At 66.6% G+C, this 57,671-nt stretch carries 55 protein-coding genes and 1 tRNA gene (2 of these 56 running past the window's edge); 33 read left to right on the top strand and 23 right to left on the bottom strand.

Annotated elements, in window-relative coordinates; all coding sequences use genetic code 11:
- The 5 genes from BKG60_RS07515 to BKG60_RS07495 form a co-directional block, all read right to left on the bottom strand.
- Window positions 1–1,458, bottom strand: the 5' portion of a protein-coding gene (locus BKG60_RS07515; RefSeq protein WP_070946350.1) for an Hsp70 family protein. 417 nt of this gene lie to the left of the window's left edge; only the first 1,458 of its 1,875 coding nucleotides appear in the window; the start codon lies at window positions 1,456–1,458; its stop codon lies off the left edge, out of view.
- Between the two features lie 22 nt (window positions 1,459–1,480).
- A complete protein-coding gene (locus BKG60_RS07510; protein ID WP_070946349.1) occupies window positions 1,481–2,980 on the bottom strand; it encodes a dynamin-like GTPase family protein in 1,500 nt (499 codons plus the stop codon).
- 42 nt (window positions 2,981–3,022) lie between these two features.
- Window positions 3,023–4,879: an isoniazid-induced dynamin-like GTPase IniA gene (iniA, locus tag BKG60_RS07505; protein WP_070946348.1), complete on the bottom strand. Its 1,857-nt coding sequence runs from the start codon at window positions 4,877–4,879 to the stop codon at window positions 3,023–3,025.
- A gap of 93 nt (window positions 4,880–4,972) precedes the next feature.
- Window positions 4,973–6,121: an IniB N-terminal domain-containing protein gene (locus tag BKG60_RS07500; RefSeq protein ID WP_070946347.1), complete on the bottom strand. Its 1,149-nt coding sequence runs from the start codon at window positions 6,119–6,121 to the stop codon at window positions 4,973–4,975.
- Between the two features lie 286 nt (window positions 6,122–6,407).
- Entirely contained in the window at window positions 6,408–6,965 is a 558-nt protein-coding gene (locus BKG60_RS07495; RefSeq protein ID WP_070946346.1) for an Rv0340 family IniB-related protein, read from the bottom strand.
- A 197-nt stretch (window positions 6,966–7,162) separates the two neighbouring features.
- Between BKG60_RS07495 and BKG60_RS07490 the strand changes: the two genes are divergently transcribed.
- The 5 genes from BKG60_RS07490 to BKG60_RS07470 all read left to right on the top strand — a co-directional run bounded on the left by BKG60_RS07490 (window position 7,163) and on the right by BKG60_RS07470 (window position 17,284).
- Entirely contained in the window at window positions 7,163–8,944 is a 1,782-nt protein-coding gene (locus BKG60_RS07490; protein ID WP_070184949.1) for an Hsp70 family protein, read from the top strand.
- Window positions 8,945–8,954: 10 nt separating this feature from the next.
- Window positions 8,955–11,447, top strand: coding sequence for an isoniazid response ATPase/transcriptional regulator IniR (gene iniR, locus BKG60_RS07485; RefSeq protein WP_070946345.1), 2,493 nt, complete (start codon window positions 8,955–8,957; stop codon window positions 11,445–11,447).
- Window positions 11,448–11,595: 148 nt separating this feature from the next.
- Window positions 11,596–14,595: a (Fe-S)-binding protein gene (locus BKG60_RS07480; RefSeq protein WP_070946344.1), complete on the top strand. Its 3,000-nt coding sequence runs from the start codon at window positions 11,596–11,598 to the stop codon at window positions 14,593–14,595.
- Between the two features lie 128 nt (window positions 14,596–14,723).
- Window positions 14,724–16,013 (top strand): pyridoxal phosphate-dependent aminotransferase, encoded by a 1,290-nt coding sequence (locus BKG60_RS07475; RefSeq protein WP_070184625.1) that lies wholly within the window; start codon window positions 14,724–14,726, stop codon window positions 16,011–16,013.
- A gap of 41 nt (window positions 16,014–16,054) precedes the next feature.
- Window positions 16,055–17,284, top strand: coding sequence for a YibE/F family protein (locus tag BKG60_RS07470; protein ID WP_070946343.1), 1,230 nt, complete (start codon window positions 16,055–16,057; stop codon window positions 17,282–17,284).
- Between the two features lie 14 nt (window positions 17,285–17,298).
- On the opposite strand, the gene BKG60_RS07465 is transcribed toward BKG60_RS07470, so the two are convergent.
- From BKG60_RS07465 to BKG60_RS07425, 9 genes are all read right to left on the bottom strand, one after another.
- The gene (locus tag BKG60_RS07465; protein ID WP_070946342.1) at window positions 17,299–17,712 is read right to left on the bottom strand and encodes a hypothetical protein; all 414 of its coding nucleotides are present in this window, start codon (window positions 17,710–17,712) and stop codon (window positions 17,299–17,301) included.
- A gap of 142 nt (window positions 17,713–17,854) precedes the next feature.
- Window positions 17,855–18,223 (bottom strand): nuclear transport factor 2 family protein, encoded by a 369-nt coding sequence (locus BKG60_RS07460; protein WP_070184631.1) that lies wholly within the window; start codon window positions 18,221–18,223, stop codon window positions 17,855–17,857.
- Window positions 18,224–18,241: 18 nt separating this feature from the next.
- Window positions 18,242–18,994, bottom strand: a complete 753-nt coding sequence (locus BKG60_RS07455) for a maleylpyruvate isomerase family mycothiol-dependent enzyme (protein WP_070946341.1) — start codon at window positions 18,992–18,994, stop codon at window positions 18,242–18,244.
- 1 nt (window position 18,995) lies between these two features.
- Window positions 18,996–20,309, bottom strand: coding sequence for a cytochrome P450 (locus BKG60_RS07450; RefSeq protein ID WP_070946340.1), 1,314 nt, complete (start codon window positions 20,307–20,309; stop codon window positions 18,996–18,998).
- Window positions 20,310–20,347: 38 nt separating this feature from the next.
- Window positions 20,348–21,679, bottom strand: a complete 1,332-nt coding sequence (locus BKG60_RS07445) for a UDP-glucose dehydrogenase family protein (RefSeq protein ID WP_070946339.1) — start codon at window positions 21,677–21,679, stop codon at window positions 20,348–20,350.
- A gap of 76 nt (window positions 21,680–21,755) precedes the next feature.
- The gene (locus tag BKG60_RS07440; protein WP_083339382.1) at window positions 21,756–23,393 is read right to left on the bottom strand and encodes a DUF7159 family protein; all 1,638 of its coding nucleotides are present in this window, start codon (window positions 23,391–23,393) and stop codon (window positions 21,756–21,758) included.
- Between the two features lie 221 nt (window positions 23,394–23,614).
- The gene (locus tag BKG60_RS07435) at window positions 23,615–24,952 is read right to left on the bottom strand and encodes an ammonium transporter (protein ID WP_070189496.1); all 1,338 of its coding nucleotides are present in this window, start codon (window positions 24,950–24,952) and stop codon (window positions 23,615–23,617) included.
- Between the two features lie 244 nt (window positions 24,953–25,196).
- Window positions 25,197–25,766 carry a dCTP deaminase gene (dcd, locus tag BKG60_RS07430; RefSeq protein ID WP_070189495.1) on the bottom strand — a complete coding sequence of 190 codons (570 nt, stop codon included), beginning with the start codon at window positions 25,764–25,766 and terminating at the stop codon, window positions 25,197–25,199.
- A 16-nt stretch (window positions 25,767–25,782) separates the two neighbouring features.
- A complete protein-coding gene (locus tag BKG60_RS07425; RefSeq protein ID WP_070946338.1) occupies window positions 25,783–26,769 on the bottom strand; it encodes a DUF7159 family protein in 987 nt (328 codons plus the stop codon).
- Window positions 26,770–27,127: 358 nt separating this feature from the next.
- Here BKG60_RS07425 and BKG60_RS07420 point away from each other — a divergent pair.
- A tRNA-Gly gene (locus tag BKG60_RS07420) sits at window positions 27,128–27,201 on the top strand.
- An 82-nt stretch (window positions 27,202–27,283) separates the two neighbouring features.
- On the opposite strand, the gene BKG60_RS07415 is transcribed toward BKG60_RS07420, so the two are convergent.
- Window positions 27,284–28,489 carry a tyrosine-type recombinase/integrase gene (locus BKG60_RS07415; RefSeq protein ID WP_070946337.1) on the bottom strand — a complete coding sequence of 402 codons (1,206 nt, stop codon included), beginning with the start codon at window positions 28,487–28,489 and terminating at the stop codon, window positions 27,284–27,286.
- Window positions 28,482–29,105 carry a helix-turn-helix domain-containing protein gene (locus tag BKG60_RS07410; protein WP_070946336.1) on the bottom strand — a complete coding sequence of 208 codons (624 nt, stop codon included), beginning with the start codon at window positions 29,103–29,105 and terminating at the stop codon, window positions 28,482–28,484. The genes BKG60_RS07415 and BKG60_RS07410 overlap by 8 nt, the downstream gene beginning before the upstream one ends.
- Window positions 29,106–29,214: 109 nt before the next feature.
- On the opposite strand from BKG60_RS07410, the gene BKG60_RS31920 reads away from it, so the two are divergent.
- The 18 genes from BKG60_RS31920 to BKG60_RS07330 all read left to right on the top strand — a co-directional run bounded on the left by BKG60_RS31920 (window position 29,215) and on the right by BKG60_RS07330 (window position 42,055).
- Window positions 29,215–29,382 (top strand): hypothetical protein, encoded by a 168-nt coding sequence (locus BKG60_RS31920; protein ID WP_165617829.1) that lies wholly within the window; start codon window positions 29,215–29,217, stop codon window positions 29,380–29,382.
- Window positions 29,382–29,537 carry a hypothetical protein gene (locus BKG60_RS31915; RefSeq protein ID WP_165617828.1) on the top strand — a complete coding sequence of 52 codons (156 nt, stop codon included), beginning with the start codon at window positions 29,382–29,384 and terminating at the stop codon, window positions 29,535–29,537. The genes BKG60_RS31920 and BKG60_RS31915 overlap by 1 nt, the downstream gene beginning before the upstream one ends.
- Before the next feature lie 76 nt (window positions 29,538–29,613).
- Window positions 29,614–29,874, top strand: coding sequence for a hypothetical protein (locus BKG60_RS07405; RefSeq protein ID WP_070946335.1), 261 nt, complete (start codon window positions 29,614–29,616; stop codon window positions 29,872–29,874).
- Window positions 29,871–30,116, top strand: coding sequence for a hypothetical protein (locus BKG60_RS07400; protein WP_070946334.1), 246 nt, complete (start codon window positions 29,871–29,873; stop codon window positions 30,114–30,116). The genes BKG60_RS07405 and BKG60_RS07400 overlap by 4 nt, the downstream gene beginning before the upstream one ends.
- Window positions 30,113–30,478 carry a DUF2742 domain-containing protein gene (locus BKG60_RS07395; protein WP_075909467.1) on the top strand — a complete coding sequence of 122 codons (366 nt, stop codon included), beginning with the start codon at window positions 30,113–30,115 and terminating at the stop codon, window positions 30,476–30,478. The genes BKG60_RS07400 and BKG60_RS07395 overlap by 4 nt, the downstream gene beginning before the upstream one ends.
- Entirely contained in the window at window positions 30,475–32,325 is a 1,851-nt protein-coding gene (locus BKG60_RS07390; protein ID WP_070946333.1) for a DUF3631 domain-containing protein, read from the top strand. The genes BKG60_RS07395 and BKG60_RS07390 overlap by 4 nt, the downstream gene beginning before the upstream one ends.
- Window positions 32,322–32,621 (top strand): hypothetical protein, encoded by a 300-nt coding sequence (locus tag BKG60_RS07385; RefSeq protein ID WP_070946332.1) that lies wholly within the window; start codon window positions 32,322–32,324, stop codon window positions 32,619–32,621. Before BKG60_RS07390 ends, BKG60_RS07385 begins: the two co-directional genes overlap by 4 nt.
- Window positions 32,618–32,821: a hypothetical protein gene (locus BKG60_RS07380; protein WP_070946331.1), complete on the top strand. Its 204-nt coding sequence runs from the start codon at window positions 32,618–32,620 to the stop codon at window positions 32,819–32,821. Before BKG60_RS07385 ends, BKG60_RS07380 begins: the two co-directional genes overlap by 4 nt.
- A gap of 12 nt (window positions 32,822–32,833) precedes the next feature.
- A complete protein-coding gene (locus BKG60_RS07375; protein WP_070946330.1) occupies window positions 32,834–33,118 on the top strand; it encodes a hypothetical protein in 285 nt (94 codons plus the stop codon).
- A 2-nt stretch (window positions 33,119–33,120) separates the two neighbouring features.
- The gene (locus tag BKG60_RS07370) at window positions 33,121–33,603 is read left to right on the top strand and encodes a hypothetical protein (protein WP_070946329.1); all 483 of its coding nucleotides are present in this window, start codon (window positions 33,121–33,123) and stop codon (window positions 33,601–33,603) included.
- 154 nt (window positions 33,604–33,757) lie between these two features.
- Window positions 33,758–34,603, top strand: a complete 846-nt coding sequence (locus BKG60_RS07365) for a phage major capsid protein (RefSeq protein ID WP_070946328.1) — start codon at window positions 33,758–33,760, stop codon at window positions 34,601–34,603.
- Between the two features lie 69 nt (window positions 34,604–34,672).
- Complete coding sequence (locus BKG60_RS07360; protein WP_070946327.1) at window positions 34,673–35,017, top strand: hypothetical protein; 345 nt, start codon at window positions 34,673–34,675, stop codon at window positions 35,015–35,017.
- A 32-nt stretch (window positions 35,018–35,049) separates the two neighbouring features.
- A complete protein-coding gene (locus BKG60_RS07355; protein ID WP_075909466.1) occupies window positions 35,050–35,562 on the top strand; it encodes a hypothetical protein in 513 nt (170 codons plus the stop codon).
- A gap of 628 nt (window positions 35,563–36,190) precedes the next feature.
- Complete coding sequence (locus BKG60_RS07350) at window positions 36,191–37,321, top strand: TIGR03857 family LLM class F420-dependent oxidoreductase (protein ID WP_070189493.1); 1,131 nt, start codon at window positions 36,191–36,193, stop codon at window positions 37,319–37,321.
- A 173-nt stretch (window positions 37,322–37,494) separates the two neighbouring features.
- Window positions 37,495–38,016: a TetR/AcrR family transcriptional regulator gene (locus BKG60_RS07345; RefSeq protein ID WP_234998631.1), complete on the top strand. Its 522-nt coding sequence runs from the start codon at window positions 37,495–37,497 to the stop codon at window positions 38,014–38,016.
- A gap of 175 nt (window positions 38,017–38,191) precedes the next feature.
- Window positions 38,192–38,677, top strand: a complete 486-nt coding sequence (locus tag BKG60_RS07340) for a MarR family winged helix-turn-helix transcriptional regulator (RefSeq protein ID WP_070946324.1) — start codon at window positions 38,192–38,194, stop codon at window positions 38,675–38,677.
- Window positions 38,678–38,817: 140 nt separating this feature from the next.
- A complete protein-coding gene (locus tag BKG60_RS07335; RefSeq protein ID WP_070946323.1) occupies window positions 38,818–41,337 on the top strand; it encodes an arylsulfatase in 2,520 nt (839 codons plus the stop codon).
- A gap of 100 nt (window positions 41,338–41,437) precedes the next feature.
- Entirely contained in the window at window positions 41,438–42,055 is a 618-nt protein-coding gene (locus tag BKG60_RS07330; RefSeq protein ID WP_070946322.1) for a maleylpyruvate isomerase family mycothiol-dependent enzyme, read from the top strand.
- A gap of 15 nt (window positions 42,056–42,070) precedes the next feature.
- Here the strand turns inward: BKG60_RS07330 and BKG60_RS07325 are convergent, their stop codons facing one another.
- Both BKG60_RS07325 and BKG60_RS07320 read right to left on the bottom strand, forming a co-directional pair.
- Window positions 42,071–42,751 carry a VldE C-terminal domain-containing protein gene (locus tag BKG60_RS07325; RefSeq protein ID WP_070946321.1) on the bottom strand — a complete coding sequence of 227 codons (681 nt, stop codon included), beginning with the start codon at window positions 42,749–42,751 and terminating at the stop codon, window positions 42,071–42,073.
- Window positions 42,752–42,967: 216 nt separating this feature from the next.
- A complete protein-coding gene (locus tag BKG60_RS07320) occupies window positions 42,968–43,684 on the bottom strand; it encodes a GntR family transcriptional regulator (RefSeq protein ID WP_070189488.1) in 717 nt (238 codons plus the stop codon).
- Window positions 43,685–43,860: 176 nt separating this feature from the next.
- Here BKG60_RS07320 and BKG60_RS07315 point away from each other — a divergent pair, with 176 nt between their 5' ends.
- Genes BKG60_RS07315 through BKG60_RS07300 form a run of 4 tightly spaced genes read left to right on the top strand, consistent with a single transcriptional unit; the run spans window position 43,861 to window position 48,237 of the window.
- Entirely contained in the window at window positions 43,861–44,838 is a 978-nt protein-coding gene (locus BKG60_RS07315; RefSeq protein ID WP_070946320.1) for a phosphate/phosphite/phosphonate ABC transporter substrate-binding protein, read from the top strand.
- A 5-nt stretch (window positions 44,839–44,843) separates the two neighbouring features.
- Window positions 44,844–45,656 (top strand): phosphonate ABC transporter ATP-binding protein, encoded by an 813-nt coding sequence (gene phnC / locus BKG60_RS07310; protein ID WP_070946319.1) that lies wholly within the window; start codon window positions 44,844–44,846, stop codon window positions 45,654–45,656.
- Window positions 45,653–47,248, top strand: coding sequence for a phosphonate ABC transporter, permease protein PhnE (gene phnE, locus BKG60_RS07305; protein ID WP_070946318.1), 1,596 nt, complete (start codon window positions 45,653–45,655; stop codon window positions 47,246–47,248). Before phnC ends, phnE begins: the two co-directional genes overlap by 4 nt.
- A complete protein-coding gene (locus BKG60_RS07300) occupies window positions 47,224–48,237 on the top strand; it encodes a zinc-binding dehydrogenase (RefSeq protein ID WP_070946317.1) in 1,014 nt (337 codons plus the stop codon). The genes phnE and BKG60_RS07300 overlap by 25 nt, the downstream gene beginning before the upstream one ends.
- A 112-nt stretch (window positions 48,238–48,349) precedes the next feature.
- On the opposite strand, the gene BKG60_RS07295 is transcribed toward BKG60_RS07300, so the two are convergent.
- The 3 genes from BKG60_RS07295 to BKG60_RS07285 form a co-directional block, all read right to left on the bottom strand.
- The gene (locus BKG60_RS07295) at window positions 48,350–49,228 is read right to left on the bottom strand and encodes a glycoside hydrolase family 16 protein (RefSeq protein ID WP_075909465.1); all 879 of its coding nucleotides are present in this window, start codon (window positions 49,226–49,228) and stop codon (window positions 48,350–48,352) included.
- 86 nt (window positions 49,229–49,314) lie between these two features.
- Window positions 49,315–49,758, bottom strand: a complete 444-nt coding sequence (locus BKG60_RS07290) for a cupin domain-containing protein (protein ID WP_242671589.1) — start codon at window positions 49,756–49,758, stop codon at window positions 49,315–49,317.
- 49 nt (window positions 49,759–49,807) lie between these two features.
- Window positions 49,808–51,646 (bottom strand): Hsp70 family protein, encoded by a 1,839-nt coding sequence (locus BKG60_RS07285; RefSeq protein ID WP_075909464.1) that lies wholly within the window; start codon window positions 51,644–51,646, stop codon window positions 49,808–49,810.
- Window positions 51,647–51,885: 239 nt separating this feature from the next.
- Between BKG60_RS07285 and BKG60_RS07280 the strand changes: the two genes are divergently transcribed.
- Both BKG60_RS07280 and BKG60_RS07275 read left to right on the top strand, forming a co-directional pair.
- Complete coding sequence (locus BKG60_RS07280; protein WP_075909463.1) at window positions 51,886–53,388, top strand: FAD-dependent oxidoreductase; 1,503 nt, start codon at window positions 51,886–51,888, stop codon at window positions 53,386–53,388.
- A 39-nt stretch (window positions 53,389–53,427) separates the two neighbouring features.
- Window positions 53,428–53,886, top strand: a complete 459-nt coding sequence (locus tag BKG60_RS07275; RefSeq protein WP_207553869.1) for a nuclear transport factor 2 family protein — start codon at window positions 53,428–53,430, stop codon at window positions 53,884–53,886.
- A 3-nt stretch (window positions 53,887–53,889) separates the two neighbouring features.
- On the opposite strand, the gene BKG60_RS07270 is transcribed toward BKG60_RS07275, so the two are convergent.
- Complete coding sequence (locus BKG60_RS07270) at window positions 53,890–54,543, bottom strand: L,D-transpeptidase family protein (RefSeq protein WP_075909461.1); 654 nt, start codon at window positions 54,541–54,543, stop codon at window positions 53,890–53,892.
- A 78-nt stretch (window positions 54,544–54,621) separates the two neighbouring features.
- Here BKG60_RS07270 and BKG60_RS07265 point away from each other — a divergent pair, with 78 nt between their 5' ends.
- Window positions 54,622–56,085 carry a bifunctional phosphatase PAP2/diacylglycerol kinase family protein gene (locus BKG60_RS07265; RefSeq protein WP_075909460.1) on the top strand — a complete coding sequence of 488 codons (1,464 nt, stop codon included), beginning with the start codon at window positions 54,622–54,624 and terminating at the stop codon, window positions 56,083–56,085.
- Here the strand turns inward: BKG60_RS07265 and BKG60_RS07260 are convergent.
- Window positions 56,039–56,713, bottom strand: coding sequence for a phosphatase PAP2 family protein (locus BKG60_RS07260; protein WP_242671588.1), 675 nt, complete (start codon window positions 56,711–56,713; stop codon window positions 56,039–56,041). The genes BKG60_RS07265 and BKG60_RS07260 overlap by 47 nt on opposite strands.
- A gap of 58 nt (window positions 56,714–56,771) precedes the next feature.
- On the opposite strand from BKG60_RS07260, the gene BKG60_RS07255 reads away from it, so the two are divergent.
- Both BKG60_RS07255 and BKG60_RS07250 read left to right on the top strand, forming a co-directional pair.
- Window positions 56,772–57,254 (top strand): hypothetical protein, encoded by a 483-nt coding sequence (locus tag BKG60_RS07255; protein ID WP_075909459.1) that lies wholly within the window; start codon window positions 56,772–56,774, stop codon window positions 57,252–57,254.
- Between the two features lie 54 nt (window positions 57,255–57,308).
- Window positions 57,309–57,671, top strand: the 5' portion of a protein-coding gene (locus BKG60_RS07250; RefSeq protein ID WP_070944910.1) for an AurF N-oxygenase family protein. Its footprint extends 630 nt past the window's final position; 363 of the gene's 993 nt are visible here — the first part of the coding sequence; it begins with the start codon at window positions 57,309–57,311; its stop codon lies off the right edge, out of view.

The following is a 57,671-nucleotide window of genomic DNA, read 5'->3' as shown; positions in this document are numbered from 1 at the left end:
CGCTGCGGCCGGCCGCGGTGCAGCTGGCGCCTGCGCTCCGGCACCAGGTCCCGGCCAGGACGGGTCACGCACCACCACGGTCCGGGTCGGCGGTGCCGGCACGTTCTGAGCCAGTGGGGACTCGGCCGGAACGTTTTGCGGCGCCAACATGCTGGATCCGGTCGCGGCGGCATCGAGCCGATCGGCCCGCGCCGACAACACCATGCCGGCCGTGCCGACGACAGCCAGGAACACCGCCGCGTAGGTCACCACTCCCCCACGCCGATACCAGGCAACACGAGCGGGAGCAGGCGCCGCCGGAGGCTCGGAGAACATGAAATCCGGCCGGGCCGAGTCGTCGGTCACCGATTCCGGGACGAACTCGGCAACCTCGGCTGCGGAGTCTTCCACCGACCAGGCCATTGCGGAGGCCGCGACCGTGCCCGTGCCTGTGCCCGTGACAGGAAGCGATGCAGGAGCCACCGCCACCTGCGTCGCGGTCTCGTCGGCTCCACGGCGGCCGATCAGCGCCGCCCCGACTGCCGCAATCACCTGGGCCTGCGGCACCGTGGTGACCGGAATCCGGAAGGCAGATGAAAGCCGTTGGGTGACAAGGGGTATCCGGGCCCCACCTCCGACGGTAACCAGTGCGGCCAGCTGCGCCGGGTGAATACCGTTGCGGCGCAGCAGGTCCAGCAATGCCTCGATCACACCGCCCAGTGGCTGGTTCACCACCGTGTCCAGTTCGGCGCGGGTGAGCCTGATCGCTGTGCCCGGGACCGCCAGGGTGGTCGAGCTTTCATCGCTCAACCGCTCTTTGGCGGCGCGGCACTCATCGCGCAGCTGGGCCAACGCGGCCACGGCGGCCGTGCCGGCTGGTTCGGCATCCAAATTGCTCAGGACGTGTCGCAGCACCTCCTGGTCGATCAGGTCGCCGGAGAAGTCCGGGTACCGCACCGTCTGGCCGATGGTCGTGTAACCCGCGGCGGCGTCGACAAGGGTCAGGCTGGTGCCGGAGCCGCCGAAATCGCACAGGGCGACGACGCCCCGGGCGGGCAGACCCGGATGCGCCTGGATGGCGGTCAGCGCGGCGACCGAGTCGGGCACCACCCGGACGCCGGGCATCGCGCCACGCACAGCGTCGAGAGCGGCGGCACTCCAATGTGCGGGGACGGCCAGCACGGACACGTCGGGACGATGCGCTGGGCTGGCCTCACGCGTCAGCGCCTCGACAGTGCCGGCCAACAACCGGTCGGCGCTATGCGTCGAACCGTCGCCGGCAACGAGCGGCACCGGGTCACCGACCCGTTCCACGAAATCGGTGAACACCAGTCCGCCGGGCGCAGACAAGGAGGGCGCGCCGACCACGGCCCCATGTTGCGCGGACACGGTGAGCACCGCCCGCCGCACCAACGGCGCATGATCAGCGATCGCCACCAGATTGGTCGCCCCCACAGACAACCCCAGGCAATCACGCATACCTGTATGTCGGCAGAGCGGCCTAATTCGTTAGGCCGCGCGACGAATACTCGGCGACCAGCGCCTCAGCACTGCGCACCGCGGCCCGGCAGGCCCGCGTGGTGAACGGGTCGTTGAGCGGATGCTCGGCTCGCCGCCGCCAGCGCTGTGCTGCGGCAAAGGCCGAGCGAGGCCCGTCGAACGGCGCATCGGGCTGTAGTCCGAGCCGGCTGGCCGCATCGGTACCCGAACCGCCGATGATGCGGCGCAGCGAGGCCATCTCGTCTTCATTCAGCGTCGTGGGACGCGAGCGCAGCAGGCTGAGCAGCCGCAGCTCTTCGAAGGCATGGGTGTCGGCCAGCAGCGGGTCGATGTCGGCCAGAATGTATGGGGTCGCGTAGATCGGGTTGTGCTGCACGAACTGCCGCAACGACAGCAGCGCGGTGTGCGCCTTGAGCAGCTCCGAGCGTTGCGCGAACTGCTGGTCGATCACGTCACGCAAGGCAATGAGGCCGCTGCGTTCCAACAGTTCGTCGGCCAGGGCAACGGAGTCCGACACTCCCGCGTGCATCACCGCGATCGAGATTCGGATGCCGAACATGCCGAACCGGTCCAGCAGCGCCGCGCGGGTGGCCGCGTCGACCGGCAAGGCACTGTCCTCACGCACGAACCGGTCCACCGAAAGCATCGCTTTCGTCAGTTGAGCAGGTTCGACGCCGGCCAGCTTCTGCAGTGCGACGAATTCGCTCTGCCGCAGGGTGCGGGCGGTCAGGGCCAGCAGACCGGACACCGGGACGACGGCCTGGCAGATCCCGGTCTTGTCCATCTCCTCGGTGAACCGCTTGGCCACGTCCTTGGCCGACATCATCGCGTCGATGCGACCGGCACCGATTTCGTCGGCCCGGGAGGCCACACCGATCACACCGAGCGCGCCGGACGAGCCACCGACGAGTTCACCGATCTGTTTGAGCAGGGCGATGTCGGCGGCATTGAGAGTGCGCAGCAGGAACACGACGGCATCGACGCGCGGCACGCCGTCCTCGGGCACCAGGAGCCGGTGGGTGCGCATCGACACGTCGCGCGACAGCGACGAGGTGCCCGGGGTGTCGATGATCGTGGTGTCGACGAGCTCAGCTGCCGGCCATTCGACGTCGAGGTCCACCACGTCCTCGGGGTTCAGCCCGGTGAAGCTGAAGGTCAGACCGCGGTCATGCGGATCCCGTGCGATCGGCACATTGGCCCGCCGCCCGCCGCGGTGATTGGCGGTCACCTTCGGTGTGGGACCGTGCCGGAACCAGGTGACGATGCGCGTCGCCTCGGTGGCGTCGGTAGGCGCGATGTCCTCCCCGACCAGGGCGTTGACGAGCGTCGACTTACCCGCCTTGAGCGTGCCGGCCAACGCGATGCGGATCGGCTGGTTGAGCCTTCGTCCGATGCGGTCGAGCTCGTTGTGCACATCGGGCCGATTGCGGTAGGCCGGATCACCCCGGTATGCGTTGATGGTGCCGCCCAGAATTGAGCGCACCTGATCGGCCGTGCTCACGCTGCGGAGTCCAACCCTTCCAACCAGAAAACGAAATCGAAGCTAACTGTTGGAGCCTAGTGGGGCTTGGTTGGCCAGGTTCTTCGCGTGGTCGACCACCTGGGTCAGGATGTTCTTCTGACGTTCCAGTTCCCGGACGCGGTTGTTGCGTTCATTCTCTTCGGTCTTGGCCGCGGCGAGCGTGGCCTGCAGCGACTCGTTGAGCGAGCGGGTGGTCTGGTTGGCGATCCCCCGGTAGTGGTCGCGCAGTTGCCGTTGGATCCCTTTGAGCCGGTCCCGGGATTCCTTGCCGACCACGAATGCGACGTCGTCGATGAACTTGCGCATGTTGGTCTTGGCCTCGCTGCGCACCCGGAGCATGCGGTTCTCCATGTCCTCCTTGTATGCCTTGCGGCCCAGCACCAGGCCGGCACCCAGCGACAGCGGGTTGAACATGCCGAGCCCGGCGAAGGATGTGAGCATGCCGAACATCAGCACGCCGCCGTAGGAACCGCGCATGCCCGTGATGACCTTGTGCCCGGCCTTGATCGGTTTGGCCTCCAGCTTGGCCAGCGATTTCATCTCTCCGAACCCGGCGCCCATGTCGCGGGCATCGATCTGCGGCAGCTGCACGGCTTCCAGCCCCGCCTCGGTGAAAGTGCGGGCCACCTCGGCGGCCAGCGCCTCAGCGCGCTGGTAGGCCCAGACGAAGTTGTCGCCGACGGCGGTGGCCACGGCTTCCTCCAGCTCCGAGCCGATCTCGGCCCAGTTCAGGGTCGGATCGCCGGTGTCGATCACCTTCTCGGCGTGCTGGGTGATGTTGCGGAACCGGTTGCGCAGATCGTGTTCGACATCGGCGGTCAGGTCGGTGATGCCGTCGTTGAGCACCTGCTGCCACAGCGCGGTCTGCTGCAGGGCGTCTTGGGCTTCTTGCTTGCGCCGTTCCAGCTCGGCGGTGAGTCTCTCTCGCTCGTTCGGATCGGTGAAGGCGGACAGCTCGGACTCCACGGCCAGCAGAAGATGTTCTGCCGCCGAATGGATTTCGGCGACCACCTGATCACGGATCCGGTCGCTCTCACGGGTCAGCACCCGATCGGACAGGAACTTCACGATGGCCGGGAAGTTCGATTCCTCGTTGAGTTCTTTGTCGTTGAGCTGGATCGCGTGGCTGCGCAGCACGGAAGAAACGGGGGTGATCGGCGTCGATGTGCCCGCCCGCTGCAGGTGCGCGGTATTGGCGCCGACGATCTCGCGCCAATGTGGGTACAGGTCGGTCTTGGTCGCGACAATCGTTGCCACCGGGCAGATTTCGATTGCCTGCCGAATGAAGGTCATCTCCGGTTCGGTGAATTCCTGGCTGGTGTCACTGACCATCAGGAGCGCATCGGCGTCGGGCAGCAGGCCCAGGGTCGCCGAAAGGTGCGGCTGCCCAAGGCCGCCGACGCCGGGGGTGTCGACGAAAGCCAACCCGCCTTTGAGCAGCGGGCTCGGGGCGGTCACCTCGATGCGCAGCACCTCGCGGCCGCCTGCCTGCGGGGCACGACGCAGGTCGTTGGTCACCTCCGAGGGCGGGATCTCGATCAGTTCAGGTTCGGCGCCGTCGGGCCGCGCCACCACCAGGCGGGCCGACGGCTGTTCGCCGTAGGAGACAACGGTGGCCAGCACTGTGGATTCGTCATCGCCGACGCGGGCCACCGGAATGTTGAGCAGCGAGTTCAGCAGCTGGCTCTTGCCCTGCTTGAGCTGGCCGGCGATCACCACCCGGATCTGCGGGTCGCTGATGCGCACCTTGGCAACGCGCAGCCGCTCCACCAGGTCGCCGCGGTCATAGGTGGCGGCGATCGTGCTGGTGTGGTCGATGAGTTCGGCGATCACCTTGACCGGTCTGGCCGGCCCGTTCGCCGTACTGGGTTGCGTCATCAAAGTTCCCTCCTGCCGAGCTCAACCGTAGGCGCGCCAATGGGACGGGGACCACCCGCGTAACGGATGGTCCCCGCCCCTTGTGCGATCGGATCAGAAGGCGTCGAACCCGGTGTTGGTCGAGTTGCTCGACGCGACATCGGTGTCGGACTGCGACTCGAAGCTGTTGCCGGAGCCGAACGCCGAGCTGCCGTCATAGTTGTTGCCCGAGCCGAACGCCGAGCTGGTGTCGTAGCTGTTGCCCGACGCGAGCGCGGTGTTGGTCTCGTTACCCGAACCGAGGGCGGTCTCGTTGCCCGAGGCTATGTTCGACTCGTAGGACGACGAGTTGTCCTCGACGCTGGAGTGGGTCTCGGTCTCCACCGAGGTGCTGACGGAGTTGTCCTGGGTGTTGTCGCTGCCGTAGTCGCCGTCGACCGAGGTCTGGTTGCCGCCCACGGCAGTGGTCGAGGCGTCGGTCAGGATGATCGAGCCGGCGTTGCCACCATCGCCACCGGACGCACCACCGCTTCCGATACCGATCAGGCTGTCACCACCGGACGCACCACCACCGTGGCCACCGCTCATGTCGACATCGCTGATGACCGGGCCCTCGTTGTCGGAGATCAGGTCGCCACCGGCGGTCTGCGAGTTGTCCTCGATGTCGTTGTCCTTGCCGACGGCAACGTTGGAACCGGCACCGGCCCAGATGTCGCCGTTGTTCATGGTGTTGCCGTCACCGAGCACCGCGCCGTCACCGCTGACGATGTCGCCGTCGTTGTCGCCGTCGACCACCACGCCGCCGTTGGTGGCGGTGTTGGTGCTCTTGTCGCCGAGGGTGATGTCACCGAAGCCCAGGTTGAACGCACCCTGCTGGGCGTTGGCGCCGGCGTCCTGGTTGGGGCTCATGATCGGCGTGTGGTTGTTGCTGGCGAAATCGGTGTCGTTGTGGCTGGCCCAATCGGTGGTGTTGTTGCTGGCCACCTGGGTCTGCGGCGAGAAGGGCGAGGCGACCTGGTTGCCGAACGAAGCCGGGATGCTGTGGTGGTCGGCGACTGCGCGCTGCAGGCCGACGACCGGGTTGCCGCCGCCGAGCAGGACACCGGCCGGGGCCGCGGTGGCGGCGACGGCGTGCAGCTGGGCCGCGGTCACGTTCGGCAAGCCTGCGTCACGCAAGCTGCCGTCCGGATCGGCGATGAACGAGGCGGCGGAAGCCGGGCTGCGGAACAGGTCGAGGATGAAGTCGATCAGAGAGATTGCCATTGCTCCAACCCTTTCGGTTGTTGTCGGGAAATTCTTTTTCCGAAGTCCCCCGCCGGGCTCTCCGGCGATCTGGAGACCAATCTATGGATCGGCGGCGGCCCCGGAAACGGGGTCGATTCCCCTCCCCGTATCGCCCCTACTCGGGGTACAGGGGGTGGCCCCAATAGGGGATTAGGGGATCGGTAGGGGTGGCGGGTTCGACCCCAAGGACTATTGACGTTTTCGCAGGTGAACGCAAAAAACGCACGACCACAAAGGGTCGTGCGTTTCGTGACGTGGCGAGAAGTCAGTCGAAGATGTCGAATCCCGCGCCACCGCCGGTGGGGTGTTGGTCATCGACGACCGGCTGGGCCCAATCAGGCGCCGACGCCGGATCGACGATGGGCGCATCCTCGATAGCGGGCTCGTTGAGCTGCAGCGACAGATCATCGAGCGGGTGATTCGCCAGGCCGCCGTCATCGATGGCCGACCCTGACGACACCGAGGTGGCGAGATCGTCCAGCGAGCCCGGCTGGTCGATGACGTGGCCGGCCGTGGCATCCCAGGCGTCGTTGGGGGAATCGAGGGGCACATGATCACCGAAGGCGTCGAATGCCGCGGTCGCCGCACCGCTGGCCCACACGTTGCCGCCCGCGTCGGCGGCACCGAGATCGCCGAACCCGCCACCGGCGCCGGTCGCCGAGAGCGACTCCGACACGACAGGAATCAGGTTGTTGACATCAGCGCTGGTCACATCGGTCAGATGGGCATCGGCGATCGCCTGCGCCGGGTCGGCGGCATAGCGGGCCGCGGCATCGGGGTCGCGTACCAGCGCCATCACAAAGTCCAGCAATGTGTTCGCCATGCTCCACCTCCTCATCGGTTCGATTTGAATGCTAGCCAGCTGCACGGGCGCGGGGATCGGTGCCGAACCCACCCCTTCCGTCCAGGTATTAGGGGGCTGGCCATTAGGGGATTGACGCCACTAGGGGATCAATCACCGGCTCGGCACGCCCCAGCAGCTAGGGTGAGGTTCGGCCGAGACAACAGGAGTGACGCCTGATGACCGACTCACTGGGATTGTCGATCGGGATGACCAACCTGGTGGCAGCCCGCGAGGGTCGCCAACCGGTGATCCGCCGATCGATCCTCACCCTGCACAACGACCGTGCCCCGGACGTGGGCGATTACACAGGCCACGGGCTGCCGCTGGCCGGCTTCGTGGAGCGGGTCGGTGACCCGGTTCCACTGGTCGCGGCCGACGGGTCCCAGCACCGCGGTGAGCTGGTGCTGGGCGAGGCGCTGGCCGCGATGGCACGCCTGGCCGGTGGCGGGACGCCGGTGGTGATCGCGGTCCCGGCGCACTGGGGTCAGAACACCGTCAGCGCCCTGCGCGATGTGCTGCCGCGTTATCCCGCGCTCGCCCCCTCCGGTGCGGCGCCTGGCCTGGTGCCGGACTCGCTGACCGCACTGGCGGCCCTGCAGGCTGATCCGGGGTTGCCCACCGAGGGTGTCGTGGTGTTGTGCGATTTCGGCGGCAGCGGCACCAGCGTCACGCTGGCCGACGCGGGCGCGGCGTTCGCCACCATCGGCCCGACGGTGCGCTATCCAGACTTCTCCGGCGACCTGATCGACCAGGCGCTGCTCAACCATGTGCTCAGCGGAGTCGCCGCGGCCGGCGATGCCGATCCGGCAGGCACCGCCGCGGTGGGCTCGCTAGCCCAGTTGCGGTCCGAATGCCGCCAGGCCAAAGAGCGGTTGTCGGCCGATACCGCCACGGTGGTTCACACCGAGCTGCCGGGGTTCAACTCCGATGTCCGGGTGACCCGTTCCGAACTCGAACAACTCATGTCCGCACCGCTGGCCGGCCTGCTGGACACCATCGAAGACACGTTGCAGCGCAACAACATCGCGCTGTCGAGCGTGAACGCGGTAGCCACCGTCGGCGGGGGTGCGGCGATTCCGCTTGTCACCCAACGGCTGTCGGAACGGTTACGCTCTGCGGTCGCCACCACCGCCCGCCCGCAGTTCAGTGTGGCGGCGGGGGCCACGCTGGTGGCCGAACGGGTCATCGACGCCGGCGCGCCCACCGGGATGGCACCCATCGTGGCGGCCGCTGACGCGCCAACGGGTTTGGCTCCCGAGGTCGCCGCCGCCGACGCTCCGACCGGCATGGCCCCGACGGGACTGGGCCCCTCTGCCAACGCCGACTCGGGAAACTTCGGGGCGCTGGCCTGGTCCCAAGACGACGCACCCGGCAACGAGCCGGTGCCGTATGCGGGCAGCGAGTACGAGACGCCTGCGGGCAACACGGCGGCACGACCACCCGTCGAGTTCAGCCACGACGAAGAGATGTTCGACTCCGGCCCGGCTCCACTCGCCTGGTACAAACGCCCACCGATCCTGTTCGGGGCTGCGGCAGCGGCCGCCCTGCTGGCTGCCGGCGGCCTCGCGGTGACATTGACCAGCTCCGAAGGGGATTCGACTCCGGTCACCGAGACCAGCACCACCTATTCGATGGGCCCGTCTCCGGAAGGGCCACCGCCTGAGCCGATCACGACCGTCACCGAGGGTCCCGACGGGGTCAAGACGACCACCGTCGTGGCGCCGCCCCCGCCGCCGCCGGAGACGACGACATCCTCGGAAACCACCACGACGAGCAGCCCAACCACCACAACGACCACGACGACCACCACGGCGCCGACGACAACGACCACCCGCACCACGACCACCACGACGCAACCGCCGACGACGACAACCCAGCCACCGACAACGACACAGCCGCCGACCACCACCCAGCAGCCGGTCACAACGACTGCGGCGGAGGGCGACGGCGGCGCCTAGGCGGACACCGATGACCGCACCGGAGCCCGTTCCGGAGCTCGCATTGGCTGCCCGGCCGGCGATCGAGGCCGTACTGGCCGGCCCGACCGCACCGGTCAAGCTGCTGGTGTCCGGTGGCATCGGAACTGGAAAGAGCACCGTGCTCGCCCAGCTTCGCGGGGTGCTGCGCGCGGCCGACCGGGTTGTGCTGACCCGGGCTCCGCGACCGGAAGACGCACTCGAAGCGGCGTTCGTCATCGACGATGCGCATCTGCTCGATGACGGTGAAATCGACTGTCTTGCAGAGAAAGTCGCCGATCCGGGAGCAACTGTCGTGGTGGCGAGCGAGCCGTTGGCACACCGCCCGGCACTGCTCGCGTTGGCCACCGCATTGGAACGGGAAAACCCCCCGGTACGGCTGGGCCCACTGTCCCCCGCCGAGGTGGGCCGGGCTCTGAGCTCAGCGGTGGGCACCCCGGCCACCCAGGAGACAGTCAAATCGGTCCTGGGCGTGACCGCGGGATTGCCGTTTCTGTTGGCGGCGGCAGCCGCGGCCGAGGCGCCGGCCGACGCGGCCCGATTCGCCCTGCTGCAGCGGTTGCGCCGCGTTGACGAGGACGCCCGCGATGCCCTGTTGATCCTGTCGTTGAGTCACGACCTCGGCCCCGACGACGTGGCGGCCGCGCTGCGGTTGAGCAGCGCCGAGGCGTCGGCGCTGGTGGATCGGGCCCGGGCCGCCGGATTGGTGGAGCAGTCTCACGATCGCCGGTTCGTGCGCATGGTTCACGAGTCACTCGCCCAGATCGCCGGCGCCGCTCGTCACCACGAGATCGAGATGTCCCTTCTCGCTTCACAACTCGAACTGTCCACGTTGTCTGCCGACCTCGCGGTGCGGCTGGCCGAACACGGCCTGCGTGACGATCGGCTGGCCGAGGCGCTGGCCGAGCACGCTGCTCACAATCGCGCCCGGCCTGCGCGCGCGGCACGCCTCTACCGCGCCGCGGTCACCGCGGGCGCGGCCGCGGTCAGCACCCGGCTGGCCGACGCGCTGGCACTGGCCGGCGATTGCACCACCGCGGCACGGATGGCCGATGAGTTGCTCGGCTCCGAAGACTCCGATGAACGGGCCACCGCGGTACGGATCGCAGCCAGCGTCGCCATGCACGACGGCAGCGCGGCCCAGGCCGCCGATCTGTTCCGGTGGCTCGGCCCGTACCCGGACATCTTGGTCAGTTCAGCGAGCACGACAGCGTTCCTCGCGGCCGGTGACGCGGACGCGGCCCGGGCGTCGTCGAGCACCGAGGCAGCCGGGCCACCCACCTCGACCGCGCGCGCGGCCCGCAGCCTGGCTGAAGGCTTGGTGCTGTCGCTGGATCAGCCGTTCGCCGTGACCGTGGCGCGGCTGGGACAGGCGGTCACGTCCGAGTATCAGGCCGGCGGCGTCGGCCCCGACACGCCGGCCGCGTTGGTCACCCTGGCCGCGCTGCACGGCGGCGACTCGGTGCGGGCACGCAGCGTGATCAGCCGGGCGGTGCGGGCCGGCGGCCCAGATGAGGCGTTCAGCGCGGCCCGGCATCGTCTACTGCTGGGCTGGGTGAAGATGCAGGACGGCCAGCTCACCGCCGCCGGGGCCGACGTCGCCGCCGCCGAAGCGGGTGAGGATCTGCACCGGCGCGACGCGTTGTGGGCTGCCGCCTTACGTACGGCGATCGCCCGGCGCAGCGGTGACAGCGGCGCGGTGCAGAAATATTGGTATGCCGCGGTGGAGGTGCTCGCCGAGTATTCGATCGACCTGTTCTCCCTGTTGCCGCTCGGTGAGTTGTGGGTGGCCGGGGCTCGTATGCGGCAGGTAGACCGCCTGGAGCACGCGCTGGCCGAGTCGTGGGAGCTGCTCGCAGCGCTCGGGACTCCGGTGTTGTGGTCGGTACCCCTGCACTGGGCCGGCGTGCACGCCGGGATCCTGGCCAACTCGCCTGGCGCCGTCGCCCCGCACGGGCAGGCGCTGACGGCTGCGGCCGGGCAGAGCACCTTCGCCCGGGCGCTGGCCAACGGGGGGCGCACCTGGCTGCGGGTGTTGGCCAACCATGTCGACATCGATGAGGTGACCGCCGCGGCCCGGGCCCTCTCGCAGTTCGGCCTGACCTGGGATGGCACCCGGCTGGCCAGCCAGGCCGCGCTGCAGACTCCGGACGCGCGGGTTTCGCAGGCCATGCTGCAGCTGGCCCGCGATCTCAAGCAGACCACTGCGGTCGACGAGGCGGACGTCACCCCGGCGGCGCCGGCCGCGCCGCCCGCCGCACCCCAGGCCGCCTCCGCCGCGTCGTCGACCAAGTTGTCCGACCGCGAGCGGGAAGTGGCCGAACTGCTGCTGCTCGGGATGCCCTACCGCGACATCGGCGGTCAATTGTTCATCTCGGCGAAGACCGTCGAGCACCATGTGGCCCGCATCCGGCGGCGTCTAGGTGCCGAGTCACGCACCGAAATGCTGTCGATGCTGCGGGCGATGCTGGCCCCGCAGGGCTGAGAGCTATACCACAGTGCGCTCGAAGTTAGGTAAGCCTCGGTAGCGGTACGAAACACCTAAATGTCACTATGAGCTGAAGGAAGCTAAGTTACCGACGGGTAACTATGCCCAAGTTACCCGCGAGTAACTCGCGAATGGAGGCGTTTCTGTGGAGAGTCTCGAACACACACTGGCTGTGTCGCGGCTGATTCTCGGTGTGCTCGCAACGCTCGTCGTGCTGGCGTTCGCCGGCAAGCGTGTGTTGTGGCTGACCAAGCTGATCAGCTCGGGACAGAAGGTCGGTGACGAGCGCGGCCGCAAGGACCATCTCGTCACCCGCTTCCTGAACCAGAACAAGGAAGTCTTCGCGCAGTCGAAGCTGCTGAAATGGTCGATCCCCGGCCTCGCGCACTTCTTCACCATGTGGGGCTTCTTCGTCCTGGCGACGGTGTACCTCGAGGCCTACGGCGTGCTGTTCGACCCCGAGTTCCACATCCCGCTGGTCGGCCGCTGGGCCGTGCTGGGCTTCCTGCAGGACTTCTTCGCCGTCGCCGTGCTGGCCGGCATCATCGTCTTCGCGATCATCCGCATCCGGAAGAACCCCGAGCAACTGGGCCGCGAATCCCGCTTCTACGGCTCGCACAACGGCGGCGCCTGGACGATCCTGATCATGATCTTCCTGGTCATCGCCACCTACGCGGTGTTCCGCGGTGCGGCCGTCAACGTGCTCGACGAGGATTTCCCCTACCAGTCGGGCGCCTTCTTCTCCGATGCGATGGCCGCGCTGCTGGCCCCGCTGGGCCACACCGCCAACGTGTGGCTGGAGACCATCGCGCTGCTGGCCCACCTGGGTGTCATGCTGGCCTTCCTGCTGATCGTGCTGCACTCCAAGCACCTGCACATCGGCCTGGCCCCGATCAACGTCACCTTCAAGCGTCTGCCCGACGGCCTCGGCCCGCTGCTGCCCATGGAATACAAGGGCGACAAGATCGACTTCGAGGATCCTGCCGAGGACGCGGTGTTCGGCAAGGGCAGCATCGAGGACTTCACCTGGAAGGCCAACCTCGACATGGCGACCTGCACCGAGTGTGGTCGCTGCCAGTCGCAGTGCCCGGCCTGGAACACGGGTAAGCCGCTGTCTCCCAAGCTCGTGATCATGAACCTTCGCGATCACCTGTTCGCCAAGGCTCCGTACATCATCGAGGGCAAGCCCATGCCTGAAGAGGGCTCGGTGGACTTCGCCAAACTGGGCGACAGCCTGCACGGCCACGGCGTGCCCGAGGACGGCTACGCGCGCATCGAAGGCTCCGGCCCCGAGCAGGCGCTGCGTCCGCTGGTCGGCACCGCCGAGCAGGGTGGCGTCATCGACCCCGACGTGCTGTGGTCCTGCACCAACTGTGGTGCCTGCGTCGAGCAGTGCCCCGTCGACATCGAGCACATCGACCACATCGTCGACATGCGCCGCTACCAGGTCATGGTCGAGTCGGAGTTCCCCGGTGAGCTCGGCGTGCTGTTCAAGAACCTGGAAACCAAGGGCAACCCCTGGGGCCAGAACGCCAAGGACCGCACCAACTGGATCGACGAGGTCGACTTCGACGTGCCGGTCTACGGCGAGGACGTGGAGAGCTTCGACGGCTTCGAGTACCTGTTCTGGGTCGGTTGTGCCGGCGCCTACGAGGACCGGGCCAAGAAGACCACCAAGGCCGTCGCCGAACTGCTGGCGGCATCCGGGGTGAAGTTCCTGGTGCTGGGTACCGGTGAGACCTGTACCGGCGACTCGGCTCGCCGGTCCGGCAACGAGTTCCTGTTCCAGCAGCTGGCCGCGCAGAACGTCGAGACCATCAATGAGCTGTTCGAGGGTGTCGAGACAGTCGATCGCAAGATCATCGTCACCTGCCCGCACTGCTTCAACACGATCGGCCGCGAGTACCCGCAGCTGGGTGCCAACTACACCGTCGTGCACCACACGCAGCTGCTGAACCGCCTGGTCCGGGACAAGAAGCTGGTGCCGGTCAAGTCCACCGGCGGGCCCGAGGTCACCTACCACGACCCGTGCTTCCTGGGTCGCCACAACAAGGTGTACGAGGCTCCGCGTGAGCTGGTCGAGGCCTCCGGCGTGACGCTCAAAGAAATGCCCCGCCACGCCGACCGCGGCCTGTGCTGTGGTGCCGGTGGTGCGCGGATGTGGATGGAAGAGCACATCGGCAAGCGCGTCAACGTCGAGCGCACCGAAGAGGCGATGGACACCGCCTCGACCATCGCGACCGGCTGCCCGTTCTGCCGCGTGATGATCACCGACGGTGTCGACGACGTGGCCGCTGCCCGCGACGTCGAGAAGGCCGAAGTGCTCGACGTGGCTCAGTTGCTGCTGAACTCGCTGGACAAGAGCGCCATCACACTGCCCGAGAAGGGCACGGCGGCAAAGGAATCCGAGAAGCGGGCCGAGGCACGCGCCGAGGCAGAGGCCAAGGCCGCCGCGGCGGCACCGGCACCGGTCGTCGAGGAGGCCCCGGCAGCTGAGGAAGCCCCCGCCCCCGAGGCACCCGCCGCACCTGCTGCGGCCCCGGCCCCGGTCAAGGGGCTGGGCATGGCCGGTGGCGCCAAGCGTCCAGGCGCCAAGAAGACCGCGGCTCCGGCCGCGTCGGCCGCACCGGCTGAAGCTCCGGCCGCCCCGGCTGCTCCCGTCAAGGGCTTGGGTATCGCCGGTGGCGCCAAGCGTCCAGGCGCCAAGAAGACCGCGGCTCCGGCCGCGTCGGCCGCTCCCGCTGCAGAGCCGGCGGCCCCGGCAGCTCCGGCGGCTCCGGTGAAGGGTCTGGGCCTGGCGGCCGGCGCGAGGCGTCCGGGTGCCAAGAAGGCCGCGCCGGCAGCTTCGGCTGCCCCCGCGGCTCCCGCTGCGGAGGCACCCGCGGCCGAGGCACCGGCTGAACCGGCCAAGCCGGAACCGCCCGTGGTGGGTCTGGGCATCGCGGCGGGCGCGCGTCGCCCGGGTGCCAAGAAGGCCGCCAAGGCTGCTCCGGCCGCGCCGGCTCCGGCCGCACCTGCCGCCGAGCCGGCCCCGGAATCAGCGGCTGAGAAGCCTGCTGAAGCGCCTGCCGAGGATGCCAAGCCGGAACCGCCCGTGGTGGGCCTGGGCATCAAGCCGGGCGCCAAGCGTCCCGGTAAGCGCTGAGCGTCGCAACGCACCGAACGGCCATCTCCCCACGCCGGGGAGGTGGCCGTTCGGCGTATCAGGGGCCCTGTGGCGAATCGGCCAGGTGTGGCGGTGGCCACCTCAGGGATCGGCAAATTCCAAAATCAGTGGACGGTGATGAGACCATGGTGGGCGTGACTACCCATCAGTTGCCGTGGCAGACCGGTCAGCACCCGAAGCCGCGTACGTTCGCCCAGTCCACGAAGCTACAGGACGTCCTGTACGAGATCCGTGGGCCGGTACACGAGCATGCCTCACGGCTGGAAGCTGAAGGGCACCGCATCCTCAAACTCAACATCGGCAACCCCGCGCCGTTCGGCTTCGAGGCACCCGATGTGATCATGCGCGACATGATCCAGGCGCTGCCGTACGCGCAGGGCTATTCGGACTCCAAGGGCATCGCCAGCGCGCGCCGCGCGGTGTTCACCCGCTACGAACTGGTCGAGGGTTTCCCCCGGTTCGACATCGAAGACGTCTACCTGGGCAATGGCGTCTCCGAACTCATCACCATGACCTTGCAGGCGCTGCTGGACAACGGTGATCAGGTGCTCATCCCGGCGCCGGACTATCCGCTGTGGACGGCGTCGACCGCACTGGCCGGCGGCACGCCGGTGCATTACCTGTGCGATGAGACCCAGGGCTGGAATCCCGACGTCGCCGACATCGAGTCCAAGATCACCGAGCGCACCAAGGCGCTGGTCGTGATCAACCCGAACAACCCCACGGGCGCGGTATACAGCCGCGAAACCCTGGAGCAGATGGTCGAGTTGGCCCGCAGGCATCAGCTGTTGCTGTTGGCCGACGAGATCTACGACAAGATCCTCTACGACGACGCCAAGCACATCTCGCTGGCAACCCTGGCTCCCGACCTGCTGACGCTGACCTTCAACGGACTGTCGAAGGCCTACCGGGTGGCCGGTTACCGCTCCGGGTGGCTGGTCATCACCGGCCCCAAGGAGCACGCGAGCAGCTTCATCGAGGGCATCAGCCTGCTGTCGAACATGCGGTTGTGCCCGAATGTTCCTGCGCAGCACGCGATTCAGGTCGCGCTGGGCGGGCACCAGAGCATCGACGATCTGGTACTGCCCGGCGGCCGGCTGCTCGAGCAGCGGGACACCGCGTGGACCAAGCTCAACGAGATCCCCGGGGTGTCCTGTGTGAAGCCTTCGGGTGCGCTGTACGCGTTCCCGCGCCTGGATCCCGAGGTGCACGACATCCACGATGACGAGCAGCTGGTGCTCGACCTGTTGTTGCAGGAGAAGATCCTGCTGACGCAGGGCACTGGATTCAACTGGCCCACACCGGATCACCTGCGCATCGTCACGCTGCCGTGGGCGCGGGACCTGGCCCAGGCCATCGAGCGGCTGGGCAACTTCCTGGCCGGCTACCGCCAGTAAGCCCCGCGCCGGGCCACAGGGACCCGCTCTACGCTGTCCACGTGGCGCACACGCATTCCCACTCGCATTCTCTGGCCGGCCCGTCGCCGTTGGGTCCACTGGCGGCCCGGATCGTCGTCGGCCTCTTGGTTGCCATCGGGCTGGCGGTCCTAGTCGGCGCCGCCCTGCTGTGGCCCAGCCACCAGAAGGTCGACATTCCGCTGCCGTTTCAGAACGCCGCGGGCGGCGCCGTCACCACCGAAGCCGGGCACGTGGTCTCCAGCACGCTGGCGGACTGCGGTAGCCCGTCGGCCGGCGGTGTGCTGACGTCCTCACCGAGGCCGGCAGAGCCGGGCGGCGGCACATGTGTGCAGAACCTGGTGGCCATCGATTCGGGCCCGAACAAGGGCGCCAAGACACTGCTCGAGTTCACCACCGGCCCTGGCCAACCGAATCTCGTTGCCGGAGACAGCATCCGGATAAGCCGGCAGGTCGACGAGGCCGGGACGACGAGCTATGCGTTCTTCGACTATGAGCGCACCTGGCCGTTGATCGCCATGGCGGTGGTGTTCACGGTGGTCATCGTGGCGGTGGCGCGCTGGCGCGGACTGCGGGCGATCGTCGGCATCGTGGTGGCGTTCGCGGTGCTGATGATCTTCCTCCTACCCGCATTGCGCGACGGCGCCCCGGCGATCCCGGTGGCGCTGGTGGCCTCGGCAGCCATCCTGTATGCGGTGATCTATTTGGCCCACGGCGTCAGCCTGCGCACCAGCGCGGCCCTGCTGGGCACGCTCACGTCATTGCTGTTGGCCGCCATCTTGTCCTGGGCGGCAATCGAATTGGCCCACCTGACAGGCTTGTCCGAAGATCAGAACAACGAGGTCGCCGCGTACCTGGGCAACGTGTCGATCACCGGGCTGTTGCTGGCAGGGTTCATCATCGGCTCACTCGGCGTGCTCAACGACGTGACCATCACCCAGGCCTCGGCGGTTTTCGAACTCGCCGAGCACGGCGGCAGTCGCCGCTCGATCTTCGTCGGCGCCATGCGGGTGGGCAGCGACCACATCGCCAGCACCGTCTACACCCTGGTGCTTGCCTATGCCGGCAGTGCGTTGCCGCTGCTGTTGTTGTTCAGCGTGGCCAACCGGTCACTGCCCGATGTGCTGACCGGTGAGAGTGTGGCGATCGAGATCGCCCGTTCCGCGGTGGGCGGCATCGCCCTGGCGCTGTCGGTTCCGTTGACGACGGCCATCGCCGCCGTGTTGGCAACGCCGAACACGGCCACCCGCTGACCGCTGATCGGGACCTATGACGCCTTGTGCATTTCGTGCCGATCTTCCTGCGCATGCCTGCGTTCCTGGCCGATGAACTCGGCCGCATGACGGCGATCCAGGTCGACACGCTCACCGGCGTGCCGCAGGTTCAGCCAGGCAAGCTGGGACGCCTGTCGGATCGCGATCCCGAGGTGCTGTCCGGCGTGCCGCGTGGAGACCGCCACCCTGCGTAGCGCGGCCGCATCGGCTGCCCGGTCGTGATCGGTGATGTGCTTCTCAGCCAGGCGCGCGTGCTCGTCGCGGTGCCGCATATAGAGTTTCTCGTGCGCGGCGAGGTGCCTGGTATACAGCGCCGCATGCTCCTCGACGTGGCGGTGTTCTACGGTCGCGTGCTCCGCGACGTGCCCCGAGCCGGTGTGCGGTCTCTCCATTCCTTCGTTCGTCATGATTGCCGTTCCTTCTAGAGTTGGCGACCTACTCCATGACCTGACGGTACTCCGCGCTGACCAGGCGGAACACCCATTTCACGGCAGTCCCAAAACACAAGCGCGGCAACCAGACTTGATCACGCAGGTTACGGGCTGATCGTCAGTTGACGAGGTCTTTTTCGGTGAGCTCGGTGGCGGCCAGCGCGGCGGCCAGGGTGTCGTGACGGAACGCCGACGTGACGTGGTCGTGCACTACCCGGAACGCGGCCGCACCGGTGCGGGTGGTCCCGTCGGCCGCCATGATGGTCTGTTCGACGACGACCACGCCGTCGTGCACGAACATCCGTCCCGGCGTCACGGTGTCACCGGCCGATGCAGCCCAGTTACGCAGGGCCACGTGCCCCTGGGCGGCCCCACTGGCATCTCCGACCTCGATGTCATCACTGGACAGCGAGATCAGGGTGTCGAGGTCATCCTCGTTGAGTGCGTCATGCCAGGCCAGGACCGTGGCGATCTCGGAAGTGGTCATGAACGAAACGTACGCCACTCAGAACGGTGTGCGGTCCAGCCAGGTGTCCCAGGTCGCGGTGTCGCCGAACACTTCGAGCCCGAGATCGGCCGCAGTACGCCGCCGAGTGATGGCCAGCAACAGGTCCGTGGCCGGCCCTTTCAGCGCGACAGTGCCCTTGCCATGACTGTGGGACCATCCGAGTCCGTCCTCGTCGTGCTCCACGGTCCACTCCCCCGTGGGCCCCAGCCCCTCGTCGGTGGCGTGCAGGTGGAAGCTGGATCCCGACGCGAGAGGTTCGACGTGACGTTTGTTGGCCATGCCGGTGGAGATCTCAATCCACTCACTGACCGCGTCGGCAGCGAGGTCGACCGGCATGTCGAACGTGGTTCCCAAGGCCATCGCGGCGTCGCAGTGGTGTAGCGCCACCTCGTGCACCCGGCGCCTGATCCACCAACCCCCGGGTTTGGGGCCCAGGAACGTCCACACCCTGGTGTCGGTACCAACCTGGTCGACAGCCTTGAGGATCTGGACCACACCCGCATTGAGCCACTCGATCGCGGCCTCGGGATCATCGGGCGGCCTGCCCTCGTGTACCTCACGCGGGTCGAGAGGGGACACCCGACGCTCGGAGATAATCTGTGCCGCCCAACGGTTTCCGCGCCCGACATGGCGGAACAGTTGCTTGAGCGTCCACTCCGGGCAGGTCGGCACCGGCGTCTCGGGATCGCTGGAGGCGATCAGCTCCCCGAACGAACGGGTCTGGTCGAGCAGAGCAGCTCGGAAGTCCACGTCACGAACTTACCGCTGTGCGTGCCTTCCCGAGCGCGATCGGCAGAGTCGACCAACCGCGCAGGATGCGGGTCTCCCGCCGGCTGCCCTCACCGGCCGGCCGCGCGTCGGGGAAGCGGTCGAAGAAGGTCTGCAGGCCCACCTGGCCCTCGGCCCGGGCCAGGGCGGCGCCGAGGCAGAAATGCCTGCCGCCGGAGAAGGACAGGTGCCGCCCGGCGTTGTCGCGTTCGATGTCGAAGCGGTGCGGATCGGTGAACACCGCAGGATCGCGGTTGGCGCCGGCCAGATGGATGATGACCAGTTCCCCGGCCTGGACCGGGGTTCCGGCCACTTCGGTGTCGCGGAGGGCCACCCGCGCGCTCATCAGGACCGGCGAATCCAGGCGCAGGATCTCCTCGACGGCGTTCGGCCACAGCTCGGGCCGCGCGGCCAGGGTCTGCAGGTGTTCGGGATGGTCGAGCAGCATGCGGATGCCGTTGCCCAGCAGGTTGACCGTGGTCTCGAACCCCGCTGCCAGCACCAGCCCAGCCAGCGCCCGCAGTTCCGATTCGTTGAGCGGTTCCCCGGCCGCACCGGCCTCGGAGGCCTCGATGATCTGGCTGAGCAAGTCCTCGCCGGGGTGGCGCCGCAGGTGGCGCAGGTGATCGGTCAGCCAGGTCTCGAATCCGTGGATGCCGGAGTTCACCTCCTGGTACTGCCGCCACGTCAGGCCGATGTCCAGGCTCGGCGCGCCCAACTCGCCGAAGTGCAGGATCTGTTGCCGGTCCGCATCGGGCACCCCGAGAATGTCGCTGATCACCGCGACCGGCAGCTGTGCACAGTACTGGTCGACGATGTCGACCACCCCGTCCCCATCCATCGCGTTCAGCAGGTCGTTGGCTGTTTCCTGGACCCGCTCCCGCAGCCGCGAGACCGCCCGGGTGGTGAACACCGAGGAGACCAGTTTGCGGTAACGGGTGTGGTCGGGAGGCTCGGTTGCCAGCAGTGACGGCGGCATCAGGGGGTGTAGCCCGCCGGTATAGGTCTTGTCGGCCACCCACCGCAGGGGGCGGGGCAGGTTCCCGCCGAGCCGGGACACCCGGAAATCGTCCGAGCGCAACAGGTCGGTGGCGACGCCGTGGTCGAACGTCATGTAGAGCGCACGGCCACGGACAATCGGCCCGCGGCGGCGCATCTCATCTGCGAATGGCGCCGGGTCGGCCCGCACCGCCGGGTCGGCGATCAGCCGAGCCTGTGGATCCCCGCGGCGCACGCCGTACGCAGAGATGCCTCGAACCACCCCGTGCAGGGCCATCCACCGGATTCGTTCCCGCATGGCCCGAGCCTACGACCGCGAAATTTGTTCTACAAGCGTCAAACAGTGGCGACCGGACGTCCCAACGCGTACACGCGCCATCCCGCATCCCGCCACCGCTGCGCATCCAGGCAATTGCGGCCGTCCACAACGACTTTGACCCGCACCGTGTCCGCCAGCTCGGCCGGGTCCAGGTCGACGAACTCGGCCCACTCGGTGAGCACCAACACCGCATCGGCGCGGTCGCAGGCTTCGACGACCGAGGTGGAGTAGTTCAGCGTCGGGAACACCCGCTGCGAGTTGTCCATCGCCTTTGGGTCATACACGTTCACCCCGGCGCCGTTGAGCTGCAGCATGCCCGCGACGTTGAGTGCGGGAGAATCGCGCACATCGTCGGATTCGGGCTTGAACGCCGCGCCCAGGACCGCGATGTTGGCACCCAGCAGCGATCCACCACAGGCCCGGGTGGTCAGCTCCACCATCGCGGTGCGGCGGCGCATGTTGATGCTGTCGACCTCTCGCAGGAACGTCAGGGCATGGTTGGCGCCCAGCTCGCCGGCCCTGGCCATGAATGCCCGGATGTCCTTGGGCAGGCAGCCACCACCAAAGCCCAGGCCCGCATTGAGGAATCGCCGCCCGATCCGCGGGTCATAGCCCAGTGCATCGGCCAGCAGGGTGACGTCGGCGCCGACGGCTTCACACACTTCGGAGATCGCGTTGATGAATGAGATCTTGGTGGCCAGGAACGCGTTGGCCGACACCTTGACCAGTTCGGCGGTCTCCAGGTCGGTGACCAGGAAGGGCACCCCGTCGCCGATCATCGGCGCGTAGAGCTCACGCACGGCAGCCTCGCCGCGTAGCGAATCACGTTGCACACCAACCACAATGCGGTCCGGGTGCAGCGTGTCGTGCACGGCGTAGCCCTCGCGGAGGAACTCCGGGTTCCAGGCAACCTCGACGTCCACGTCGACCGGCGCCAGACCTCGGGCCCGCTCGGCCAGGTCGGCGGCGGTCCCGACCGGCACGGTGGACTTGCCGACGATCACCGCCGACCGCCGCAGCCGGGGCACCAGGGTGTCGATGACGGCGTGCACGTGGCGCAGATCGGCGCTGTAATCGCCCTTCTTCTGCGGGGTGCCGACGCCGAGGAAGTGCACGTCAGCGAAATCGGCGGCCTCGTCGTAGTCGGTGGTGAAACGCAGCCGCCCGGCAGACAGGTTGTCGTTCAACACCTTACGCAGGCCGGGTTCGTAGAACGGGATGTCACCGGCGGCGAGTTTGGCCACCTTGCCCGGGTCGATGTCGACCCCGATCACCTCGTGACCGAGCTCGGCCATGCCTGCGGCATGTGTCGCGCCCAGATAGCCGGTACCGAATACGGTGCATCGCATACTGCCTGGATAGGCCGCGATGATGAGCTAGCCGCTACGTGACACTGAGCGGCAGGCCAACGTCAGGTAACGGTTTTCAGTGCCCGCCGAATGACGGGAAGGGCCACAACCCTCCGCCGTCACCGCCGCTGCGGGAACCACCGGAACCGCCGGACCGCCCGGGGTTCCAATCCCCGGAGCCTGAACCACCCGGGTTCCAGTCACCGGAGCCGCTGGACCGGCCCGGGTTCCAGTCGCCAGAGCCTCGACCGGGATTCCAATCGCCGGCTCCCCGACCGGGATTCCAGTCATCCGAGCCCGAACCTGGCCATCGCGGGGTCTCCGGTTCGTGGCGTGATGGTGGATCCCACCGCGGCGACTCCTTACGGGGCTCCCACGGCGGTCGGAAGATGTTCGGCAGCCGCGGCGGGGGCGGCAGCACGACCAGCGGCGGGATGTAGGGCGCCGGCGGGTTGTAGATCGGGGCCGGCGGAGGCGGCGCCACGGGTGCGGGGGCCGGCGGCGGAGCCTCGGGGGCCGGGGCGGGCGCCTCGGGCGCAGGCGGCGGGGCCGCGGCGGGCTGCTCGACGTAGACCGTGCGCGGCGGGGCCTGCGGTGCGGGTGCTTCCTGGACCACTGGGATCGGGGCCTTGATGGTCTCTGGCGGCGGGGCCGGGGGCGGGGCCGCCGGCTGCGCGGGCTGGGCTTCCGGTGCGGGTGCGGGTGCGGGTGCGGGGACCTTGACCGGGGCAGTCGGAGCCACTGCGCCCTGTGCCGGGGAGGGACGCTGATCGACCGTCGGCCGGATACTCACCGCAAGCGAGATGACCAGGGCCACAACACCAACCACGAACACCGACGTCAACGCGGAACCGACAAGCAGGAACGGCTTGCGTTCCTCGTCCAGTGGCATCTCGTCGGCGACGAGGTCGACGCCGCCGAGGCCAGCGGCACCGACGGGAGCCATCTCGGTGGCCAGACCGGCCAGCGCGTAGGCGCTGCCGGCGGTCGTCCCGTCGGGATCTTGTGAATAGGCCAGGCCAACGGTGGTCGCCTCGAACGCGGGCGCGTTGGCCGAGGCCAGTGCGGCACCGCGGGCCAGGGCCATCTCAGGCTCGTCCGGGGCGCTGACAGGAAGCGACACCAGGGGCTCCAGGTGTGCCTTGACCGAGGCGACGTCGACTCCCGCACCGAGAACGAACATGCCGTCCGGCGCGGATTCGGCAGCGTCGACGGCGGCGGCCATCTCGGTGAGCACGGCCATGGCGTCGGCGCTGTGCAGGGAACGGCTCAAGACCTTGACCACCGAGCCGTCATCGGTCTTGACCACCGAGAGCGTCGCGGCGTCGCGGTCGATGAACAGCAGCGCCGTGGTGGCATAGCCGACTGCGCGGCCGACCGCCTGAGCCAGGGCGGCGGCGGCATGGCTTTCGGAGACCAGCATGACGTCGTCGATGCCGTGCGTGGACAGGGCGTCGCGCAGAGAAGACGCGTCCGAATGGTCGGTCCATGTGACACCGATCGACTTCAGATGGTGCCCACCCGTGGTGGCACTCTCCTGAGTCCCGAGGATGGCAGCGACCACCTGATCGGCTGCACTCGTGGTTGCCGAATCTTCACTGGCGGTGACGTCGAAGACGTCGTGATCGACGGTGACCCCGTCGGCTTTCTCCCCCTCGACCAGCACCATGCGGACCGTTGTAGGTGCCATCGCCACACCCAATACGATGTCCACCGAGTCCTCCAATGTGTTTGCTGCACTGCGCTTGTCGCCATTGCGCACACATATCGCACGAACCGACAACTAGAACCTTCATCGGTGCAACGTGCTCGATCGTTACACCCCCGCGCGTTAGCTGCAGCGCTGAGATCCCGGTCGGACCGCGACGGCATGGTGCGTGCCGGCGCCGGTTAGTTAGACACTACTCGGCATTACGACAAACGGTGCCGGCCGGTTCATCCCGCGCTGTCCTCCTCGGCCGGCCGGTGCTCGCGGTCGCCGAACTGACCCAACTGGCCCAGGGTCCCGCCGAACAACCCCGGGCGGCGCTGGGGCAAGTGCCCGTGTACGCCTTCGGCGTATGCGGACTCGGCGTGCTGTGTGAAGTCGACGCCGGTGGTCTCGTCTTCGGGACTGAGCCGGAACCCCATGAACCGGTCGATCAGTTTGGCGAGCGCGTACGACACGGTGAACGCGTAGGCGGCCACCACGACCGCGCCCAGCAGCTGCTTGCCCAGCTGGGTCAGCCCGCCACCGTAGAAGAGGCCCTGCGGGCCCTCGGTCATCACCTCGGTGGCCAGGAATCCGATCAGCAGCACACCGACCACGCCGCCGACGAAGTGCACGCCCACCACATCCAGCGAGTCGTCATAACCGAACCGGAACTTCAGGCCGATGGCAAAGGAACACACCACCCCGGCTGCCAGGCCGACCACGACCGCGCCAAGGGTGTTGACCGTGCCGCACGACGGGGTGATCGCCACCAGGCCGGCCACCACGCCGGACGCGGCACCGAAGGTGGTGGGCTTGCCGTCGCGGACCTGCTCGACCGTCAGCCAGCCGAGCATGCCCAGGCAGCCGGCCACCAGGGTATTGAGGAAAATCGCGGCGGCGGTGCCGTTGGCCGCCAATGCCGAGCCCGCGTTGAAGCCGAACCAGCCGAACCACAGCAGGCCGACGCCCAGCAGCACGAAAGGCAGGTTGTGTGGGCGCATCGCATCCTGTTTGAAGCCGATCCGCGGGCCCAGCACGAGGGCCAGGGCCAGGGCCGATGAGCCGGAGACGATCTCGACGACGAGGCCGCCGGCGTAGTCGAGCACGCCCAGGCCGGCCAGCCAGCCACCCGGCCCCCAGACCCAGTGCGCGACGACCGCGTACACGCCAACAGCCCACAGCGGCACGAAAAGCATCCAGGCCGCGAACTTCGCCCGGTCCGCGATGGCCCCGCTGACCAGGGCGGCAGTGATGATCGCGAAGGTCAGCTGGAACGTGGCGAACAACAGCTCAGGGACTGAGCCGTGGGCGGTGCTGGGTGTGATGCCGAGCATGCCGATGTGCTGCAGGCCGCCGATGAAGCCGCCTCCGGCGTCATCGGAGAACGCCAGGGTGTAGCCGACCAGCAGCCAGGCCACCGTGACCAGCGGGATCGAGATGAAGCTCATCATGATCATGTTGAGAACGCCGGTGGTGCGGACCATGCCGCCGTAGAAGATGGCGAGGCCGGGGGTCATCAGCAGGACCAGCGCGGTACTGGCGAGCAGCCAGGCAGTGGCCGCCGGATCGATTTCGGGCACGTCGAGCTCCTTTGGTCTCGACGAGAATGTCGGGCGCGCGTTTCAGCGGCGCGGCGTACGTGTTTCAGCTGTGTTTCGTGTTGCGGTGTGGTTACTGAAAGTTCACCGGGGTTTTGTGGCTCGTCCCGGCGCCGCAGGTGGAAAACGCCGATCGCCGTCGCGGGCAGCTCAGGGTTTTCGCCCCCAGCGGCCACTTATGACAAACGAATCGCTGGTCTGCGTGTCACAGGTGGCCACTCGGCGGCTAGGACTTGATGAAGTTCAAATGCGAGCGCGACGGCGTCGGACCACGCTGGCCCTGGTATTTCGAGCCGACCTTGTCGCTGCCGTACGGATTCTCGGCCGGGCTGGTCAGCCGCAGCAGGCAGAGCTGGCCGATCTTCATGCCCGGCCACAACGTGATGGGCAGGTTGGCGACGTTGGACAGTTCCAAGGTGATGTGCCCGGAGAAGCCGGGGTCGATGAACCCGGCCGTCGAGTGCGTCAACAATCCGAGACGGCCCAGCGAAGACTTGCCTTCCAGGCGTCCGGCCAGGTCGTCGGGCAGCGTGCACACCTCGAGGGTGGAGCCGAGCACGAACTCACCGGGGTGCAGCACAAACGGCTCGTCCTCGGCGGGCTCGACCAGCGTGGTCAGCTCATCTTGCTGTTTGGCCGGGTCGATATGGGTGTAGCGGGTGTTGTTGAAGACCCGGAACAGGCTGTCCAGGCGGACGTCAACGCTCGACGGCTGCACCAGGGCATCGTCGAACGGCTCGATGGCCAGGCGTTTCGCGGCGATCTCGGCCCGGATGTCTCGATCGGAGAGCAGCACCCGACGAGCGTATCGGTTACCGACGGACCACTCCCGGAGACGGCGCCACAGCGCGCTCGGCGTCGGGCAGCACGAAAGATTTGTCGGCTGCCTGCCCGGCCAGTGGCACCACCCTGCGCACCACGGTGTGAACCGATTCGGTGGGCGATGCCGGCGCGGCATGTTCAGCCGGGGTCGACGCCTGCGGTGGGGTGCTGCCGTGGCCGCCGCCGCGCACGGTCATCGCCAGGAACACCGAACCCGCCAAGATCAGCACCGCTGTCGCCAAGGCCATGGCGACGGTGTGCGTCAGCGGGGCAGGTTTGACTGCCGGAGCAGCCTGGTCACGAATGCCTTCACTGGCGATCAGTGCGCCACGAGCCAGCAGCAGGGCTGCGTCATCACCGAGCACCACCGGCCGAGAAATCACCGAATTAACCTGCCCGACAAGGCTTTCCGCTTCTGGTGCCGATCCGGCGATCGCAACCTCGGCGATCGGCTCGGGGAAGCTGTCGCACAGACCGCGCAGGGCCAGCACGGCGGTGGCCGCATCCGGTCCGACGAGATGGCGGCTACGCAGCCGACGCGTGCCGTCCTCACCCTCGGCCCCGGTCACGGCCAGCATGGCCTCCTCAGGTTCGACCATGCACAGCGCGACCGAGTCGCAGTCCGCGATCTGCACGGTGTACTCGGCAGCCGCTTCGAATGCGTCGACACCGGAGACCACCGCGTTCATCATGCCGAGCTCCTCGAGGGCGTCGAGAACGAGTTTGGCCTCACTGGCCACCGCATCGGTCCAGGTCAGTGCGACGCGAGCAACCGTATAGCCATTGGCCGGGGCAGCGTCGCGCGTGTCGATCACCGCGTTGACGACGCGCTCACGGAAACCAGAGTGCTCGACGCCGGCCCGGTCATCCGCGTCGAGCGAATTGTGGTCGATCACCGCGCCATCGCCGCGGGTGCCCTCGACCAGGAGAAGCCGGGCATCGCGCGAGGTCATGGCAATACCGATGACAACATCCATGCGTTGAGTCCCTTGATTGGTTCGGCCCGGGCTGCGGGCCTCTTCGCTCCATTCAGCACCGGATGGAGCCCACCACACCGACGGTAGAGAGCGCGCCTGAGAACGCCAGCCCAAGGATTTACCCGACTCTCAGGCTGGCATGTGAATGGCAATCATGTTCTGGGGTCGTCTGTTTCGCCGGGCGGGCCCAGCTGCCGGGTCCGCACTGCGCATCCGCCGGTACCTACGCCGGCAACCTTCGCCAAACACAGGTCATCGCCCGTCAGATCCGTCGGCGTCAATTTCTTAGACTCACCGCGCGTCGCCCGCCCACCTGCCCCACAGCTCGGGCCGGGTTGCTATCCTTCGTCAGCACCATGCCGATGTAGTTCAATGGCAGAACATCAGCTTCCCAAGCTGAATACGCGGGTTCGATTCCCGTCATCGGCTCCATACATGCAGGTCAGAGACTTGCGAGAGTTTGCCAGCTAACTCGAAACGGTGAAATCCCGTATTTTCCCCGTAAATTCGGTTCTCAGATTCCGTTGCTGGCCCATTTGTCCAGTACAGCGCGGGTATCCGGCCCCGACGTCACACGCTGAACGTAGTGGCCCTCGGTGGTCGCGAGCTGTGCATGGCCGAGCTGGTGCTGTGCGGCCTCGACGCCGAGCCCATCCCGCACGACTGTCCCGGTGGTGCGCCGGAAGCTGTGCGGCGTCACCCACTTCAGGTGCTCATGAGGGGCGAGCGCTTCCCGTAGCGACGAGCGGATGTTCGACAGGCTCACCAGGCCCCCGTCCCTGTTCTTCAGCACCGTGCCATCCGGCCCAGTCACCCCGTACAGGTCGGTGAGCACCTTCACCCCGAACGCGGGCAGCGTCACCGTGTGGGCCGGCGCGCCACCCTTGCGTGAGTCCTGCCGATGCAGTGACTTGCCGGCCACTCTCCCGCTGTCGACGACGGTCCCGCTGACCGTGACGGTAGGAATGTCCGCGAGAAGGTCGACTTCTGGCCACTCGATCGCCAGCACCTCCCCCGGCCGCACACCGGTGGCCGCGAGCAGCTCGATGAACGCGGGCAGCATCCGGCCCCGCCGAGGCCCTGGTCCCTTGTGCTCGCAAAAGACTTTGACGGCCTGGCGCACTTCCTCGAATTCCATCGCGGTGAGCCCCCGTGCGGGCTTGCGTTCAGTCTTGGCGGTCTTGGTCTCCCGCATCGGATTGTGGGCTATCACGTCGAACCTGACAGCCAGGCCGTACATGCCCGACAGGATGATGCGCATATAGATCGCCGCCGACGACGGCAACGCTTTCAGGTGAGCGTCGGCGCGGCTGGTCGACAGTTCCGCGATCCGCAGTTCCCCGAGTTGTTGTTCACCGTGCAGCCGCCACGTATCCCGGTAGAGGGTCGCGGTCCGATCGCCGATCCGATCCTCTGCGACCTTGGCTGGTATCCACGCCGTGAACAGTTCGGAGAGCGTCGTGCGTTGGTTGATTACCCCGGCGGGTTCCCCGGCCTCAAGTTCGGCTGTGATGCGGCGTTTCAGCTCGCGCCGCGCATCTTCTGCGGACTTCCGCGACGACGCTTCACGCTCCCGCAGCTTGCCACTGTGGAGACGAACGTAAGTTGTTGCAAAGTAATGGGTTTCAGTCTTGGTCTTGCCGCCGACCACGATCTTGCGTTTCACCTCACGCTCGGTGATCTTCCCGTGCTCACCGGGCGCCAGGCGTTGCCTAGGCATCGTTCTCATCCACGTCTTTGACGACCGCGCCCTCTATCTCCGCCATTCGCTGATTGAGATCGGCGATATCGCGGGAAATCTGCGCAACCGATCGCAATGCCGCCTCGACAACCTCAGAGCGCGGTTCGCGCTTCTCAGCCCTCGCTTGGCCCATCTCGGCGCTGTGGAGGCCCCACGCGGCCTTGCGGTCCTCCTCCTTGGCGAACCGTCTCAGGGTCATACTCGCCAAGGAGGTGAGCTCGGGGAACTGAACCGGGTCGGCGACGCCCTTGGTTTCCCCGTCGAGTGACAACATTGCCACCCAAGCCGGCAAAACCCACCCTGGTAACACTTCAACGGAACCGTCTGGCAAGTCAGGGTAGAGCAGCGCACCGGGCGGGACGTCCAGTGCGTACGCGAGAACGATCCATTCAGCTACGTCGAGTTTCCCTGCGCGCGAGTTACTTTCAATCTTCGAGATCGCGACTCGACTGATTGGGTATCCCAGTTCGCGGGTGCGCTCCGACAGTTGCATGGCCGTTAGGCCAAGCTCGGCGCGCAGCCGCTGGACGGTCTCTCCAACGCGCTTGGACAGCGTCAGCTCCCAGGCTTTGGCGCTGGGATCAATGCTCGGCATAGCGACATTCTGCCACGGATGCGCTTGCGTTCTGGAGCATCCACGTTATGCTCCGATATGACACTCAAATACGTCTGTGTGTCGCATTTTGGAAACGGAAGGAGTACGAGTGAACGATTGGAAGGCCACGAGCATGAAGCTCGGTGGCATCAGCAGGACGATGGTGTTTCAGCTCTGGAGGACCGGCGAGCTGGCGAGCTGCAAGATCGGCAAGCTGAGGTTTTCGACCGACCGCCAGATCGAGGATTACATCAGCCGGCTCGAAGGTGCGGCGTAATGCATCCGAACGTCGACCAGCTCGACCGCGACCAGCTTGACGACCTCGGGCTGATTCCTGACACGGATCACACCGAGGACCTACGCAAATCGGTCCCCGTTGACCCGGTGTTACCAGCACCGGCGGGGACCGATCCGAACACCACCAACCGCTAGATAGGAGACGTTCACCATGAATCTACCAACCCCAAGCCCCGTGTCGGTACCCATCACCGAATGCCCCAGTTGCACGGTGCCAACCGCTGGTGGCGGGCTCTGCGCCTTCTGCGACGCGTACACCCCGCCCGAGACTGTGCCCCAGCAGCTCGACGTCGCGGTGAACCGTATCGACCTGCTGCGAGCCGATCTCAACAAGATCCTGGACAGTCTGCCGTCTGACGCACCGTTGTTCGGATGCGCTGACCTCACCACTGGAATCTGCCACCTGAAGCGGGCGAGCGTGGCGATCGACCGCGCAGCCGACACCCTCGAAGCGGTGGAGGTGGTCCGGTGATCGAACCGCAGGCCCACGAGATGGATCGTAGAGCGTTACTTGCCGAGCTCCACAGTGTGTCCCGCACTATTCCGGAAGCTGAACTGACCCTCTCCGACATCACGGCCCTGCTGAACATCACCTACGCCGTGCTCGGGCGCATCGAGTGGCGCAAGCAGAAGGTCCAGCAAGACCCACCGCGCCGTCCGGATGGGAAACCGCTGCTTCACGTCGTGATCCCGTCCCGCGAGGCACAGCGGTGACCGATCAGAAGAAGTTGGAGACCCGCGCCGCCGATCGTGGCGCGGGTACTCCGCAGTCCCAGCAAGTCGCCTGGTGGCCGACGCACGAGTTCATCAGGGCCATGGTCGCCAAGGCCAACGTCGGGCCGCTACCCACCGCTGGCACCCCGGCATGGTGCGAACTGCCCGACACCGACCCGCGAAAACTGTTGGCGTTAGCGGCATCCGGTGAGCACTGGGTGCTGCACACCGAACTCGCCCAAGAGAAACGCGCCGAGGCATCCCGAGACATTGCAGCGGCCGGCGGCTGGTCGGCCCTCGCCAAGCGCATCGCCCGCGGCCGCGGCCCCGCATACATACCCCGACGAAAGGAGTCGGCGTGACATCCAAGCTTCTCGATGAGGCCAGCGAGATGGTCAGCAAGTACGTGGCGTTCCCCTCCGAGCACCACAGTGTCGTTGTCGCCCTGTGGGTCCTTCACACGTGGGTTGTCAACGCCTTCTACGTGACGCCGCGGTTGATCCTCGATAGCGCCGAACCCGGTAGTGGCAAGACCCGTGTTCTGGAGCTGCTGGCCCTGCTGTGCCGATCGGCGAAACTCACCTTGAGCACGACCACCGCCGCCTTGTACCGACGTATCGCGGCAGCGGTAGACGAAGGGCTACCGCCGCCAACAGTTCTGCAGGACGAAGCCGACGCCATCTTCGGCAAGTCCGCCACACCTCAGGCTGAAGATCTCCGCGCCCTGTTCAATGCCGGGTACCGCAAGGGTGCGACCGTCGACCGCTGCGAAGGCGACGCCAAGAACATGAAGGTGCGCGAGTTCCCCGTCCATGCCCCCGTCGCGCTGGCTGGGCTGGCTGGCAAGATGCCCGACACCATCCGGACCCGCGGTGTCACGATCCACATGCGCCGGCGCCGACCGGATCAGAAGGTGGCCGACTTCCGCGAGCGCGATGCCCTGGCCGAGGCCGCACCCATCCGGGAGTCGCTCGCACAATGGGCCTCCGAGCACGAAGTAGGTCTTGCTGATGCCCGCCCCGACATGCCCGATGGGGTCACAGACCGATCGGCCGAGATCTGGGAGCCACTTCTGGCGATAGCCGATTTGGCCGGCGGACAGTGGCCAGCCAAAGCGCGGGCCGCGTGCCGGTTCTTCGTGATCTCTTCGGCATCTGACGACGAGAGGCTGTCACTCGGTCAGCGTTTGCTACGCGACATCAAAGCCCTGATCGACGCCGAGGGCGTCAACGCCATGTGGTCCGCCGACATCATTTCCAAACTGACCTCAGACCCCGAATCCGAATGGCGCGACCTGTGGGGCAAGACCCTCGATCAACGCCGCCTAGCAAAGGAGCTGGGCAAGTACGGCGTCAAGTCGAAAGACATTCGTATCGGCCTGGCGAAGAACAAGGGCTACGCGGTAGACGGCCACACGGGATTAGGTCAAGCGTGGCAACACTGGCTCAGTCCATCTGTAAGCGCGACATCCGAGACAAGCGAGACATTGCAGGTCAGCGCGTCGCGGACTGTCGCGGACAGCTATTCAACCGCGACAAGCGCGACACAAGCGCGACACACATTTACCCTTTCTGAACAGGCAGAACTCGAAAATGTCGCGGATGTCGCGGATGTCGCGGATAAAAATGGGTCACCCCTTGACGTAGCCGACAGTAACCGAACTCTATGCCCGGATTGCCGGCGCGCACCCGCTCGGACGGACACCGGCTGTTGTGACTTCTGCACCGCCAAGCGCCGTCGCCAGCAAACCCTGCACAAGCCGAAGCTGTCCTGCGCGAAGTGGTTCGACAACTACGTAATCCAGCTCCGAGACGCCGGCGAAACCACCTTCACATCGTTTGCTGTCAAGCCAGCCGCCGCGGCCGAGGACTATTCGGATAACCTCCTACACCAAGCGATCGCCAGCCACCCCGACGTTGTCCTACTCGAACGCAAGGGCGGCACCACAACCTGGTCGATCACCGGGCAACCGACCGGCTACCAGCCCGTCCTGTCATGGTTCAACGACTGGCTCGACACCCTCCCGACCAACACCGTCCAGGTCGACAAGACGGTGCTCAAGCAGGACTGCGAAGCCGCCGGCCATAGCTGGGAATCGCTGCGCCGCGAGGTCGTTCAACGCTGCCCTCGCATCGAGTCGGTAAAGAACGGCCGCAGCACCACCTGGCGCATCGTCCCGACGACCACGAACGACGGGGCCGCATCGTGAGCGCCGATCAACTCACCGCCCTCCTGGCCGCCGTAGGCGCAGCCCCCGCACTACCCGGCGCACGCTGCCGAGGCCGACACCACCTGTTCGACGAGCAAGGCATGCACGAGGAGCCCGAGACCGCTGCCGAGCGCCACCAACAAGCCCTCGGACTATGCCGACTGTGCCCCGCGCTCGCGTCGTGCACCGAGTGGTTCAACACCCTCAAGCCGAGCCGCCGACCACCCGGTGTCGTCGCCGGACGCATCACCCAACCGAAACCCGCAGGCCGCCCCCGAAAGGACCAGACAGCATGAAAATCAGGTTCATTCGCGTACTCGGCATCCGAGCACGCAGCCCCGTAGTCCTCGCCGCCGCCAACGACTACCTCGTCCACTGGCAACCCCGCGACGGCTGGACATGCAACTGCTCACCCGACACCTACCCCGACTGCCCCCACATACCGGCCGTCGAATCACTGCTCGACCCGAAAGTCACCCACACCACCAACCAGTAGGAGCACCCACTGATGACCGAACCCGCCGACCCCACCGCCAGCGACAAGGTCCGCGCAGTCGACTGCCGCCGCGCCGGCGCCCTCGTCACCCACTGCCTCACCCGCGACAGCCTCGGCACCCGCACCGTCCTGGCCGAAGCCACCGCAGATGGCCGGCTACTCGAAACGTTCCGCGCCACCCTGGTGTTGGTATTCGATGCACTCGCCCCAGACCTACGAGACCACCCCGAAAAACTCGACATCCTGCGCGCCTGGACCGCCAACGCCGCCGACAACGAAAACAAGGAGAACAACTAACCATGACCGAACCCACGACACCGACCGAGGCCCCCGACGACATCCAGCCGGACCCCGCTACCGCCAGCGAACCCACCACACCCGAACCTGAGGCTGACCACCCCGACGACGAACCACAAGGCGACAACCCCAACCGCGAAGCAGCCAAGTGGCGCAACAAATTCCGCGACGCCGAAACCGAACTCACCACCATGCAACAACGCCTCGAAACCCTGCAGCGCAGCGAAGCAGAACGCATCGCAGCCACCGCACTGCACGACCCCACCGACATGTGGCGCGACGGAACCCAACTCACCGACCTCCTCGACGACAACGGCAACATCGACCCCAACAAAGTCACCGACACCGCCACCAAAATCGCCGACACACACCAACATTGGAAACGCCGCCGCCCCGTATCCGCCACAGAAGTAACCAGCACCACCCCAGTCGGCGCAGACACCACCCCAACCTTCAGCGACGCATTCAGACCACGCAGCGAGTAAACTAAAAGGGGCGCCGCACATCCGGTCAGAGACCACCACGGCGCCCCTTTTCACCCGCAGCGCGGGAACGGTGACAGGCCAGCGGCCACGCCGACGCAAACATTCACTTGCGTACGGCACGCCTGTACGCCCACACCCGAAAGAAGGCCCCACCATGGCCATCACCACCAGCGACGCCGCCTACCCCTGGCGGCCAGACACCACCTTCTTCCCCGCCGCCGACGTCGTACCCGACGCCCTGATCCTGCAAGCCAGCACCATCGGCGGCGAAGTACTCGGCGACGCCCCCAGCCTGCGCGTGGCCTACGTCAACGACGACGACGCCACATTCACCGCCGAAGGCCAAGCACCCGCCGACAGCGACCCCGACCTATCCGAAGTCGTCGTCTACACCGCCAAAATCCAACAGAACGTCGAACTGTCCAACGAACAGTTCCAGCAGGAACAGACCGCCGACCAACTCTCAGCGTCGGTATCACGGGCCATCATCAAACGCGCCGACCAAGCATTCATCGCCCAGACCGCACCAACCCTGCCCGCCGTCGCACCACCCGCCGGCCTGCTCAACATCACCGGCATCGAATCCGGCACCACCATCACCGACGACCTCGACGCCCTCGTCGACCTCGTCGCACAACTCGAATCAAACGGGTCGATGCCAACCCACATCATCGTCGACCCACTCGGATGGGGCCAGCTCCGCAAGCTCAAGACCGCCACCGACAGCAACGCCTCACTCCTCGGCGCCGGCACCACCGACGCCACCCGCCTGCTGCTCGACCTGCCCGTCCTGGTCAACCGCTACGCCACGCCCTACAGCGGCCTCGTCGTCGACTCCTCAGCAGTCGTGTCCGCAGTCGGCACCGTCAACATCGCCACCAGCGAGCACGCCGCATTCCGCGCCGACTCCACCGTCATCCGCGCCACCTGGCGCATCGGCTGGAACGTCGTACGCCCCGAACGCATCGGCAAGTTCACCATCACCGAACCCGGCAGCTAAGGCCGAATCGCCCCGCCGGCCACCCATTCAAGGAACCGGCGGGGCACCCCAAATAGGGAGATCACCCACATGCCCCGCGCCATGAAGCACTGCGGCATCAACGGCTGCACCGTCCTCGTCAAACCCGGAACACGCTGCGACGAACACTCCAACGGCTGGAAAACCAGCCCACGAACCGCGTCATCCAAAGTGACAGGAACCCGCCACTGGCAACAGGTCATCACCCCAAGAGTGCTCGCACGGTTCAACTATCAATGCCAACTCAAATACGACGGAATCTGCCAAGGCACCGCAACAACCGTCGACAAGATCATCCCGGCGGCGAAACGCCCCGACCTCGCATACAACCCCCACAACCACCAAGCCGTCTGTCAGCCTTGCAACCAACACAAGAACCGTACGCAAGACCGATAACCACCCTGGCCCATCGTCTACGCTGCAACCCCATGGACCGCAGACCAGTGCGCCGCGACGCCGTCCAACTCGTACGCTGCGCGAAACACGGCAACCCCCAACTGCGCCACACCATCCTCGCCGACTACGGCATCGAGGACCACACCCATCCCCACATCGACCTATTCACACACCTCGCGTACTTCGTCCACGAACTCACCGCACACTGCGCTCGCGACGACGAAACAACCTGGAACAACACCCGATACCAAAACCTCGTGTGCGGCCCACACGAAGACGCCCACATGTTCGTCGATGCAGCCTTCCGCGGTGATTGGGAAATCTTCTGGAGCAACGTCCACGAGAGCTACACCGATGACCTACCGGAAGACATCGGCAAGTACGGCCGCCGAGGCATCGAAGAACTCATCTTCGAACTTGCACACCTCGGCAACTCCGTCCTGCGCACACTGCCCGACTGCTACAAAGAGTGGCCCGAAGACTTCTACACCACATACTTCGAAATGGACCTCGGCGAGCACGACCATCTCCCAGACGAGAACTAGGCGCGCGGCCCGATACCCCCAGGGGACTCCACCCCCCACCCGGCCCACCTACGGAAGCCGGAAGGGGCTGCGGATTTTCCTGCGTACGGGTCCCCAGGTTTCGTGTGGTGGTACTTGTTTGGAAAACCCCTGGTCAGGCCAAGTGTCCAATTTGGACAGTCGGGTATCCGGCGACGGGCGTGTTCGTCCATCAACTCATCTTGCCGTTTCGGCAAGCCGGGCGTTGCGGGTGCTCCGCATTTTCCCCGCATAAACGCCCGTGAATCGCGCCGAACTTACATGTATCGATGCGTATCAGGTAACAGTGAGAGTCGTTGCAGTGCAGTACATTAGCGAACTTCGATGAACGGCAACAACCGCAGATTCGCCAAGCTGAATACGCGGGTTCGATTCCCGTCATCGGCTCCATAACAACTCTTCAGAGGCGCGCCCCCATCAGGCAGTCGAGCCTCCTCTGACACTTCCCATTGCCGCTCCTCCGCGTCAACGTCCTGCAGAACGTTGCCGTCTACGCCACTACCCCACCGTGTGCAACTCCAGCCACATCTCCCATTCATTGAGAACCCTCATTGACAATCGTCTGCGCCACGGCAGACAGTGCAGGGAATCCACGAATGAGAGGCACGTAATGAGCACTGCCGCGCAGGCCACCACCCCGGCGAGCACCGATGGCGCACTCGATCAGCTCAACGAGCTCGGCTATTACGCGGTGACCCGTCACCCGGCCGATGTGCGGGTGGTCTTGCCCGAAGCCCGCGCCGCCGACGCACTCGGTCTGGGCTCTTGCCACATCGGGGAACGCTTCACGGTCAAGGACCCGGCGGTCCTGTCGGGCGCGGTCGCAGGTGCCAGCACCACGCTGGGGATCGCACCGTCGACCAACTACCACACCCGGCATCCCACGGTCACCGCGACGATCGGGTCCACGATGCACGCCCTCACCGAGGGCCGTTTCGCGATGGCGTTCGGCCGTGGCATGGCGGCGTATTGGCAGGCGATCGGCTTGCCGGTGGTGACCGAGGCCCGGCTGCGTGACTTCTTCGGCATCCTGCGCCGGCTCTGGGCCGGTGAGATGATCCTCGATCACGATGGCCCGGCCGGGAAGTGGCCGTTCCTGCGTCATGCCAGCGGCCTGCCCGACGGACCGCCCATCGGTTTGGTGGCGGTCGGCCCGAAAACCATGGAACTCGCCGGCGAGATCGCCGATTTCGTTGTGCTCCATACCTTTTTCTCCGATGAGGCGACGACGTCTTCGGTCGAGGCGGTGCGCCGAGGCGCCGAACGCGCGGGCCGTGATCCCGACAGCGTGCGCATCTGGGCGTGTCTGGCGACGGTCCCCGACGCGTTGTCAGAAGAGGATCAGCTGCGCCGTGGGGTCGGCCGCCTGGCGACCTACTTGCAGGCGTACGCGGATGTGTTGGTTTCGGCCAACGGCTGGGACCCCGCCGTCTGGGAGCGAATCAAGCAGAGCGAGCTGTTCACCGACGCGGCCACGGCCGGGCCGATCGACGCCAGTGCCTCACTCGAGACGCTGCAGCGGATCGGCGAGTTGATTCCCGCCGAATGGCTGGACTCGGTCGCCAAGGGGTCACCGCAGGAGTGCGCGAGAACCGTCGCCCGCCAGCACGATCTGGGCACCCACTCGGTCATCATGCACGGGGCGAGCCCGCACGAAATCGCACCCGTCGTGCACGCTTACCGGGCCAACCGGCCGACGCTGCGGCGAGCGGTCGCGGCCAACCCGGGGAGGTTTGCCTGAGCACCCACGAGTCACCGCAGGCCCTGCGCGCCCAGGAGCAGTGGCGCGCCGCGGTCCCGTCAGCGGCCATCCAGTCCGCCGCGGGCACCCGGCTGAACAAGCGCGGCCTTCAGACCCGCGCGCGACTGCTCGACACAGCCATCCGATGCCTGGCCGACAGCGGTGGAGAGCCGGTGTCGGCAAACCGCATCGCCAAGGACGCCGGTGTCACCTGGGGCACGGTGCAGCACCAGTTCGGCGACCTGGACGGACTCTGGGTGGCGGTGATCACCGAAATTCATTCCCGCAGTTGGTCACCCGGCGCCAATGACGCGCCAGCCCGCAGCGGCACGCTACGGGAGCGGGTGGCCGCTGCCATCGACTCGGTCTGGATGTACCTGGATACCACCGAGGGGCAGGCACTTACGGCATTGCGCACATCGCTGCCCCCGCGCCGCTCCGATATCGCCGCCGAATACCCGCAGACGGCTGCGGCTTTCGCTGCGCGCGAGCTCGATTGGATTCAAGGCTTCGACTACCTGATGGCCGGACTCGATCTCGCCCCGGATCAGCTGTATCGCGTTCGGTGCCTGCTGCCCGCGGCGATTCGGGGCCTGAGCAACGAACGGCAACTGGGCTTCACCTCGGATCTGGAGATCGCTCGCGCGACGTTGACCGACGCGGTGGTGGCGCTGTTGTCCCAGCCACGCGAGTGACACCCACCGCGTCGCACCGCATCAGCCGCCCGGCGCGGATCCGAATCACCTTGACGCACCGGCTTTTTGCTCACAGCGGTATCCACATTCGACTAGGCCCGCATTCGACGCGGAGATTCGGTGCCAACGCAACCACTAACCGCCACCGCACGGTTTCGCGTGGAATACTGCCTGGATGGGCAGCGCGCCGCAGCACGAGACGACCCGCACCCCCGTTGACGAACTGTCGGCGTTCGAAATGGCAACCCGAGACCTCGTAGGCGTCGCGCTGCGCAGCGTGGACCAGCTGGAGATCTCCCTACCGCAGTTCCGGTTGCTGCTCGTGCTGCAGGAGCGCGGGAAGTCAACCTCGACGGAGTGTGCCCACGCCCTCGGCGTGGTCGGGTCGACGGTGACCCGGCTGGCCGACCGGTTGGATGCCTCCGGTCATCTGGTCCGAGGTTCGGACCCCACCAACCGCAGCGTCGTCACGCTGTCGCTGACCGACCGCGGACGCAAGCTGGTCCGGCAGGTCACCGCCCGTCGCCGGCGTGAGCTGAGCCGAGTGCTCGACCGGCTCGACCCGGCCAAGCGAGCGGCATGCGCGACGACTTTGCGCAATCTCCACGAGCTACTCGCCGACGGTAGCGCCGACGATCTGAACCGCCCGATTCCGCTGTAGGAGATGTCGCCCGAAAAGGGTGAGGCGCATTTCTGGCGAACAGTCGCAGGAATGCTTGGCATACAACGTTTGTCGAAACGCATCGATTCTGCGGTGATTTATCCAGACAGTGCGCCCGAACGGGCATAGTGTGAGCCAACATGGAATCGAACAGCGATGACATGACGGAGACCGATCGCAATACCCGCGGCAAATTGTCGCGACGCTCGATGCTGGGGGGCATCGCTGCTACCGGAGTCGGAGTAACCGCTGCCGGCGCATTCGTCGCTGGATGTGACGACAACTCCGGAAAGCCGGGAGCCAGCGGAGAAGCCGGTCCACCCGACTACGGCACCGGGATCAACGAGGGTTTCGACGGGAAAATCGAACTCGACGTCCGAGATTCGAAGCCGGACTGGAAACCGTTCGAGCTGAAGCACGCCCCTGAAGGCGCGCCCAACGTCCTGGTGGTGCTGTTCGACGACACCGGAATGGCCTCGTGGTCGCCGTACGGCGGCCGGATCAACATGCCCACGTTGCAAAAGCTGGCCGACAACGGGCTCACCTATTCGCAGTGGCACACCACCGCACTGTGCTCGCCAACCCGATCCTGCATGTTGACCGGCCGCAATCATCACGTGAACCGTTTCGCGAGCATCACCGAGGGGTCCGACGGCTTTCCAGGAGCGGCAGCCCGACTGCCCGCGCAATGCGCAACGGTCGGCCAGGTGCTCCAGGAGAACGGTTACAGCACATTCTGGGTCGGCAAAGATCACAACGTACCGGAAGAAGATGTCTCCAGCGGCGGCAGCAAGTCAGAGTGGCCGTTACAGAAGGGATTCGACCGCTTCTACGGATTCGTCGGCGGTGAAACCAACCAGTGGTACCCGGATTTGAGCGAGGACAACCGGTTCATCGAGCAGCCCTACCCTCCGGAGCAGGGCTATCACCTGTCGAAAGACCTTGCCGATCAGGCGATCCGGATGCTGCGCGATCAGCAGTCCAGTAACCCGTCCAAGCCCTGGTACATGTGGTTCTGCCCGGGCGCCAACCATGCGCCGCACCACAGCCCCGAGGAGTACTCCGCAAAGTACAAGGGCCAGTTCGACGATGGATACGAGGCGTACCGCGAGTGGGTGCTCAGGCGGATGATCGACAAGGGGATCATGCCCGAGGGCACCGAACTCACCCCGATCAACCCGCTGCCCGAGGATGTCTCGGCGGAAGCGGATGCGGTGCGGCCCTGGGACTCTCTGAATCCCGACGAGAAGAAGCTGTTCTCACGAATGGCCGAGGTGTTCGCCGGGTTCTCCGAGTACACCGACGCCCAGGTCGGCCGGGTCGTGGACTACTTGGAACAGACCGGGCAGCTGGACAACACCGTCATCTTCTACTGCGCCGACAACGGTGCGTCCGGTGAGGGTTCCCCGAACGGTTCGGTCAACGAGAACAAGTTCTTCAACGGCTACCCGGATGATCTCGCCGAGAACATGGCGATGCTGGACAAGCTCGGCACACCGGATACCTACAATCACTACCCGACAGGGTGGGCGGTCGCGTTCTCCACACCGTTCCAGATGTTCAAGCGCTACTCGCAGTTCTCCGGTGGCACCTGCGATCCGATGGTGATCCACTGGCCCAAGGGCATCAAAGCCAAGGGCGAGGTGCGCCATCAGTACCACCACGCTACCGATGTTGTGCCCACCATTCTCGACGTGGCCGGTGTCGAGATGCCGGAGGAGTATCGCGGCATCAAGCAGTACCCGGTCAACGGTGTTTCGATGCGGTACAGCTTCGACGGCGCCGACGCCCCCACCACCAAGAAGCGTCAGTACTACGCGATGCTGGGCACCCGCGGGATCTGGCAGGACGGTTGGAAAGCGTCAGCTCTGCACGCGCCCATCAGTGGCAAAGGCCATTTCGATCAGGACAAGTGGGAGCTCTTCCACGTCGACGAGGACCGCTCCGAATCCACGGACCTCGCCGATCAGAATCCGGACAAGCTCAAGGAACTGATCGATGCGTGGCACGAGGAGGCCAAGAACAACTACGTGCTGCCCCTCGATGACCGCGCCGCGGTCGAACTCATCACCATCGAGCGGCCCCAGTTCGAACCGCCCCGCAATCGCTACCTCTACTACCCCGACACCGCGCCGGTGCCCGAGGGGGTGGCGGCCAACATCCGCGGCCGGTCCTACAAGATCATCGCCGATGTCGACATGACCAAGGATGCGCAGGGCGTGCTGTTCGCGCACGGTTCGCGGTTCGGTGGGCATGCCCTGTTCATCAAGGACAACAAGCTGCACTACGTCTACAACTTCCTCGGTATCAAGCCCGAGCAGGTGTTCGTGTCCGGTCCACTGCCAGAGGGCAAGCACGCGTTGGGCATGGAGTTCATTAGGGAGAAGAAGGGCGATCACGGCGAATCCCTCGGAACCACAATTCTTTACGTCGACGGCAAGGAAGCAGACAAGGGGCCGATGCGGGCGCAGATCGGCAAGTTCACCCTCGCCGGCGACGGTCTGTGCGTCGGGTTCGACAGCGGCGACAACGTGTCGTCGATGTACCAGAATCCGGGGCGGTTCACTGGCGGCACGATCAAGGGCGTCGCGGTCGACGTGAGTGAGGAGAAGTACGTCGATCTCGACAAGGAGGCGCAGGCCGCGTTCGCAACGGACTAGCCACGCACGGAGACTCTCTGGCCCAGCACCCCGGTGCTGGGCCAGAGTGTTGTCCAGCGCGACTATTTTGGTCAGGAGAATCCTGACGATAGGAGCGGCCGTGGACTCCGACACGATCTGGCGCAATATCGATGAGCAGCGCGGACAGCTCGCCGATCTCCTCGACACGCTTGAACCGCAGCAGTGGGCGACACCGTCACTGTGCGCCGGCTGGACCGTGCGCGAGGTCGCCATTCACATCACGCAGTCCCACGCGAGCCTCGGTGAAATGCTGCCGTCGGCCATCAAGTCCGGCTTCCGGTTCGACGCCATGGTGCGTCGGGCAGCGCTGGATGATCCCGCCGAACCTGCCGCCATCACAGCGCGGCTGCGGGCCATGGCGGGTTCGCGGAAGCGGCCGCCCATGACCAAGGAAGTCGACCCCTTGTTGGATATCCTGATCCACACGCAGGACATCTGCATCCCACTCGGCATCGACCGCCCGATGCCCGCCGACGCCGCCGCAGTCGTCGCAAACAGGTTGTGGCACATGAAGTTTCCGTTCGCGCCACAGCGCGACCTGCCGGGCTATCGCTTCGTGGCGACCGACGCCGATTTCACCGTGGGACCCGAGTGGGGGGCACGACGCGAGGCACCTATCCGCGACCTCGTTCTGATGTTCGCGCGGCGACGCGACGTGCCCGACGCGGAGCCTGAGCCCGAGGCCGACGCCGACTAACCACGGGACGACACCTCAGCGCAGGTAGAGCTCGCCGCCGGTCGGGTAGCCGCCGCCCTTGGTGGTCAGATGGACGTGGTCGTAGTGGCCGTATCCGCCGGATTTCGCTCCGCCGCCGGGCGTGTAGTAGGTACCCCGCCAGATCGCGTCTTGCAGGGCGAATCGGTCGGCGTTTTTCAGGGCGTAGGCCACGATGCGGTTTCCGAGTTCGATGCCGTGGGCGCTACTCGGATTGGGGATCATGACATCGAGGGCCAGGCCGTCGGGGTGCCAACGCAGGGCATCCGGCCGGACGCCGCCGATGTTGTGGATCTCGGGGAAGTCGGCGCTGACGGCGCGCGACGCCAGAATGGTTTTGACCTGTAGTCCGCGCTCCGGAGCGAGTCCCAGGGGCAGCAACTGCGGGATGTTGATGACACGCCAGCGAGAAGCCGTGGCGGGCGACGCCTGGTTCGCGCTCAGACCCACGGTTTGGGCGACAGCACTCGTGGGGCCCGCGGGCGCAGCGACGATCTCCATACAGCACGGCACCTCGGGGGTCGGTGCGGGAGCTGAGGCAGGTTTTGCGGCTTCGGAAAAAGGGGATGAAGGAGCAGCACTGGCACTCGCGAAGAACGCGGCGACCGGAGCGATGATCGCAGCCGCGACAGCCGGCAGTTTGCGCTGACTGGGGCTGGCTAATGCGTGTCGGCCCACACGGGCACCATACGGGCACTTTCTTCACCACGCAGCAACCGCACCCCGGTTCTGCGAGTTTCCTTAACTGACTGTCAAGCACATTTCCGGCGTGTTTGCGCAGGTCATTAGTAACAAATTGGTCACGATACTAAGAAATCTCTAAGGCAAGTCGCTTTGTTGTTTCAAGACGAAAACACCCTCGCCCGGCGTCTGAACGGGGGTCGATTGCCGTTCCTACGAAGCCGTCATCACCGCGGTGAACGTCATCCGGTCACCCCGGTACAGCGAGCGCCGTTGTTCGATCGGAATCCCATTCTGGTCGTAGGACACCCGGTTGAGCAGAAACATCGGGGTCCGGCTGTCCACGGTGAGCAGTGCCGATTCCCGGGCGTCCGGTAGCGCGGTCTCGATTGTGTCGACAGTCCGCTCGAAGCGAATGCCTCGGCTGCGGATCTCGGCATACAGCGACTCGCGGTAGTCGAAGGTCTCCCGCAACCCCGGGTAGCGCGCGGCCGGCAGCTTGGTGGTCTCCAGACCCACGCGGATGCCGTCGGTGGTCAACACCCGCTCCAACTGCAGGACGGGTGCCCCGACGTCGATGCCGAGTTGTCCGGCCAGGATGTCGTCGGCGATCAGATCGCTCCAGCCGACCAGGATGCGCCCGCCGCTGCGCCCCTGCTCCTTGGCGGCCTCGGTGTAGGAGCCCATGGACAGCGGCTGCAGGATCTTGGGCCGCGCGACGACGGTGGTGCGGCCACGGCGTTCAATCCGCCCGGCCAACAACAGTTCTCGCAGCGCCTGGCGGACCGTCTCGCGGGCCACGTCGAATCGTTCGGCGATCTCTCGCTCGGCCGGGAAGGGGTCTCCGACCTCCAGATCGTCGAGCAGCCGTTCCAGTTGCGCGCGGACAACCTGGTGCTTGAGAACCCTCGGTTCTGCGCTCGCGGCCACCCGTCAACGGTAGCAAGATTTGGTATAGACCAAGACTTGCCGCGTTGTTAACCTCCTCGCCAACCTCGATGCACCCGTTGGTATAGACCAACCCACAGGGTGTGGGGCAGGGCAGTTGCGCACCCCCGCTCGCGCACTGCCCGCCAAACGTCCCCGCCCGAAAGGTCCTACGCGCCATGATGTTCCGCATCCCGCGCCCCTCAGCTCGTATCGCTGCCGTGGCAGCTGCCTGCACCGCGCTCGCAATGTCGGGCTGTTCAAGCTCCGACAATTCGGACGCCACGACCGCCCAGGGCTTCCCGGAAACCCTGACCCTGGCCGCGATCCCGGCCGAGAACTCCACCGACCTCAAGGCCAGCTACCAGCCACTGATCAAGCTGCTGGAGAAGGAGACCGGCTCCAAGGTCGAGTTCGTGCAGGCCTCCGACTACGCCGGGGTGGTCGAGGGCATCATCGCCAACAACGTCGACCTGGCCTTCTTCGGCCCGTTCGCCTACGTCGTTGCGGGCGTCAACGGAGCCAAGGTCACCCCGGTCGGTGCGGTGATCCAGGAGCAAGGCGCCCAGCCCGGGTATCAGTCCTACGGACTGGCCCGCGCTGACGAGGCGAACATCAACGGCCTCAAGGACTTTGCCGGCAAGAAGGTCTGCTTCGTCGACCCGAGCTCCACCTCGGGATTCCTGTACCCGACCGCGGGCCTGATCGAGGCGGGGGTTATCGAATCCGGCTCCGAGGGCGATCTGTCCAAGGCAATGTCCCCGATCTTCGCCGGCGGCCACGACTCTTCAGCGCTGGCGATCGCCAACGGTGACTGCGACGCCGGCTTCGCCTTCGACACCATGGTCGACAAGACCATGATCGCCAAGGGCGACCTCAAACCAGGCCAGCTCAAGACAGTATGGAAGTCGGAGATGATCGCCGGCTCGGTGTTCGCCGCCAACGACGCCCTGGGTCCCGAAGCCGTCGGCAAGCTCAAGACCCTCTTCGCCGACAAGGTGAACGTGACAAACCTTGAGGCCGAGGGTTTCTGCGAGGGCGACGCCTGCCGGATCACCGACGAGCGTGCCTGGGGCTTCGTGCCGGTCGAGGACTCGGATTACAGCGGCGTGCGCCACGTCTGTGACGTCACCGGTTCCGAGAAGTGCAAGGGCTGACAACCATGCCGTCCGACGGACCCCACCACTCCGTCGCGGGCGACGACCTCGTCGTCATCGCCCGCGACGTCACCAAACGCTTCGGTGACACCCTGGCCCTGGATCACGTCAGCCTCGACGTGCGGCGCAGTGAGATGCTGGTGCTGCTCGGCCTGTCCGGGTCGGGCAAGTCCACCCTGCTGCGTTGCCTGAACGGACTGCACCCGGTGACATCCGGCAGTGTCGAGGTCGGCGGCACCCATGTCGATCGGGCCTCGGCCAGACAGTTGCGGGCGCTGCGCCGCAACGTGGGGTTCGTCTTTCAGCACTTCAATCTGGTCGGGCGGTTGAGCTGCCTGGAGAACGTCCTGATCGGCGGCCTCGGCCAGCTGCGGCTCCCCCGCTACGGCGCGCTGACCTACCCCAAGACAATGCGCGCCGAAGCCCTGGCCCATCTGGACCGCGTCGGCCTGGCCGACTACGCCGACCGCCGCGCCGACACCCTCTCCGGCGGTCAGCAACAGCGCGTCGCGATCGCCCGCACCCTGATGCAGAAACCCGGCCTACTGCTGGCCGACGAACCCGTCGCCTCACTCGATCCCGAAAACGCCGGTGTGGTCATGGATCTGCTGTTCCGGGTCTGCATCGAGGAGAAACTGACCGTCGTATGCACGCTGCACCAGGTTGACCTCGCGCTGGGCTGGGCGCATCGCCTGGTCGGCCTGCGCAACGGCCAGAAGATCCTGGACCGGCCCGCGGTCGGGATGACTCGCGACGACGTCATGGAGATCTATCAACGCGTGGATCCGGCAGCCCGTTCGGCGGCCCGTCCCTCGTGAGCACCGATCTCACCGAACGGCCCACGCCCTCGGCCTCTCCCCCAACCGACCACAGGCCCCTGCCCGGCCTGCTGCACCTGGTCACGGTCGCCGCGGTAGTGGCCACCATCGTCGCGGCCTGGTCCATCGACTTCGCCCCGGCCACCCTGCTCAACGGTTTCGACGAAGTCGCCGCATTGTTGGAACGGATGGTCCCGCCCCGGCTCGATGACCCGGGACGCATCGCCGGCCTGGCCGTCGAGACCCTGTTGATGGCGGTACTGGGGACGGTGCTCGCTGCGATTGCCTCGGTGCCGCTGGCGTTTATGGCCGCCCGCAACACCACACCGCATCCGGCCGTGCAGGCGGTGGCCCGTGCCATCATCACGTTCTGCCGGGCGATGCCCGATCTTCTGTTCGCCGTGCTGTTCGTCCGTGCACTCGGAATCGGTGTTCTCCCGGGCATTCTCGCGCTGGCACTGCATTCGATCGGGATGCTCGGCAAGGTGTTCGCCGATGCCATCGAGCAGACCGACCCTGGTCCTCGGGAGGCGGTGCGCAGCACCGGTGCGAGCTACTTTCGCGAGATGCTCAACGCCGTCGTCCCCCAGGCCGTCCCGTCGTGGATCGCGACGTTCATCTACCGCATCGACATCAACCTGCGCATGTCGGTGGTGCTCGGCTTCGTCGGCGCCGGAGGCATCGGCTTCGCGTTGCAGGATGCGTTGCGGGGCTTGATCTATCCGCGGGCACTCGGTATCGCCTGTGTCATCCTGGTGATCATCGCCGCCATGGAGCTGCTTTCGATTGTGATCCGCCGGATGTTGCTGGATCCCGCGCAGTCGAACCCGGCCCGGGAGCGCATCGCGCGGTTCGTGTTCGGCGGCGGACTCATCGCGGGCTGCGTGCTCGCCTTGGCGATGTTGAAGATCAACCCGATGTCCCTGGTGACCTGGGTGGGGCCGGCCATCGAGGTGTTCGCCCGGATGGTCCCGCCCAACTTCTCCGCACTGGGCAGCGAATTGTTCGTGGCCGCAGGCCAAACCGTGGCTATCGGTGTGGTGTCGACCGCGATCGGCGTCGTGCTGTCGATTCCGGTCGGGATCCTGGCCGCCCGCAACGTCACTCCCCATCCGGCGGTCTACTGGGCCGCTCGCGGCTGGATCCTGCTGGTGCGGGCGGTGCCCGAGCTGATCCTGGCCGTCGTGTTCGTTGCGGCGTTGGGGCTCGGCCCCATCGCCGGCACCTGCGCATTGGCCATCGGCTCGATCGGATTCCTGGCCAAACTCGTGGCCGACGCGGTCGAGGAGATCGACCCTGGACCGCTGGAGGCCGTTCACTCGGTGGGTGGGGGTTGGTGGAAGACGTTGTTCTCCGCGGTGATTCCACAAGCCATGCCGGCGATGGTGGGGTCCAGCCTGTACTTGTTCGACGTGAATGTGCGTACCTCGACCATCTTGGGCATCGTCGGCGCGGGCGGTGTCGGCTACCTGCTGTTCGAGTCGATCCGCACCCTGAACTTCGATGTCGCCGGCGCGATCGTCCTCGTCATCTTCGTCATCGTCTACGCCATCGAAAGGTTGTCAGGATGGATCCGATCCCGCCTCGTGTGACAGCGGCCGCGGTGTGGACCGGCTCCGGCGTCGAGGTGCGGGAAGTTCCGGTTCCCTTACTCGGCGACGGTGAGGTACTGGTGCGGGTCCGACTTGCCACGGTCTGCGGCAGCGACCTGCACACCGTCAGCAGACGGCGGCCCGCGCCGTGCCCCTCGGTGCTCGGGCACGAAGCCGTCGGGAACGTCGTCGCAGTCGGCGCGGGGGCGGATGCCCAAGTCGGACAACGTGTTATCTGGTCGGTGACAGTGACCTGCGGTACCTGCAGCCGCTGCCGGTCCGGGCTGAGCGCCAAATGCCTGTCGGTACGCAAGGTGGGCCACGAACCTTTCGACGGAGACTGGCCGTTGTCGGGTTCCTATGCCGCACACGTGGTCCTGCCGCGCGGCACCACCATCGCCGCGGTTCCCGACACGCTGCCCGACACGGTTGCCGCACCCGCCGCGTGTGCGACGGCAACGGTCATGGCCACCTTGGAGGCCGCCGGTGAATTGAAGGGACGACGTGTACTCATCGGCGGCGCAGGGATGCTCGGCCTCACCGCAGTCGCGGCATGTGACGCGGCCGGGGCAGATGTTCAGGTGGTCGACCGCAATGACGACCGGATGGCGCTCGCGGCACGGTTCGGCGGACGAAGCTGTGACGATGGTCCGGTTGATGTGACCATCGACTACACCGGATCCAGCACTGCCGTCGCGAACGCCTTGGGCCGTCTCGACATCGGCGGCATCCTGGTGCTGGCCGGCTCGGTCACTCCTGGGCCGCCCCTGTCAGTGGACCCGGAAACCGTTGTGCGGCACTGGTTGACCATCACCGGTGTGCACAACTACGAACCCCGGCATCTTCACCAGGCGGTGGAATTCCTCGACCGCACCCGTGCGCGTTATCCGTGGGATGCGCTCGTCACGGCGCCGGTGCCGCTCGCCCAAATCGAGGCGGCGCTGCGCCCACCGCCCACCGACAAACTGCGGATCGCGGTAGCCCCCTGACGCCGTCGCGTCCCCTCACCGCGCCCAATATCACGCTGGAGTGGCGCTCGAAGCCGAGCGCCACTCCAGCGTGACAAAGCAGGCGTGAGCGGGCGGAAGATCGCCAGAAAACTCAGCCCTGGAAAACGCGAATCCAGTCGACCAGCATCTCGGCCGGGTAGTCGCCACCACTCGGGTCACGCCCGCCCGAGCCGCCGACGGCAATGTTGAACACCGGCACCATCGTGTAGCCGGGATCGTTGAAGGGCCAGTCCTGCAAAGAGTTTGCCGGGACCTCGAAGAAAGGTTCCATGCCCGGGGCATAGTCCTTCCAGAAGTACATCCCCTGCGGGCTCCACGTCATCCGCCAGGTATGCCACGCGCTGTCGATGGGGTGCGGGTTGGTGGCGAACGATTCGCCGTCCAGCCGGGCGTGCACCGTGGTGCCCGACGGCCAGTCACGGTTGCCGTACCACTCGACCAGGTCGACCTCGCCACCGCGAACGGGATTGTCGTTGAGGAGCCAGAACGCCGGCCAGGCACCGTCGGTGAGGCAGTTGAGCTTGACCCGGGCCTCCCAGGTGGTGCCGATGCCACCACGCCAGTTCCCGACGACCTTGGCGCTGGCGTACTTCTCCTGCACCGTGGTGCCCGGTCCGCGCGTCGCACGGATCACCAGGTTGCCCTTGCCGTCCTGGAACGCGTGCTGGGTGTCGGCGACGTAGCGGCCCATGTTGAACGGCTTGTCCCACTCGACCGGGTTCTTGATGGTCTCGCGCTCCGGGATCAGGTGCCACCACGTCGGGTCGGGCGGAGCGCCGGCCGGACCATTGAACTCATCCTGGAACAGGAAGTTGGGCTGCGCCGCGGCGGCAGCAGGCGGAGTGGGCGCTCCAGGGGCAGGCGCAGGCGGGTTATCACCAATTGCCGGGTCGGCGTTGGCCATCCCGGCAGGCAATGAAGCCGCTGCCACCCCCAGACCCATCATGAACATCACACTGCGACGATCCATCTCAGGCACAGCAGAACCTTAACCGAACTCTTACCCACATTTCCGACCCTGCCCAAAGTTTCGTGGTGCGAGATGCGTTTTCGCAGCTAGGGACAGGCAACAGGAGCGTCGTCGCGCACCGGTGCGTCGGCGGGCAGCGTGTAGGTCACCACGACATCGGCATCGACGGCGCCCTGGTTCGACACCCGGTGCGCCACCCCGGCCGGAATCACGACCGCCTGGCCCGCGACGTACTCCACCGGTGCGCAGTTGGCCGCGGTTTGCACCACCACGGCACCCTCGTTGAGCACCGATTGTTCCCACCCGGGGTGGCTGTGCCAACCGCTGTCGGCTCCAGGCTTGAGCAACAGGCTCTGCACATGCAGCGTGGTGGGCTGGCCTGTGGTCACCACCCAGATCGGCGCCGTGGTGGTTCCCTGACCGAGATCAGTGCGCACCACGTCGCCTTCGGCAGGTGTTGCCAAGGCCGGTGCGACTGACAAACACATGGATGCGACGGCGCCGACGGCGGCAGCATAGATGCGGTTCACGATGCCTCCCGATTGTTGATCGAAAGGTAGCGCGCTCAGCCGCAGTTCGTCACGGGTAAGGCTGGTACGGATATTGCGGTTGCTGCTGGTACGGGTACTGCGGCTGTTGCGGATAGGGCTGCTGCGTTTCGCCACGGTTCGGCACCTGGATCGGAATCGGTACCGGGACGAACGGCACGGTGACGTACGTCGTCGTCATCGGGTTCGTCGTGGTGGTGGTCGTGGTCGGCACCGTGGTGGTGGTTGTCGGCGGCGTCGTCGTGGTGGTGGTGGTCGTTGTGGTGGTTGTCGTCGTCGTGGTGACGGGCGGAGGCGTGGTCGTCTGCGTGACGACGTGCGTCTCCGTCACCGGCGGGGGCGGCGCCTGGGTCACGGTGACCGGCGGCGGGGCCTGAGTCACCGGCTCAGGCGCGGGCGGCGGTGCGGCCGGGGCCGGGGGCGGGGCTTCGACCGGGCTCGGTGCCACTTCCTGCGGGGGCAGCGGTTTGGGCTCCGGTGGCTTGACCTCTGAACTCGGTGCGGTGCCCGTGGCACTGGTCAGCGCATAGGTGACGCCACCGATCGCGACGACCACCAGCGCCGCGGCCACCGCGAAAACCGTCAGCGGCAAACGCTGCCAGCCCGCGGGTGGCTGTTCGATCGGGCCCGTCGGCGGGACATACTGCACAGCCGGCCGCGCAGCTGTCTCGCTGCCGTAGGAGTCCACCAGATCGGGACCGGTGTAGGGCACCACGTCGTCGCCGGCGTCATCTTCTGACCACGCCAACGCGCGGAATGTAGAGGAACTCTCTGGGCTGGAAGGCATTTCGACCGGAGGCACCACGGCCGCCGCACCCAGTGTGGGCGCCACCCCGGTTTGCGCATCGGCCTCGGCGAGGTAGGCGGCAGACAGCGCGGCGCCGATCGCGGCGTCCAGTGCAGGCTGCGGCGTCGTCGCCACCACCGCCCGGGAGTGCTCCGAAAGGCGTTGGGTGACAAGAGGAATACTGGCGCCGCCACCTATGGTCACCACTGCCGACACCGCCGGCCAACTGATCCCGTTGCGCTCCAACATTTTTTCCAGCGCGTCCAGCGCACCGTCCAGCGGAGCTTGGATCAACGACTCGAGTTCGGTGCGCGTCACCCGTACGGTGGCCGAATAGCCGGGCAGTTCCACCACGAGATCGGTCGCGGTGTCCGCTGACAGCCGTTCCTTGGCCTGACGGCATTCCTCACGCAGCCGGGCCAGCGAACCGACCGCCGCGGTACCTGCCGGATCGATGCCACCGGCCTGGGCCACGCCGTCAAGCACATACGCCAGCAGCGCCTGGTCGATCTGATCACCGGAGAAATCGGGATAGCGGGTGGTCTCGTCGATCGGTTCGAACGCCGCGGCGGCATCGGCGAGCGTGATGCTGGTACCGCCACCGCCGAAGTCCAGCAGTGCCACCACACCGTTGGGCGGCAGGCCCGGGTTGGCACGTAACGCGGCCAGAGAGGCGACAGCATCGGGGACCAGGCGCGGCGGCCGCCCGTCGCGCGAGAAGCTGGGATTGGTGCGTAGGGCATTACGCAGGGCACGCAGCGTAGGCGCTCCCCAATGCGCAGGCACCGCGATGGCCAGTTGATCCGAGGGGCCACCGGCCAGCTCGACCATTGCATCGAGCGCCTCGACCAACAGGGTGTCCGCGGAATAGGAGGCGCCGTCGGGCGCCACCAACGGCACCGGATCGCCGACCCGCTCCACGAAGCCGCTCAGGGTGACACCGGAACCGGACACAGGCACGCCGACCTGCGGCGTCCGGTCGGCCGACAAGGTCAGCACCGAACGCCGGCTGACAGGTTGATTGCCGACACGCGCCGCAACCAAGTTGGTGGTCCCGATCGACAACCCCAACGGGCCGCTCATAACGCCCGCCACGATAGCCGCCGCGCGGCGCCGGGGCCCACCGACACTCCGCAGGGGGCTCAGTGCCCGAACACCGGTACCCATGCCCGGCGTATTCGCGCACCCGCGCCCGGGCAACAGCGGAACCGACACCGCGTTCGTGATGACCACCGTCGACAACGCACGCCCGACGGTCGCGGCAACTGCTCGGCCCACTCGGTGAGCGTTTAGCTTCCCCGAGCACGGGTACAGCGACCACCATGACATCCCTCTGGCTTGCCGACCGTCCCGAGCACCGAATAGCGCCCACTCTCACCGAGGTCGAGCGGAGCGCGGACGTCGTCGTGGTCGGCGCCGGGATCACCGGCTTGGTCACCGCTGTACTGCTGGCCCGGGCCGGACAGGACGTCCTGGTCCTCGAGGCACGCACGGCGGGGGCCGGCGCGACCGGCAACACCACCGCGAAGATCAGCCTGCTGCAAGGCAACCGGATGACCGAGATCATGGGCAAGCATTCGCAGAAGGTGGCCCGGCAGTACGCGCAGGGCAATCTGGAAGGCCAACAGTGGCTGATCGATTACTGCGCACAGCGCGAGATCAGCCTTCAGCGTGAGGATGCCTACACCTACGCGCAGTCGGCAGGTGGCGTCGCCAAAGCCCAGGCCGAACTGGAGGCCTGCCAGTCCGCAGGACTGGCTGCCGAGTGGGTCGACGAGGCCGACGTGCCCTTCCCGTTTCACGGCGGTGTACGACTGGCCGATCAAGCCCAATTCGACCCGATGCCGTTCCTGGACAGCCTGATCGCCGAACTTCACGAGCGCGGAGCACGGCTGGTCGAAGGAGCGCGGGTGCAACACGTCAGCCACGACGGCGCTCGCCTCAAACTCCAGGTGCAGACCAGCACGGACGACACGGCCGAAGTCCGAGCAACACGGTGCGTGCTGGCCACCGGCATTCCGATCCTGGACCGCGGCGGCTTTTTCGCCCGAGTGACTCCCCACCGGTCGTACTGCATGGCGTTCCGGGTACCGGGCAACATCACCCGGGGGATGTTCATCTCGGCCGATTCACCTACCCGCTCAACACGTTCGGTTCCCACTGACGACGGCGAGCTGCTCATCGTCGGCGGGGCCGGCCATCCCGTGGGGCGGAGCAGCGACCCGGCGGCATCCATCGACGAACTGTCCTCCTGGGCCAAGCTGCACTGGCCCGGCGCTGTCCAAACCCACTTCTGGTCGGCGCAGGACTACACGCCGGTCGATGCCCTGCCCTACGTCGGCCCGATTCTTCCGGGTCACGACGAGATCTTGGTGGCAACGGGTTTCGACAAATGGGGAATGACGAACGGGGTGGCCGCGGCGCTGGCGTTGGCCGGGCGTCTCCTGGGCGGTCGAATGGACTGGGCGGAGGCCTTCGCGAGCTGGAGCCCGCACGAACTGTCGGGTCTCGCCACTGCGGCACAGGCCAACCTGGCCGTCGGATTCAACCTCGCCAAGGGCTGGATCGCCCCGGTGACCCGGATGGGCGCCACGGCGTCCGAGGACTGCGGCGTCGTGACCGGGCCGCCGTGGCACCTGGAGGCACACAGCGTGGTCGACGGAGTGGAACGCACGGTCTCGCCGGTATGCCCCCATCTGGGCGGCATCGTGAACTGGAACGACGCCGACAAGTCCTGGGACTGTCCGCTGCACGGCTCCCGCTTCGCTCCGGACGGCACCTTGATCGAGGGGCCGGCCACGCGCGACCTGACGCGTTCGGCATAGCGTCACACCCGCCGCGGCCGGTGTGCTCCAATGTCGGGCATGGGTGACATCGACGACATCGAACGAGTCAAGTACCGGTACCTGCGTGCCCTGGACACCAAGTACTGGGACGAGTTCGCCGACACTCTCACCGAGGACATCGCCGGTGACTACGGGCAGTCCATGGGTAAGACGCTGCACTTCACCGACCGCGACTCTCTGGTGGAGTACATGAAGAGCTCGTTGGGTCCGGAGGTGATCACCGAGCATCGCGTCGCGCACCCGGAGATCGAAGTCGACGGCGACGAGGCCACCGCCACCTGGTACCTGCAGGACCGGGTGATCGTGCCGAGCATGAACTTCATGCTGTTCGGCTCGGCGTTCTACCACGACCGCTACCGCCGTACCGCCGACGGCTGGAAAATCAGCGCCACCGGCTACGACCGCACCTACGATGCCACCCTGTCGCTGGAGGGCCTCAACTTCAACCTGGAACCCGGTGCGGCCCTGAATATTTGACGGCTATTTGGCGACAGCGATCACGGCGCCGGGCCGTAGCCACTGCATGATCTTCACCAGGGTGGCGTCGTCGATCGCGACGCAGCCGGCTGTCGGTCCGCCGTCGGTGGTGTGTACGAAGAACGCCCCACCGTTGCCCGGCACCCGCGCCTTGTTGACGCCCATCACCACAGCGTGTTTGTACTGGGGGATGTGCAGGTTCTCCGTCCCGCTGCTCGGGTCGGTGTTGAACGGACACTGCGCCTTCTTGCAGACCTGCATGGTGTTGTAGGTCGGGCTCTTCATGTCGCCGTCCCACCAATGGTCGGGCGTGACCTGGACGTACTGAAGCCCACCGCCGGGATTCGGTGCAGTGCCGAAGGCGAAGTCGAGCGTGAAAATGCCCATGGGCGTTTTCATTTCGCCGTCATGGGTTTGCGGCGCCATCCCGTTTGCACCGACGTTGGCGTCGATCCCCGCGCCCACCGGCTGCCAACCAGCGGGGCCACGTTGCCAAACATCCATCTTGGCCTTCGAACCACCCACGCCGACAACCGAAATCACCTGGGTCGCGTTGCCGACCGAGGAGGCGAACCATGGTGGGTCGACCGCGCCAGCGGTAGGTGCGCATGCCAGGGCCAGCACCCCCGCGCACAGCAGAACGAGCAGTCGGCGCATCCGTCCATCGTCGCTGCCGTCCCTCTCAGCCGGATAAAGCTAGGAGCACGATCCGGTCGCGACGGCTACGTTGGCGCCATGGACGTGCGCGCGATCGGCAAAGGACTGGGAACGCTGGACCGTGAGGTCTTCGAGGCGGTAGCTGAGTCACCCAGCCCGCTACTGGACACCGTGATGCCCGGGCTGACCAGGGCCGCAGACCATTCCAAGCTGTGGCTCGCCATCGCCGCCGCGATGGGCGCGCTGGGCACCGTATCGGCGCGACGCGGTGCCGCGCGCGGTGTGGTCAGCCTGGCGGTGACCAGTCTGATCACCAACCAGGTGGCCAAGCGGATCTGGCGGCGGCCTCGCCCGGACCGCACCCTGATCCCCCTCGCGCGTCGCACGCGACGCGTCCCGACCTCGCCTTCGCTGCCGTCAGGGCACTCCGCGAGCGCGGCGGCCTTCGCGGTGGGTGTGGGACTGGAGTCCGCGTCGGCCGGCCTGCCGCTGGCCCTACTGGCAGGCCTGGTCGGCCTGTCCCGGGTCGCCACCGGCGCGCACTATCCCGGTGACGTGTTCGCCGGGTTCGGCATCGGCGCGGCGATCGCCGTCCTCGGCGCCCGCATCGTCCCCACCATCCCGGCCGCCACACTGCCCCGCTCCGAGCCGCTGCGATTCCGCACCGAGCCGCGACCCGACGGCGCCGGTGTCGCACTCGTCATCAACCCGGCCTCCGGCGACGGAACCGGCGCCCGCATCATCGACGATGTCCGAAAGGCCCTGCCGCGCACCGAGATCATCGAGCTCTCCGATGACGACGACATCGAGGCGGTGTTGCGGGAGACGGCCGCCCGTACCGACGTGCTCGCGGTGGGTGGCGGCGACGGCACGGTGGCGTGCGCGGCGGGCATCGCCGTCGAGGCGGGGGTGCCGCTGGCGGTGTTCCCCGGCGGGACGTTCAACCACTTCGCCAAGGACATCGGTTGCGATTCGGTGGGCCGCACCGTCAATGCGATCGCCGACGGCTCGGCGGCTTACGTCGACCTGGTCTGCCTCAACGAGGAACGCATGGTGATCAACACCGCCAGCATCGGCGCCTATCCGAAGTACGTGCGGACGCGCGAGAAGCTCGAACGCCGGATGGGCAAGCGGTTGGCCGGCATGTACGCGCTGTATCTGACCCTGCGCCGGGAGGCCCCGGTCCGAATCAGCTACGACGACAAGACCCTTGAAACCGAGTTGTTCTTTCTGGGCAACTCGACGTACTTCCCGTCCGGATTCGCCCCGTCTCAGCGCCCGCGACTCGACGACGGCCTGATCGACGTACGGATCCTGGAGACCGGCCGGCGGTTGAGCCGGCTGCGCATCGCGACGGCGGTGGCGCTGGGCCGGCTGGAACGCAGCCCGCTGTACCACGAATTGCAGGTGCCGGAGTTCCGGTTCGTCGCCGTCGACGGGCCCACCACCGTGGCCCATGACGGCGAAGTCGGCGAGGCACTGAGCGAGGCCACCTTCAGCGTGCGCTACCGGGCGCTGCCGGTATTTCGTCCGCTGCCGTGACGGTTGTCGGCAACGGCGGGCACAGCAGGTAGACCGCCACGAACCAGACGTAGCCCAAGGCCCAGCCGGCCACGACGTCCGAGGGATGGTGGACGTTGAGTACCACGCGCCCCACCCCGATCGCGGCGACGACCAGGACTCCGACCGCGATCCACCAGACCCGCAGCGGGGGGCGGATCGCCGGCCAGGCCACGGCCAACAGCGCCAGCACGGACACCAACACGCCAAGCGCATGCCCGGACGGGAACGAGGTCGACAACGCGTGCACCATTGCGGTGGCCGGGCGCGGACGGTCCACCAGAAACTTGGCCAGCTCGGTTGTCAGTGCGCTGAGCTCGATGGTCAGGAACAGGAACAGCGCGATGCGCCGCTGTCGCCGCAGCAGTGCGACGACGATCAGCACCGCCGTCAGCAACCGGAACATGAAGGGGCCCAGCACCGTGCAGAACACGTCCCATGCCGTCACCCAGGCGGGGTGCGCCGCGCCGTAGTGGTAGGGACGGTCCAGCCCAGCCGTGTCGAGATCGGCCAGCCACGTCCACTGCATCTCGTAGCCGATCCACAGCGCGAGGTAGACCGCGAAGGCCGCTACCGCGCTCACGATCAGCCACCGGTCTCGGGTTTTCACCAGATCATCTCTACCAGCTCCAACCGATTTGCCACTTTCGCGCGCTACCGTCGAAGACATGGCACTGATCCTGCGAAAGCTGATGCACATCGGCGCTCTGCCGGAGGGTCTACGAGCCGAAGCCGAGGCCGAAGGCATCGTGTTTCTCGCCAAGTACGTCCCAGTGACCAGGCGTTTCAGCGGAACGATCCCGGGTAAGCGGTCGGCAGGCAGCGTCGCGAGCTATGCCGGTGCGCTGGTGCTGACCAACTACCGCGCGCTGGCCACGATGTCCACCCTGCCCAAGCTTGCCGGTCGCAGCATCGACCAACCGTGGTCGGCGCCGCAGGTCGGTGCGGTACACGCCGAGCTCGACCCGGCCGGGCTCACGCTCACCGCCGATGTGGCCCAGATCGACCGACGCTGCCGCGGCCAGCTGTCGTTGCACTACAAGACCGAGATACCGGCCGACGTTCTCGCGTCGCTGCCGCGCCGATCGCTGGCCTTCGACGTCGGGTCCGAGTACGTGTTCCGCGCGGTCGGCGTGCCCTACCACCCCTAGTCCGCAAAAAGACCGGTATTTACCGAGACATAAAGTCCCGGTAAATTGGGGGCCATGGCTTCTACCTCGCCTGCCGCACCACTGGATGCGGATTACCAGGACCTGTTGCAGACGCTGTCCGCGGGTTCGGTGCGCCGCCGCTTCGACCCGTACCTGGACATCGCGTGGGACTCCCCCGAGTTGGCGATCGACCTCGACGATCCACGGTGGGTGCTCTCACCACACGTCGATCCGCTCGGCGCCACCGCCTGGTATCAAGCCCAGCCGCTGGCTCGCCAGATCGAGATCGGCCGCTGGCGGACGCTGAACTCGGTGAAGGTCGGCGCGGCCTTCGAAAGCATCCTGATCCGCGGATTGATGGCGTTCATCATGAAGCTGCCCAACAACTCCCCCGAGTTCCGCTATGCGTTGCACGAG

The sequence above is a fragment of the Mycobacterium syngnathidarum genome (genome assembly GCF_001942625.1).
GTDB classification, from domain to species: Bacteria; Actinomycetota; Actinomycetes; order Mycobacteriales; family Mycobacteriaceae; genus Mycobacterium; species Mycobacterium syngnathidarum.
This window is presented reverse-complemented; position numbering and strand designations above follow the sequence as displayed.

Bases quoted from the DNA above. Each gene is read 5' to 3' on its own strand.
- BKG60_RS07380 (WP_070946331.1), top strand. From the start codon at position 32,618: ATGAAAATCAGGTTCATTCGCGTACTCGGCATCCGAGCACGCAGCCCC.
- BKG60_RS07495 (WP_070946346.1), bottom strand. From the start codon at position 6,965: ATGGCGAACACATTGCTGGACTTTGTGATGGCGCTGGTACGCGACCCC.
- BKG60_RS07335 (WP_070946323.1), top strand. From the start codon at position 38,818: ATGGAATCGAACAGCGATGACATGACGGAGACCGATCGCAATACCCGC.
- BKG60_RS07280 (WP_075909463.1), top strand. From the start codon at position 51,886: ATGACATCCCTCTGGCTTGCCGACCGTCCCGAGCACCGAATAGCGCCC.
- BKG60_RS07410 (WP_070946336.1), bottom strand. From the start codon at position 29,105: ATGCCGAGCATTGATCCCAGCGCCAAAGCCTGGGAGCTGACGCTGTCC.
- BKG60_RS07285 (WP_075909464.1), bottom strand. From the start codon at position 51,646: ATGAGCGGCCCGTTGGGGTTGTCGATCGGGACCACCAACTTGGTTGCG.
- BKG60_RS07265 (WP_075909460.1), top strand. From the start codon at position 54,622: ATGGACGTGCGCGCGATCGGCAAAGGACTGGGAACGCTGGACCGTGAG.
- BKG60_RS31915 (WP_165617828.1), top strand. From the start codon at position 29,382: ATGCATCCGAACGTCGACCAGCTCGACCGCGACCAGCTTGACGACCTC.
- iniA (WP_070946348.1), bottom strand. From the start codon at position 4,879: ATGACGCAACCCAGTACGGCGAACGGGCCGGCCAGACCGGTCAAGGTG.
- BKG60_RS07295 (WP_075909465.1), bottom strand. From the start codon at position 49,228: ATGGATCGTCGCAGTGTGATGTTCATGATGGGTCTGGGGGTGGCAGCG.
- BKG60_RS07360 (WP_070946327.1), top strand. From the start codon at position 34,673: ATGCCCCGCGCCATGAAGCACTGCGGCATCAACGGCTGCACCGTCCTC.
- BKG60_RS07340 (WP_070946324.1), top strand. From the start codon at position 38,192: ATGGGCAGCGCGCCGCAGCACGAGACGACCCGCACCCCCGTTGACGAA.
- BKG60_RS07315 (WP_070946320.1), top strand. From the start codon at position 43,861: ATGATGTTCCGCATCCCGCGCCCCTCAGCTCGTATCGCTGCCGTGGCA.
- BKG60_RS07415 (WP_070946337.1), bottom strand. From the start codon at position 28,489: ATGCCTAGGCAACGCCTGGCGCCCGGTGAGCACGGGAAGATCACCGAG.
- BKG60_RS07300 (WP_070946317.1), top strand. From the start codon at position 47,224: ATGGATCCGATCCCGCCTCGTGTGACAGCGGCCGCGGTGTGGACCGGC.
- BKG60_RS07445 (WP_070946339.1), bottom strand. From the start codon at position 21,679: ATGCGATGCACCGTATTCGGTACCGGCTATCTGGGCGCGACACATGCC.
- phnC (WP_070946319.1), top strand. From the start codon at position 44,844: ATGCCGTCCGACGGACCCCACCACTCCGTCGCGGGCGACGACCTCGTC.
- BKG60_RS07350 (WP_070189493.1), top strand. From the start codon at position 36,191: ATGAGCACTGCCGCGCAGGCCACCACCCCGGCGAGCACCGATGGCGCA.
- BKG60_RS07270 (WP_075909461.1), bottom strand. From the start codon at position 54,543: ATGCGCCGACTGCTCGTTCTGCTGTGCGCGGGGGTGCTGGCCCTGGCA.
- BKG60_RS07255 (WP_075909459.1), top strand. From the start codon at position 56,772: ATGGCACTGATCCTGCGAAAGCTGATGCACATCGGCGCTCTGCCGGAG.
- BKG60_RS07370 (WP_070946329.1), top strand. From the start codon at position 33,121: ATGACCGAACCCACGACACCGACCGAGGCCCCCGACGACATCCAGCCG.
- BKG60_RS07375 (WP_070946330.1), top strand. From the start codon at position 32,834: ATGACCGAACCCGCCGACCCCACCGCCAGCGACAAGGTCCGCGCAGTC.
- BKG60_RS07500 (WP_070946347.1), bottom strand. From the start codon at position 6,121: ATGGCAATCTCTCTGATCGACTTCATCCTCGACCTGTTCCGCAGCCCG.
- BKG60_RS07355 (WP_075909466.1), top strand. From the start codon at position 35,050: ATGGACCGCAGACCAGTGCGCCGCGACGCCGTCCAACTCGTACGCTGC.
- BKG60_RS07275 (WP_207553869.1), top strand. From the start codon at position 53,428: ATGGGTGACATCGACGACATCGAACGAGTCAAGTACCGGTACCTGCGT.
- BKG60_RS07365 (WP_070946328.1), top strand. From the start codon at position 33,758: ATGGCCATCACCACCAGCGACGCCGCCTACCCCTGGCGGCCAGACACC.
- BKG60_RS07425 (WP_070946338.1), bottom strand. From the start codon at position 26,769: ATGGATGTTGTCATCGGTATTGCCATGACCTCGCGCGATGCCCGGCTT.
- BKG60_RS07450 (WP_070946340.1), bottom strand. From the start codon at position 20,309: ATGCGGGAACGAATCCGGTGGATGGCCCTGCACGGGGTGGTTCGAGGC.
- BKG60_RS07490 (WP_070184949.1), top strand. From the start codon at position 7,163: ATGACCGACTCACTGGGATTGTCGATCGGGATGACCAACCTGGTGGCA.
- BKG60_RS07465 (WP_070946342.1), bottom strand. From the start codon at position 17,712: ATGACGAACGAAGGAATGGAGAGACCGCACACCGGCTCGGGGCACGTC.
- BKG60_RS07460 (WP_070184631.1), bottom strand. From the start codon at position 18,223: ATGACCACTTCCGAGATCGCCACGGTCCTGGCCTGGCATGACGCACTC.
- iniR (WP_070946345.1), top strand. From the start codon at position 8,955: ATGACCGCACCGGAGCCCGTTCCGGAGCTCGCATTGGCTGCCCGGCCG.